The organism is Blastococcus sp. SYSU D00695 (assembly GCF_054050555.1).
This window is the reverse complement of record NZ_JBJGZP010000023.1, coordinates 1-57,150: the sequence shown is the minus strand read 5'-3', so window position 1 is coordinate 57,150 and position 57,150 is coordinate 1. Positions and strand designations below refer to the sequence as shown.

Here is a 57,150-nt window from a genome sequence, read left to right as displayed (position 1 = left end):
ACCACGAAGCCCTCGGCGCGCAGCGCGTCGGCGACGGTGCCGGCCAGGCCCGCGGTCGCCGTCCCGTTGAGGACGTCGAGCGTGACGTCCGCGGCGGCCAGGGTCGCCGGCGGGGCGGGCGCGGGGGCGGGCGGCTGCTCCGGTGCGGGGGCGGGCGCGGCGGGGGCGGCCGGCTGCGGCTCGGCGGCGGCGGGCAGCGGCCGGTCCTCGAGCACCGACTCGAACAGGGCCCGGGTGCCGGCGCGGTCGAGGAGCACGTAGGAGGTGTCGCTGCCCGCCGGCACGTAGTCGACGCCGGCGACCGGCAGGGCGGCTCGCTGGACCGCGTCGCCGGACAGGTCGCCGAGCGTGCCGGCGAGGGCGCTCAGGTCGCCGAGGTTGGTGCCCTCGTCGACGGTGAGCGCGCCGGCGGCGGTGGTCAGGAACGAGGTCAGCCGCACCGGGTTGCCCGCGACGCCCCAGGACATCGCCTGGCGCAGCGTCGAGGTGAGCAGGACCTGGGCCCGCTCGGCGACGGCGGTCCCGGTGCTGTCGGGCGCGGCCTCCGCGGGGCGCAGCCAGCCGGCCGCCGCCGCGCCGTCCAGCTGGGAGGCGCCGGCCGGCAGGGGCTCCGCCGCGGCCGCCCATGCCTCGGTGACCGTGGGCAGGCAGACCGGGATGCCGTGCAGCGCGTCGACCATCCCGGGCAGCCGGGCCAGGTCGACGCCGAGGTAGTGGTCGACGCGCAGCCCCGACAGCTGCTGCACCGCCCGCACGAGGCAGGCCGGCCCGCCGTCGAGCAGGGCCTCGGCCAGCGCCTCGGTGGCCGGGTCGCGCACGTCGCCGTCGCCGGTCCGGCAGGCGGGGGTGTCCACCAGCGCCCGCGGCGGCAGGCTGACCAGCACCGCGGAGTCCTCGTCCGGCGCCACGCGGGCGAGCAGGGTCGCGACCCCCTCCGCTCCCTCGGCGCCGGGCAGGCCGGTCCCCACCACCAGGTAGGTGTCGGCGTTCTCCTGCAGCTGCGGCGCGACGATCTCGGGGCCGTCGGTGGCGAGCGCGTCGACGCGGTCGATGCTGTTGTCGACGTAGACGTAGAGCCCGAGGTGGTAGGCGAGGACGAGGGCGACCAGCGCGGCCACGCCCTGCGTCAGGCGGATCATCCGGCGGCGGCCCGGGCTGCGGGCCGCACGGCGGGCGGCGCGGCTCTCGCGGCGGGGCGGTCGCGGGGCGGCGGTGGCTCCGGAGCGGCCGGGGGCGTCCAGGCCGGGGATCGGCGGCAGCGGGTTGCCGCGGCGGGGGGTGCCGGCGGGGCCGCCGCCGGGCAGTGGCGGCACGGGCTGGCTGAGGCGCACCCCCGGCAGCGGCGGCACGGGCTGGCTGAGCCGCACCCCCGGCAGCGGCGGCACGGGCTGGCTGAGCCGCACCTCCGGCAGCGGCGGGACCGGCTGGCTGAGCTGCACGCCCGGGACCGCGGGCAGCGGCGGGACCGGCTGGCTGTGCCGGACGCCGGCCACCGCCGGCGGGGCGGGCGGCGCTGGGGGTACGGCCGCGGGCGCGACGGCGGGGAGGCCGGCGGCGGGACGGCCGGCCGGCGCGCCGGGGACCGGCGGCAGGCCGCGACCCGGCGGCGGCGTCGCGGGAGGACGGCCGTCGCTGGCCGAGGAGGACGGGGACGGTGTCCTGACCGCCGGCGCGGGCGGGACCGGGCGGGCCGGCGCGGCCTCGGCGCGGCGGACGACGTCCGGCGGCGGAACGGCCGGACGGGGCCCCCGGTGGGCGGGCAGCGACTCGCCGGGGAGCAGCGGGATGGGCACCTCGCCGGTCCGGCGGGCCGCACGCCGTCCGCTCGGGCCGGCGCCCTGGCGGGCGATCAGCTGCTCGAGGGTCAGCGGCTCGCCGTTCCGATCGAGCGCGCCGTCCCCGGCGTCGCCCTCCGCTCGCGAGTCCCCCACCGCGTCGACATCCCATCGTCGTGGTCCGTGCCGTACTCCCCCGTACCCGCACACACACGAGTACTCCGCCACGCATCGTGGGCGGTCCCTCACGATACGTCCGATCCGCCCGCCGGACGGGTGACGCGCGGGAGCCGATCAGCGACATGTCGATCCCGGACGTAGCGTCCACCCGTGCGCCTGCCCTCCCTGCCCGGCCCCTCCGACCTCATCGCCGCGGTGGACGGCCTCCGGGAGGGCCTCTCCGAGGCCATCGCCCTCGTGCCGCGCGTTGTGGGCGCCGTCGGCCGGATCGAGGGTCTGCTGGACCGTGTCTCCGTCGTCGTCGCCTCCGCCGAGGGACTGCTCGACCGGGTGGACCGCGCGGTGACCGACCTGGAGGCGACCCGCCGCCGGGCCGACGGCGCGATCAGCGCCGTGGGCGAGACCCGGCGCAAGGCCGACGACGCCATCAGCGCCGTCGGCGAGACCCGGCGCAAGGCCGACGACGCCATCAGCGCCGTCGGCGAGACCCGGCGCAAGGCCGACGACGCCATCAGCGCCGTCGGCGACACCCGGCGCAAGGCCGACGACGCCATCAGCGCCGTCAGCGACACCCAGCAGCGGGCCGACGACGCCATCAGCGCCGTCAGCGACACCCAGCAGCGGGCCGACGACGCGATCGGCGCGGTGGCGTCGACCCAGCGCCGGGCCGACGAGGCGATCGGCGCCGTCGGCACCACGATCGAGCGGTCCCAGCAGGCGGTGGGCCGGGCCGAGGGCACCGTGGCGCGGGCCGAGGACGTCGTCTCCCGCGTCGACCCGCTGCTCGCCGGGTACGAGGGCCCGCTGCAGCAGCTGGCGCCGGTCGTGCAGCGGCTCGCGGAGACGATGGAGCCCGACGAGGTCGAGGCGCTGGTCGCGATGATCGACCGGCTGCCGGTGCTGCTCGGGCACCTGGACGACGACGTGCTGCCGGTGCTGAAGACCCTCGACGGCGTCGGCCCGGACGTGCACGACCTGCTCGACACCATGCAGGACCTGCGGCAGGTGGTGAAGGGCTTCCCCGGCTCGCGGCTGTTCCGCCGGCGCGGCGCCGAGGAGATCGCCGAGGAGGAGCAGCAGGAGCAGGAGCAGGAACAGGAGGAGGAGCGGGCCGGCTCCTGACCGGCCCGCTCCCCCCGCCGGTCAGGTCTCGGTCGGGTAGCCCAGCGCGCGCACGACGTCGCCGATCCGCTCGAAGGTCTGCCCCTCGGGCAGCCGCCGGAGCTCGTCGACGACCGCGTCGGTGGCGCGGTGGTCCAGGGCCGCCTCGACCAGGGTCGGCCCGTCGGCCGGGAAGTCGGCGCGGTCCAGCCAGCGCGCGAGCTCCGCCCGCGCGACGACCGCGTCCTCGGTCATGCCGACCGGGACGCCGCCGACGAGCGTGCCCGTGGGGTCGGCCGTGAGGTCCGGCTCCCCCTCGGCGACGGGCTCGGCCTCGCGCCACTCGTGCGAGCGGGTGGCGTGCTCGGCCTTGAGCATCCCCTGGATCTCGTGCTCGATCTCCTCGTCGAGCCGCGGGTTGTGCTTGGTGCTGCGCGACGAGACGCCGGCGAACTGGTCGTCTGGCTGGCTCACGGGTACCTCCTGTGTGCTGGTCCTGCCGTGGATCCGGGGGTCACTTCTTCTCCAGCGCCGAGGGCTTGTGCACCGCGGTGCCGCCGCTCTTGTCGCTCCTCACCTCGTACTGCGGGTCGTCCTCGCTGGCCCGGACCTGCCGGCCCGCGGCCTTCGTGTCCTTCGTGATCTCGCGCGTGACGGTGCCCTCCGCCTGGCCACCGTGGCTGTTCCACGTGACGTGGTCGCCCTTCCGCAGGTGCTCGGCCATCTCGTCCTCCCCGCTGTGGGGGCCGCCGTCCGGCCCGACCCCCGCTGCCTGCCCCCGCGGAGGCGGCGACACACATCACCCGTGCGGGCCGGAGGTTCACCCCTGCGGGCACAGCGCTCGGGCGTCCGGACACGTAGCGTGGTCGCCGACGGGCCCGATCCCCCGTAGTCGCTGGTCTTCGCGCCGTTGCGGCTACCCAGGGTGATCCCCGTCCGCGATCGCCGGCCCGGTCGACTCCATTCCCCCGGGGTCGGCCGGGTCGGCCCCGCCGGCCGGGACCGGCCGCTGCCTACCCTGGCGCCCGTGACTGCTCCCGACGACGGACTGCGCGACGTGGACGTCCTGACCGTCGTCGCCGTCTCGGCCCCGACGCCGACGGTGCGCCGCGTCGTCCTCACGGGCACGCCGGCGGCCGTGGCCGCCGCCGGGCCGACGGTCAACCTGCTCGTCCCCCGGGCGGACGACGCGGCACCGCGCTGGCCGCGGGTCGCCCGCGACGGCCGGGTCGTCTGGCCCGTGGGCGCGCACGGCGTCGCCCTCCGCAGCTACACCGCCCGGCGGCAGGACCCCGGCCGCGGCGAGGTGGAGATCGACTTCGTGCTGCACGGGGACGGCCCGGCCGCGACCTGGGCGGCCGGCGCGGCCCCGGGCGCGCTCCTGGCGGTCGCGGGCAGCGGCGAGCTGGGGATCCGGCCGGCCACCTCGCTGCTGCTCGCCGGGGACGAGACCGCACTGCCGGCCATCAGCCGGATCCTGGCCGAGGCGCCTCCGGCGACGACGGGGCTGGCGCTGGTGGAGGTCGCCGGGCCGGAGGAGGAGCAACCCCTCGCCGCGCCGCCGGGCGTGACGGTCCGCTGGCTGCACCGCGACGGGACCCCGCCCGGGGAGGGCTCGCTGCTCGCCGACGCGGTGGCCGCACTGGACCCCCCGGCCGGGGACGACGTCTTCGCCTGGGTGGCCGCCGAGTCCGCCGCCGTCCGGGCGATCCGCGGCGACCTGCGCTCCCGCTGGGGGCTGGGCCGGGCCGGGCACCACGCGATCGGGTACTGGCGGCGCGGCCGGGCCATGTCCCCGGCCGGCTGAGCGGGCGGGACGCCCAGGGAGTTCACAGGTGCCGTGCAGCCGGGCGGCAGCAGACGGGCAGAACCTGGTCTCATGACGACGGCATCGGTGCGTTCAGCGGGAGGGTCGGTGCAGGGGACCCGGGACACGGGCGGTTCCGCCGGGCGGCCGCCCGAGGCGCGGCTGCTCGTGGTGGACGACGAGCCCAACATCCGCGAGCTGCTGTCGGCGAGCCTGCGATACGCCGGCTTCGAGGTGGCCACGGCGGCCGACGGGCAGCAGGCGCTGGCCCTGGCCTCGTCCTTCCGCCCGGACCTGCTGGTGCTCGACGTCATGATGCCGGGCCTGGACGGCTTCGGCGTCGTGCGCCGGCTGCGCGAGACCGGCCGGCACACCCCGGTGCTGTTCCTCACCGCCCGCGACGCGCCCGAGGACAAGGTGTCCGGCCTGACGTTGGGCGGCGACGACTACGTCACCAAGCCGTTCAGCCTGGACGAGGTGGTGGCGCGCATCCGCGCGGTGCTGCGCCGCACCAGCGCCGGCGCCCAGCTCGCGGCCGAGGCCCCGCGGCTGACCTTCGCCGACATCGAGCTGGACGAGGAGTCCCACGAGGTCCTCAAGGCCGGCACGCTGGTCAGCCTCTCCCCGACCGAGTTCAAGCTGCTGCGCTACCTGATGGCCAACGCCGGCCGGGTGCTGTCCAAGGCGCAGATCCTCGACCACGTGTGGAACTACGACTTCAACGGCGAGGCCAACGTCGTCGAGTCCTACATCTCCTACCTGCGGCGCAAGGTCGACACCACCGAACCCCGGCTCCTGCACACCATCCGCGGGGTCGGTTACACGCTGCGGCTGCCGCGGGGTTCGTGATCGAACACCTCCCGACCTCCCCGTCGCAGCGTCCCCGGCCGGCTCCCCGGGTGCCGCTGCGCGTCACCCTGGTGGCGCTGCTGGTGGCGCTGGTGGCGTTCGCCCTGCTCGCCACCGGGCTGGCGGCGACCTCGCTGCTGCGCGGCTACCTGCTCGACCAGCAGGACGACCGGCTGCAGGCGGGCATCCACGACGCCGAGTACGACCGCCGCATCCTCGGCGCCTGCCAGGACGGCCAGTACGCCGCGCTGCCGCCGGGGTCGGCGTACTACGCCTGCATCGCCCCGGGCGAGGACCAGGTGCGGCCCCTGCAGGGACCGTCGGACCCCGACCGCCTGCCCGACGTGGACGCCGACGACCTGGGCCCCGGCCTCGGCCCGGACGAGCCGGTCACCGTCTCCTCCGCCGACGACCGGACGCAGTGGCGCGTCCTGGCCGGCGACCTGCCGGCCGGCTACCGCCTGGTCATCGGCACCGATCTGGAGGCCGACCAGCGGGCCATCGGCCGCCTCGTGCGCATCGAGCTCGTCGTCGGGCTGATCGCCCTGACGCTGCTGGGCGTGGCCGGCTTCGTGCTCGTGCGCAACAGCCTGCGGCCGCTGGAGGAGGTCGGCGCCACCGCGCGGGCGATCGCCGCCGGCGACCTGAGCCGCCGGGTGCCCGCCGGGGACGAGCGGACCGAGGTGGGCCGGCTGGCCAACGCGCTGAACGTGATGCTGGCGCGGATCGAGAGCGCCTTCTCCGCCCAGCGGGTGTCCGAGGAGCAGGCGCGCGCCTCGGAGGGGCGCATGCGCCAGTTCGTCGCCGACGCCAGCCACGAGCTGCGCACCCCGCTGACCTCGATCCGCGGCTTCGCCGAGCTGTACCGCCAGGGCGCCGTCCGCGATCCCGAGGAGGTGGCGCGGCTGATGCAGCGCATCGAGTCCGAGGGCGCCCGGATGGGCCTGCTGGTCGAGGACCTCCTGCAGCTGGCCCGCCTGGACCAGCAGCGGCCGCTGACGGTCACCCCGGTCGACCTCGCCGAGGTCGCCGGCGACGCCGTCCACGACGCCCGCGCACTGCAGCCCGACCGCCCGCTGGAGCTGGTGCTGGACCCGGCCATGACCGAGATGCCGGTGGTGCTCGGGGACGAGGCGCGGCTGCGCCAGGTGGTGGGCAACCTGGTCACCAACGCGCTGGTGCACACCCCGCGCGACGCCCGGGTGACGGTGACCCTCGCCGAGGAGGCGGGGCCGGCGGGGGACGACGAGGACGGCGGCTGCGTCCTCGTGCGGGTCGCCGACGAGGGCCCGGGGATGGCGGGGTCCGACGCCGCGCGGGTGTTCGAGCGCTTCTACCGCGCCGACCCCAGCCGCAACCGTGCCGCCGGCGGCACCGGCCTGGGCCTGGCCATCGTGGCCTCGCTGGTGGCGGCGCACGGCGGGACGGTCGACCTGGCGACGGCGCCCGGCGCGGGCGCCGTCTTCACCGTGCGGCTGCCCCGCAGCGGCCCGCCGGGCACCGCCGGGGTACCCGGCTGAGCGGTGCCGCCGCCTGGCTACCGTCGGGCCCGTGCACAGCGACGACGCCGCCCCGCCGCCCGACCCGGACCTGATGGCCGCGGTCGCCGAGCTCGGGGACGCGCTGCGGGGCCTCGTCGACGCCTCGGTGCGCACCGACGTCGCGGCCGCGGAGATCCGCGCCGCCGCCGCGGGCGCGCGGGAGGTCACGGCGCGCCTGGCGGCCCGGCAGCGCCCGGCCGGCCGCCTCTCGCCGCTGGACGACGTCCGCGCCTTCCGCCGGGTGTACAACCCGGTCAGCGGGGCCGGCAGCGCGTTCGCGCCGCCGCTCGCCCTCCGGGCCGTGGACGGCGGGGTGGCCGCCGAGACCACCTTCGGCCTGGCCTACGAGGGGCCGCCGGGGTTCCTGCACGGCGGCATGAGCGGGTTGGTCCTGGACCAGGTCCTGGGGACCGCGGTGATCCGCGCCGGCCTGTGGGGCATGACCGTGCGCCTGGAGCTGGACTACCGCGCCCCCGTGCCGCTGGACACCCCGGTGGTGCTGACCGGCCGGGTGCTGGAGACCGCGGGACGCCGCACCGTCGTCGCCGGGACGATCGCGCCGGCCGCCGAGCCCGACCGGGTGCTCGTGGAGGCGCGCGGCGTCTTCGTCACCCCGCGCCGGGAGACCGTCCGCGACTACTTCGCCGGAGTGACCGACGGGTCCGGGCGGCACAGCCCGCCCGGCCGCCCCACGGACGCGACCGCGCCGGTCCCCACCCCCGCGGACGGCCCGGCCGCGCTCGAGGCCCCGTGACCGCCACCGGGCCGGACGCCCCGACCGACGTGCAGGTCGCCGCCGAGGCGGCGCGGGCCGCGGCCGCCGTGCTGCTGGAGCTGCGCGCGGGCGGGCGCACCGGCCGCGAGCTGGGGGACGCCGGCGACGCCGCGGCGCAGCGGGCCATCGCCGCGGTGCTGGCCGGGCGGCGCCCCGGGGACGCGGTGTTCAGCGAGGAGGCCGCCGACGACGCCCGCCGGCTGACCGCCGGCCGGGTGTGGATCGTCGACCCGCTCGACGGCACCCGCGAGTACGGCGAGCCCGGCCGCTCCGACTGGGCGGTGCACGTGGCGCTGTGGGCCGGCGGCGGGCTCACGGCCGCCGCTGTCGCCCTGCCGGGGCTCGGCGAGGTGCTGGTCACCGACCCGCCGCCCGCCCCGCCCGCCGCCGCGTCGTCCCGCCCCCGGATCGCGGTCAGCCGCACCCGCCCGCCCGCCGTGGCCGGCGCCGCCGCGGCCGCGGTCGGCGGGGAACTCGTGCCGATGGGGTCGGCCGGCTTCAAGGTGACCGCGGTCGTCCGCGGCGAGGCCGACGCCTACGTGCACGCCGGCGGGATGTACCAGTGGGACTCCGCCGCGCCCGTCGCCGTCGCGCTGGCCGCCGGGCTGCACGCCACCCGCCTGGACGGCTCCCCGCTGCGCTACAACGAGCCCGACCCGTGGCTGCCGGACCTGCTCGTCTGCCGCCCGGAGCTGGCTCCCGCCCTCCTGGCCGCAGCCCGCTGAGGCCCATGCCGGACACTGGTGCGGGAATCCCTCCCGAACCGGTGCGGTTGGTGCCGGTTCGAGGGTGTCCCGGTACGCCCGTACCGACCGCCGTCCCCGAGTCTGCGAAGGCCCTGCACCGTGACGAGCCCTGACTACCGGCTGACCCAGCTGGAGACGCTGGAGGCCGAGTCCGTCCACGTCATCCGCGAGGTGGCCGCCGAGCTCGAGCGGCCGGTGCTGCTGTTCTCCGGCGGCAAGGACTCGATCGTGATGCTCGAGCTCGCCCGCAAGGCGTTCGCGCCGGCACGCATCCCGTTCCCGGTCATGCACGTGGACACCGGGCTGAACTTCCCCGAGGTCCTGGAGTTCCGCGACAAGCGGGTCGCCGAGCTGGGGGTGGAGCTGGTCGTCGCCTCGGTGCCCGACGCGATCGCCGCCGGCACGGTCAGGGAGGAGCCCAACGGCTCCCGCAACCGCATCCAGACGCCGGTGCTGCTGGACGCGGTCGAGGAGCACGGGTTCACCGCGCTGTTCGGCGGCGCCCGGCGCGACGAGGACAAGGCGCGCGCCAAGGAGCGGGTGTTCTCCTTCCGCGACGAGTTCGGCCAGTGGGACCCGAAGAACCAGCGGCCGGAGCTGTGGGACCTCTACAACGGCCGGATCCACGTCGGGGAGTCCATCCGCGTCTTCCCGCTGTCGAACTGGACCGAGCTCGACATCTGGCAGTACATCGCCCGCGAGCACATCGCGATCCCGCCGCTCTACCTCGCGCAGGAGCGGGAGGTCGTCGAGCGGCAGGGGATGCTGTACGCGGTCAACGAGTTCATCCGCCCGCGTGACGGCGAGCACGTGTTCCGCGAGACCGTCCGCTACCGCACCGTCGGGGACGCCAACCTGACCGCCGCGGTGCGCTCGCAGGCGATCACGGTGGAGGAGGTCATCGCCGAGATCGCGGTGACCCGGATGACCGAGCGCGGCGCGACCCGCGGCGACGACAAGGTCAGCGACGCCGCCATGGAGGACCGCAAGAAGGAGGGCTACTTCTGATGGGGTCGCAGGACCGCGCGGTCGACGTGCACTCCCCGGTCGCCGAGCACGCGGCCGAGATCGCCACGGCCCGCAAGGACATCCTCCGGATCGCCACCGCCGGCTCCGTGGACGACGGCAAGAGCACGCTGATCGGCCGCCTGCTGTACGACAGCAAGGCCGTGTTCGAGGACCAGTACGAGGCGGTGGCCCGCGCCAGCAAGGGCGACCACGTCGACCTGGCGCTGCTCACCGACGGGCTGCGCGCCGAGCGTGAGCAGGGCATCACCATCGACGTCGCCTACCGCTACTTCAGCACCCCGCGGCGGACCTTCGTCCTCGCCGACACCCCCGGGCACGTGCAGTACACCCGGAACATGGTCACCGGCGCCTCCACCGCCGACCTGGCGATCGTGCTGGTCGACGCGCGCAAGGGCCTGCTGGAGCAGAGCCGCCGGCACGCGTTCCTCGCCTCGCTGCTGCGGGTGCCGCACCTGGTCGTCGCCGTCAACAAGATGGACCTGGTCGACTGGTCGGAGGAGCGCTTCGAGGCGATCGCCGACGAGTTCAGCGCCTTCGCCGCCAAGCTGTCGGTGCCCGACCTGACCGTCGTCCCCATCTCGGCGCTGCACGGGGACAACGTCGTCACCCACTCGCCGAACACCCCCTGGTACGAGGGGCCGACGCTGCTGCACCACCTGGAGCACGTGCACGTGGCCGGCGACCGCAACCTCACCGACCCGCGCTTCCCGGTGCAGTACGTCATCCGGCCGCAGCTGCACGCCGCGGGCCAGGCGGACTTCCACGACTACCGCGGCTACGCCGGCACGGTCGGCAGCGGCGTGCTGCGGGTCGGCGACGAGGTGCAGGTGCTGCCCAGCGGCCTGACGACGACGATCGCGGGCATCGACGGGCCCCGCGGGCCGGTCGAGGAGGCCTTCGCGCCGATGTCGGTGACCGTGCGGCTGGCCGACGACCTGGACGTCTCCCGCGGCGACCTGATCTGCCGGCCGCAGAACGCCCCGGCGGTCACCCAGGACCTCGACGCGCTGGTCTGCTGGATGACCGACGAGCCGCTGCGCCCGCGGCAGCGGCTGGCGGTCAAGCACACCACCCGCACGGTGCGGGCGATGGTCAAGGAGCTGGCCTACCGGCTGGACGTGAACACGCTGCACCGCGATCCGGACGCGACCGAGCTCGGCCTCAACGACATCGGCCGGGTCAAGCTGCGCACGACCCAGCCACTGTTCGTCGACGACTACCTGCGCAACCGGGTGACCGGCCGGTTCATCCTGGTCGACGAGGCGACGAACGCCACCGTCGGCGCCGGGATGCTCACCCCCGCCGGCTGAGGCCAGGCCCCCTCGCCCCCACCGCTCGCGGTGGGCCCCTGCGAGGGGGCCGTCCCGACGCCTCGGCTAGGCCGCGGCGGCCCGCTCCAGGGCGCGGCGGGTGAGCAGCCGGGCCAGGTGCCGCCGGTACCCGGCGTCGGCGTGCATGTCCGCCGGCGGGCTCGTCCCCTCGTCGGCCAGCGCGGCGGCGTCGGCGATCGACGCCCCGCCGGCCAGGGCCGCCTCCGTGGCGGACGCCCGCAGGACGGTGCCGCCCATGTTGGCCAGGGCGACGCGGCCGTCGACCGCGGCTGCCGCGACGATCGGCCAGTCGTTGGCCCGCCGGGTGAACTTCTCGTAGCCCCAACCGGCCGCGCCGGTGCGCGGCACGCGGACCTCGACGACGACCTCGTCGGGCTCCAGCGCCGTCTCGAAGAAGCCCAGCCAGAAGCCGGTGAGCGGGATGGTGCGGCGGCCCGCGGGACCCTGCGCCACGACCGAGCCGCCGAGGGCCAGCAGCGCGGTCGGCAGGTCCGAGGCGGGGTCGCTGTGCGCCACGGTCCCCCCGAGCGTGCCGCGGTGGCGCACCTGCGGGTCACCCACCAGGCCGGCGGTGTGCGCCAGCAGCGGCGCCTCCGCGCGGACGACGTCGGAGCCCTCCAGCTCGAAGTGCCGGGTGCCCGCGCCCAGGACCAGCTCGTCGCCGTCCACGCGGGTGTAGGACAGGCCGGGGACGCGGCTGATGTCCACGACCACCGCGGGCATCGCCAGGCGGAGCTTCATCAGCGGGAGCAGCGAGTGCCCGCCGGCCATCAGCTTCGCGTCGTCGCCGTGCTCGACCAGCGCCGCGATCGCCTCGTCGACCGAACCGGCCCGGACGTACTCGAACGGCCCGGGGATCACGCGGCCTCCTCGCTGGCGCTCGTCGTCCGCACGATCCGGGATGCTCTGCCCCCGCATGACCTCGCGAGCCCGGTCATGCCGTGACCTCGGGCGCGCCGGGGACCCGGCCGGCGGCCGGACCGGCCTGGGCCGCGGCCTGCACCGCGCGGACGATGTTGTGGTAGCCCGTGCAGCGGCACAGGTTGCCCTCGAGGCCCTCCCGGACCCGCCGCTCGCTCGGGTCGGGGTCGGCGGCCAGCAGCCCGACGGCGGCCATCACCATGCCGGGGGTGCAGAAGCCGCACTGCAGGCCGTGCTCCTGGCGGAACGCGGCCTGCACCGGGTGCAGCTCGCCGTCCGGCCCGGCCAGCCCCTCCAGCGTCGTGACCTGCGCGCCGTCGGTGGCGACGGCGAGCACGGTGCACGACTTCACGGTCAGCCCGTCGACGAGCACCGTGCACGCACCGCACGAGGTGGTGTCGCAGCCGACGTTGGTGGCCCGCAGCCCGCGCACCTCGCGCAGGTAGTGGGCCAGCAGCATCCGCGGCTCGACGTCGTCGGTCCGCTCGGCGCCGTTGACGGTCACCGTCACCTGCATCAGGAGTCCCCTCCGGTGGGAGCGTGCTGGGTGGCCTGCTGGAGCGCCCGCCACACCCGCATCGGGGTGGTGGGCATGTCGACGTGCCGGACGCCGAGGTGGGCGACGGCGTCGACGACCGCGTTGTGCACGGCCGGGGTGGCGCCGATGGTGCCGGCCTCGCCGATGCCCTTGGCGCCCAGCGGGTTGTAGCTGGTCGGCGTCTCCGACGGGACGAGCTCGAAGCTCGGCACCTCGGTGGCCGACACGATCGGGTAGTCGGCGAAGGTCGAGGTGTTCGGGTTGCCCTCGTCGTCGTAGAGGACCTCCTCGAGCAGCGCCTGCGCCACGCCCTGGGCGAGACCGCCGTGCCGCTGCCCCTCGGCGATCAGCGGGTTGACGATCGTGCCGGCGTCGTCGGCCGCCACCAGCCGGACGACCTCCGCCTTGCCCGACTCCACGTCGACCTCGACCACGGCGAGGTGCGCGCCGAAGGGATAGGTGGAGCCCGGCTGCGAGAACGTGGCATGCACCAGCAGCGGCTCCGCCGCGGCCAGCTGCGCGTAGGAGACCGCCGCCCCCGGCACGCCGGCGACGGCGAGCCCGGCGACCGACGGGTCGACCACCAGGTCGCCCGGGTCCACCTCCAGCACCGCGGCGGCGCGTTCCCGCGCGACCTCCAGCAGCTCCGCGGCCGCCTGCCGGACCGCCGCGCCGCCCAGCTGCAGGCTGCGGGAGCCGCCGGTGCCGCCGCCCTGCGGCACGAGGTCGGTGTCGCCCCAGCGCAGGGTGATCCTCTCCAGGGGGACGCCCAGCTCCTCGCTGGCGAGCATCGCCCACACGGTCGCGTGGCCCTGCCCGTGCGGGGAGGTGCCGGTCAGGATCGTCGCGCTGCCGTCGGGGTGCAGCTCGACGGTCGCGTTCTCGTTCGGGTCGCCGGCCTCGCTGCCGGCGCCGGTGATCTCCACGTAGACGCTGAGCCCCAGCCCCAGCTGGCGGACGTCGCCCCGCTCGCGGCGGGCCGCCTGCTCGGCGCGCAGGGCGGGGTAGTCCGCCGCCTCGAGGACGGCGTCGAGCACCGCCGGGTAGTCCCCGGAGTCGTACAGCGCCCCGCCCTTGCTCATCAGCGGCTCGGTGAAGGGCGCGAGCAGGTTGCGCCGGCGCACCTCGGCCGGGTCCATCCCGATCTCGGCGGCGAACAGGTCCACGGCCCGCTCGATCGCCGCGGTCGCCTCCGGCCGGCCCGCGCCGCGGTAGGCGCCGACGGGCGTGGTGTTGGTGACGACGCTGACGAACGAGGACTCCACCGTCTCGATGTCGTAGACGCCCGGCGCCATGAGCATCGTCATCGACGGCAGCACGGCCCCGAACCGGGGATAGGCGCCGCTGTCCTGCAGCACGTGCAGCCGGTAGGCGCGGATGCGGCCGCTGCGGTCCCCGCCGATGGTCACGGTCTGCACCTGGGCCCGGCCGTGGGTCATCGCGACCATGTTCTCCGAGCGGGTCTCCACCCACCGGACCGGCCGCCCGGTGACCCGGGCCGCCACCGCCACGACGGCGTGCTCGACGTCGGCGCCGAACTTGGCCCCGAACGCGCCCCCGACGTCGGGGGTGACCACCCGCACGGCGGCCGCGTCGAGGCCCAGCATGGTCTTCAACGAGCGCTTGCTGCCCTGGGCGCCCTGGTTGGGCAGCCACACCGTCAGCCGGCCGTCCTCACCCCACGCCGCCGCACCCGCCCGGACCTCCAGCGGCGCCACGGCGACCCGCTGGTTGAGCACCTCCTGGGTGACGACGACCTCGCAGGCGGCGAACGCGTCGGGGGCCTCCCCGCCGTCCCCGGCGCCCGCGGCGGCGTCGAGGTCGGCGCCGCCGGCCGCCCGCGCGGCGTCGGACGCCCGCTGGAAGACGACGTTCGTACCGGCGCCGGGGAACAGCAGGACCTCGTCGCGCAGCGCGTCCCGCGGGTCGACGACGGCCGGCAGCGGCTCGTAGTCCACCGCCACGAGCTCGGCGGCGTCCTCACCGGACCAGCGGTCCTCGGTCAGCACGACCGCGACCGGCTCCCCGACGAACCGCACGACGTCGCGCGCCAGCAGGGGCTGGGCGGTGTCGGCCGGGTACATCGGCAGCATCGGCCGCTGGTCGGGGACGCCGGCCAGGTCCTCGGCGGTCAGCACGGCGACGACCCCGGGCGCGGCGGCGGCATCGGCGGTGTCGATCGAGGCGATGCGGGCGTGCGCCACGGGCGAGCGCACGAACGTCGCGTGCACCGCGCCCTCGAGGCGCTCGTCGACCAGGTCGTCGGTGTAGGTCGCCCCCGTGGTGAGGAACAGCGGGTCCTCGGTGCGGACCACCCGGGTCCCCAGGATGCTCATGCGCGGTCTCCCTGCTGTCGGCGTCCATGACTACCACGGCGGACGTCGCCTGCCGCGCGTCCCCACCAGGCGGTTCGCCCGGGCGGCCCCGCCGGCCTCCCGGCGGGGCGGCCGCGCCCCCGGTGTGGTGGGCTGGTGGGGATGGAGCAGACCGGGGCCGCGCGCTCGCGGGCCGCCACCGGGCTGCTCGTCGCCGCGATCGTGGCGGTGGCGCTGAACCAGCGGCCGGCCGTCGTCGCCGTCGCGCCGCTGCTGGCGGACCTGCGGGCCGACACGGGCCTGTCCTCGGCCCTGGCCGGGCTGCTCACCACGCTGCCGGTGCTGTGCTTCGGGGCGTTCGCGCCCGTGGCGCCGAGGCTGGCGCAGCGGGTCGGGCTGGAGACCGCCGTCGCGGCCTCGCTGGTGCTGCTGGCGGCCGGCATCGCGCTGCGGCTGCTGTCGCCGGTCGCCCTGCTGTACGCCGGCAGCCTGCTGGCCGGCGCGGCCATCGCGCTGGCCAACGTGCTGCTGCCGGCGTACGTGAAGCGGGAGTTCGCCCGCCCGGGGGCGGTGATGGGCGCCTACTCGGCGGCGCTGAACGTCGGGGCGGCCGCCGGTGCCGCGCTGACCCTGCCGCTGGCCGCGGCGCTGGGCGTCGGCTGGCGCACCGCGCTGGGCCTGTGGCTGTGCGTGGCCCTGGCCGCGCTGGTCCTGTGGCTGCCCGTGGCCGGTACCGGCCGGGCCCGCCGCGGCGCCGGGCCGCCCCCGCCCGGCGGTTCCTGGGCGCTGCTGCGGCTGCCGCTGGCCCGCCGGGTCTGCGCGTTCCTCGCCCTGCAGAGCGTGCAGTTCTACGCGGTGGCCGCGTGGCTGCCCACGCTGCTCGCCGACGCCGGGGTGCCGCGCGGTGAGGGCGGCCTGCTGCTCGGCCTGTCCAACGTCGTCGGCGCGGCCGGGGCGCTGCTGGCCCCCGCGCAGGCCGGCCGGATGCGCGGCCAGCGGCCGCTGGTGCTCGCCGTCGTGGCCGCCTACGCCGTCGGCCTGACCGGGCTGCTGCTCTCCCCCACCGCGGGCACCGTCGCGTGGGTGTGCGCGTGGGGCGTGGCGCAGGGCTCGGGCTTCGCCCTGGCGCTGACCCTGATCGTGCTGCGCAGCCCCACGCCGCTGGTCTCGGCCCGGCTCGGCGGCGTCGCGCAGTGCGTGGGCTACCTCGTCGCGGCCTCGGGACCGCTCCTGCTGGGGGCGCTGCACGACCTCACGGACGGCTGGTCGTGGCCGCTGGTGGTGCTGCTGGTCGCCGTCGTCCCCATGGCGTGGGCCGGCTGGGGCGCCGCCCGCGACGCCGTCCTCCCCGCCGCCGACGAGCGCCTCGTGCCGGCCGCCGGCGGCTGAGGGGCGCCGTCCTCAGCCGAGGGTGACCGGCAGGACCTCGAAGCCGCGCAGGGTGCGCAGGTCGCGGCGCTGCGGCCGGGCCGCCACCCGCAGCCGGGGGAAGCGCTCGGACAGGACCCGCAGCGCCACCTCCCCCTCCAGTCGGGCCAGGCCGGCGCCGACGCAGTAGTGCACGCCGGCGGAGAAGGCCAGGTGGTCGCGGGCGTTGCCCCGGGTGACGTCGAAGCGGGCGGGGTCGGCGAAGACGTCGGGGTCCCGGTTGGCCGCCCCCAGCAGCACGGTGACCTGGGTCCCGGCGGGCACCGTCCGGCCGGCCACCTCGACGTCTGCCTGGGCCGTGCGCGCGGTGAGCTGGACGGGGCTGTCGTACCGCAGCGACTCCTCGACGGCGTTGGCCCAGCCGGCCGGCTCGGCGCGGAGGGCCTCCCACTGGTCGCGGTGGGCGTCCAGGGCGACCACGGCGTTGCCCAGCAGGTTGACCGTCGTCTCGAAGCCGGCGCCGAGCAGCAGCATCACGGTGGCGTGCAGCTCGCGCTCGGTCAGCGCCTCCTCGCCGGGCAGCCCCACCAGCCGGCTCACGAGGTCGTCGCCGGGGTCGCGGCGCAGCCGGGCGAAGTGGTCGCGCAGGAAGGCGTGCATCTCGCGCAGCGCCCGCTCGCACGCGACGTAACGGCGCAGCGGGAGCCCGGGGTCCAGGGTCGCCGCGGCCGCGGCCCCCCAGCGCAGGAAGTCCTCCCGGCGGTCGACGGGGACGCCGAGCAGCTCGCCGATGACCAGCACCGGCAGCTGCGCGGCGAAGCCGTCGACGAGGTCCACCGGACCGCGCCGGCCGTCCAGGCCGTCCAGGAGCTCCTCGGCCGTCCGGCGGATCATCGGCTCGAAGGCGGCGGTCGCGCGGGGGGTGAACGCCCGGCTGACCAGCCGCCGGTAGCGGGTGTGGGTCGGCGGGTCCACCGCCAGCATCGAGGGCGGCTCGGCGACGCCCGTGGCGTCCAGCTCGTCGCCGAAGCGGAGCGCCCAGGCGATCGGGCGCGGGAGCGGGCCGCCCCAGCCGAGGCCGAAGCGGTCCGACCGGAGCACCTCGTGGGCGACGGCGTGGGAGGTGGTCACCAGACCCATGGCGGCAGGCGCCAGCGGTCCGGCCGCGCGCAGCTGCTCGTGGACGGCGTACGGCTGGTCGCGCAGGGCGGGGTCGCGGAGCAGGCGGCCGAGCGGGTCACCGCTGCGCGAGGCGCGCGACAGGACGACGGCGGGGAGGGCGTGGCGGACGGCGTAGCGGGCGGCCGTCCGGGCAGGCCGGAGCCACCGCGGGCGGGCCGGTTCGACCGCTGCCGAGGAGGCCGGGGTCGTGGAGAGGCCCGCCGAGATCGCCGTCGTCGCGCCCATGTGCCGCACCGTCCCTCTGCCGTCCACCGCGGTCGATCCGCAGTCTGGCAGTGACCTGCGTCTCCCGGCACCCCGGCGCGGCGGCGCCGCCCCCGGCCGAGGGCGGCGCCGGTGCGGTCAGCCCTCGGCGCTGGGGGCGGGCGGGTCGAGGTCCTTGCCCGACCAGTCCTTGCCCGCGGTGTCGGCGTTCTCCGACGCGCTGTCGGTCTGGCCGGCGACGGTCTCGATCATCTCCTCGTCGGACAGGCCCTCACCGGCTGGCTGCGAACCGGGCTCGCTCATCGCACATCTCCTTCGACTGCGTGGACTGGTCCCCTGGCCCGTCCCCGGCGCCCCCGGCGGTCAAACCCCCGCCGCCCGGTGTCACACCGGCGGCCGGTCAGGCGGAGATGCGGTCGATCGCCTTGTAGATGCGCTGCTCGGACACCGCGCGCGGGGTGCCCAGCTGCTGGGCGAACAGGGCCACCCGCAGCTCCTCCACCATCCAGCGCACCGCGGTGACCGGGTCGTCGGGCGCGCCGCTGGGCGGCACCTGCCGGCGCAGCTGCTCGTACTCGGCGGCCACGGCCTCGACCTGCTGGGTCCACAGCGCGTCGCGGGCGGCGTTGGCCGGCAGCTTCTCCAGCCGGTGCGCCATGCCCCGCAGGTAGCGGACGACGTCGGGCAGCCGCCGCCGGCCGATCGCCGCCACGAAGCCCTTGTGCAGCAGGCCGGCCATCTGCCGGCGCAGGTCGACGACGGCGGCCTCGGGCACCCGCCGGCCGGGCGCCGCACCGAGCGCGACGGCGACCTCCCGGGCCTGCGTGAGCACGGCCTCCACCCGGGTGACGACGTCCTTCGTGAGCCCCGGCAGCTGCGCGCGGGCGGTCTCCACGAGCGCGGCGAAGGCGGCCTCCTCGCGCGGCGGCCCGCCGGCCGCGACGATCAGCTCGTCCGCGGCGGCGTCGACGCAGTCGGCGACCAGGTCGGGGATCTCGCCGTCGGGGTTGAACTGCAGGGCCAGCCGCGACCGCGGGCCCAGCCCCTTGGCGATCTGCCGGGCCGGGGAGCCGGCGGCCAGCACCAGCAGCCGGCGCACCCCCCGCCGGTGCAGCCGCACGGCCTCGGCCTCGGTGGCCACCACGCGGACACCGGCGGTCTCGCCCTCGTCGACGACGGCGGGGAAGGCGGCGACCACGTGGCCGCCGCGGCTGACCTCGACCGTGCGGGGCAGGTCGCCGACGGTCCACGCGGTCAGCCCGGTGCGCTCCAGGTCGACCGCGGCCCGGGCCAGGCTCGCCCGGGCCTGCGGCGCCACCTCGGCACGCAGCGCGGCCAGGTCCTTGCCGCGGGCCAGCGTGCGCTGCCGGTCGTCGACCACGCGGAAGGTGGCGCGCAGGTGGTCGGGCACCTGCTCGGGCACCCACGCGTCCGGCGGGACGACGACGGCGGCGGCCCGGCGCAGCTCCCGCTCCAGCGCCGGCAGCAGCGGCTCGGTCGGGTCGATGCGCGGCAGCACCTCGCGCACCCGGTCGGGGATCGGCACGAGCGCTCGGCGGGTCTGCTTGGGCAGGGTGCGCAGCAGCGCCGTCACCAGCTCCTCGCGCTGCCCCGGCACGGTGAAGGCCAGCGAGGCGCCCGCCGTCCGCTCGGCGACGGCGTCGAGCACCGCCAGCGGGACGTCGACGGTGACGCCGTCCTCGGGCGCGCCGGGGGCGAAGGCGTAGGACAGCGGGAGGGTGAGCCCCTGCGTCAGCGGGACGGCGTCGGGGAAGTCCTCCTCGCGGACCTGCCCGGCGGCCGCGGCGTTCGTCAGCTCCTCGACGGTGAGGGTCATGAGGTCCGGTGTGCGGCGCCGGGCCTCCTTCCACCACCGGTCGAAGTGCCGGGTGGAGACGACGTCGGCCGGCACGCGGGCGTCGTAGAGCTCGAACAGCGTCTCGTCGTCGACCCGGATGTCGCGCCGGCGGGCCCGCTCCTCCAGCTCCGCGACCCGCTCCAGCGCCCGCTGGTTGTCGGCCCAGAAGCGGTGGTGCGTGCTCCACTCGCCCTGCACCAGCGCGTGCCGGACGAACAGCTCGCGGGAGACGACGGGGTCGATGGAGCCGTACTGCACGCGGCGGCCGCCGACGAGCGGCAGCCCGTACAGCGTGACCCGCTCGGTGGCGACGACGGAGCCGCGCTTGGCGTCCCACCGCGGTTCGGAGTACTCCCGCTTCACCAGGTGGCCGGCGAGCTGCTCGACGGTCTCGGGGTCGATGCGGGCGACGGTGCGGGCGAACAGCCGGCTGGTCTCCACCAGCTCGGCGGCGACGACCCAGCGCGGTGGCTTGCGGGCCAGCGGGGTGCCGGGGGCGATGACGAAGCGGGTGTTGCGGGGGCCCAGGTACTCGCGGCTCCCGCGGCGCCGGTCGCCGTCCCTGCGCTGCGTCTCCGGCCCGCCCCGCCGCGCCGGCGGCCCCTCGACCTGCAGGCCGATCTGGGAGAGGAACCCGGCCAGCAGGGCGGTGGTGATGCCGCGCTCGTCGGGTTCGGTCGCGAGCCCGGTCGGGGTCATGCCCAGGCGGCGGGCGGTGCTGCGCAGCTGGCCGTGCAGGTCCTGCCACTCGCGGATGCGCAGGTAGTGCAGGAACTCCCGCTTCACGGTGCGGCGGAAGGCGCTGCCGCTGAGCGCGTCCTGCTGCTCCTCCAGGTACCGCCAGAGGTTGAGCAGCGCCAGGAAGTCGGAGTGCTCGTCGGCGAACCGGGCGTGCGACTGGTCGGCGGCCTGCTGGTGCTCGGCCGGGCGCTCCCGCGGGTCCTGGATGGTCAGCCCGGCGGCGATGACCAGCACCTCGTCGAGCACCCCGCGGCGGTCGGCCTCCACCACCATCCGGGCGATCCGCGGGTCCAGCGGCAGCGCGGCCAGCGCCCGGCCGGTGGGGGTGAGCTTCCCGTGCTCGTCGAGCGCCCCCAGTTCCTCGAGCAGGGCCAGCCCGTCGGCGACCGCGCGCCGGTCCGGCGGGTCGATGAAGGGGAACTCGGCGACGTCACCCAGGTCGAGCGAGGCCATCTGCAGCAGCACCGACGCGAGGCTGGTGCGCAGGATCTCCGGGTCGGTGTACTCGGGCCGGGAGTCGAAGTCGTCCTCGGTGTAGAGGCGGATCGCGATGCCGTCGGAGGTGCGGCCGCACCGGCCCGACCGCTGCCGGGCCGAGGCCTGGCTGACCGGCTCGATGGGCAGCCGCTGCACCTTGGTGCGCGCGCTGTACCGGGAGATGCGCGCCGTCCCCGGGTCGACGACGTAGCGGATGCCGGGCACGGTCAGCGAGGTCTCGGCGACGTTGGTGGCCAGCACGACCCGCCGGCCGGTGTGCCGCTCGAAGACCCGGTGCTGCTCGGCGGCCGACAGGCGGGAGTAGAGGGGCAGCACCTCGACGCCCGGGAAGCGGTCGGTGAGGGCGTCGGCGGTGTCACGGATCTCCCGCTCGCCCGCGAGGAAGACCAGGACGTCGCCCGGGCCCTCCTGCACCAGCTCCCCGACCGCGTCGCCGATCGCCGACACCTGGTCGCGGTCGGGGTCGGCGTCCGGGTCGTCGGGGTCGACCACGGGGCGGTAGCGGACCTCGACCGGGTAGGTGCGCCCGCTCACCTCGACGACGGGGACCTCTACGCCGTCCTGCGCGAAGTGCTTCGCGATCCGGTCGACGTCGATCGTCGCCGAGGTGATGACGACCGTGAGGTCGGGACGGCGGGGCAGGATCCGCGCCAGGTAGCCCAGCAGGAAGTCGATGTTGAGGCTGCGCTCGTGGGCCTCGTCGATGATCAGCGTGTCGTACTGGCGCAGCAGCCGGTCGTGCGCGATCTCGGCGAGCAGCACGCCGTCGGTCATGACCTTGACCAGCGTCGAGTCCGAGACCTGGTCGGTGAACCGGACCTTCCAGCCGACGACGTCGCCCAGCGGCCGCTCCAGCTCCTCGGCGATCCGCTCGGCCACCGTGCGGGCCGCGATCCGCCGCGGCTGGGTGTGCCCGATCCGCCCGCGCACCCCGCGGCCGAGCTCGAGGGCGATCTTGGGCAGCTGCGTCGTCTTGCCCGACCCGGTCTCCCCGGCGACGACCACGACCTGGTGGTCGCGCAGCGCCGCGGCGATGTCGTCGCGGCGCGCGGAGACCGGCAGCTCGGCCGGGTACGTGACGGGCGGGACGGCGGCGCGGCGGCGGGCGATGCGCTCCTCGGCGGCCGCGACGTCGACGGCGACGCGCTCGACCTGCCGGGCCCGCGCCTCGGGGTCGCGGGTGCGCCGGGTGCCGTCGAGACGGCGACCGAGCCGGTGCGCGTCCTCCAGCGTCAGCGACGCCAGCCGGGAGCGGAGGTCGCCGGAGGCCGGGGCGTCGGCGGCCATGGGACAGCTCCTCTCGAACCGGTGGCGGGGGTCGGCGGCACGGCGGGCGTGGAGCGCCGGCCGGCGCGCACCGCCTCCCAGGATCCCACTCCCCGCGCGTGCCACCGGTCGGACCGGTTCCCGGCGTGCCCGAGATCACGGACCGCGCCAGGCCAGCTGCATGCATGCGACCCACAACCGGTTGTATCGTGCATCCGTTCTGGCGGCGACACCGGACCCGCCACCCTCTCCTCCTGCCCGGAGGCCCCGTGACCACATCCGCCACGACCACCGCCACCGGTCGCCAGGCGCAGCTGCACACGCTCGGCGAGCAGCTACCGCGCATGATGCGCGTGATCCACGCGCTCAAGGCCGCCTCGGCCGGCGACAGCCGGGAGCGGGCGGCCTTCGTGCTGCTGTTCCCGCTCGTCCGGCTCGGCCCGCTGCGCCAGGGCGCCCTCGCCGACCTCGTGCACGCCGACCCCTCCACCGTCAGCCGGCACGTGGCCACGCTCGTCGAGCGCGGCCTGGTCCGGCGGGTTCCCGACGAGACCGACGGCCGGGCCAGCCGGCTGCTCGTCACCGACGAGGGTCACGCCGCCCTGGCCTCCCTGCGCGCCGAGCGGGAGGCACTCCTGGACCGGGCCACCGCGGGCTGGGACGACGCCAGCCTCGCCGGCCTCACCGAGCTCTTCGGACGCCTCCTGGACGGCCTGGCCGCCGTCCTCCCCACCGACTCCGCCCCCGACGCCCTCCCCACCCCGAGAGAGACCCGATGACCCGGACCACCCCTGCGACCGCCGGCCCCGGCGCCCAGCCCGCCGGCGGCGCAGGTGCCGACGGCAGCTTCACCCACCGCCAGATCCTCACGATCATCGTCGGGCTGATGGTGGCCATGTTCCTGGCCGCCCTGGACCAGACCGTGGTGGCCACGGCGATCCGCACCATCGCCGACGACCTCGACGGCTTCGACCTGCAGGCGTGGGCGACGACGGCGTTCCTCATCACGTCGACGATCTCGACGCCGCTGTACGGGAAGCTGTCCGACATCTACGGTCGGCGGCCGTTCTACCTGTTCGCGATCGCCGTCTTCGTCCTCGGCTCCGCGCTGTGCGGCATCGCCACGTCGATGTACGAGCTGGCCGTGTGGCGGGCCGTCCAGGGCGTCGGCGCCGGCGGCCTGATGTCGCTGGCCCTGGCGATCATCGCCGACATCGTGCCGCCGCGGGAGCGCTCCCGCTACCAGGGCTACTTCATGGCCGTCTTCGGCAGCTCCAGCGTGCTGGGCCCGGTCGTCGGCGGCTTCCTCGCCGGGCAGGAGTCGCTGCTGGGCCTCGCCGGCTGGCGGTGGATCTTCTGGGTCAACGTGCCGCTGGGGATCCTCGCCTTCGTCGTCGTCTCGCGGGTGCTGCACCTGCCGCACACCCGGCGCGACCACCGCATCGACTGGCCCGGCGCGCTGGCGCTCGTCACCTTCCTCGTCCCGCTGCTGATCGTCGCGGAGCAGGGCCGCATCTGGGGCTGGACCGACGGCCGCTCGCTCACCTGCTACGCCGTCGCGGCTCTCGGGTTCGTGCTGTTCGTCCTGGCCGAGCGGCGCTACGGCGAGGACGCCCTGCTGCCCCTGCGCCTGTTCCGCAACCGCAGCTTCAGCGTCGCCGGGATCGGCAGCCTCCTGGTGGGCGCCGGCATGTTCGGCGGTCTGCTGCTGCTGCCGCAGTACCTCCAGATCGTGAAGGGGTCCAGCGCGACGGAGGCGGGCCTGCAGATGATCCCGCTGGTCGTCGGGATCATGGCCGGCGCGATGAGCTCGGGCATCGCGATCAGCCGCACCGGCCGCTACAAGGTGTTCCCGCTGGTCGGCATCGTGCTCATGACGGGGGCGCTGCTCGGGATGTCGCTGATCGTGGACGTCGACACCTCGGTGTGGACGCTCGTGCCGCTGATGGTCCTGCTCGGCCTCGGCCTGGGCTTCAACTTCCAGCCGGTGATCATCGCGGTGCAGAACGCCGTCTCCCCGCGGGAGATGGGCGTGGCCACCTCGTCGGTCACCTTCTTCCGGCAGATGGGCGGCACGATCGGTACCGCGGTCTTCCTCTCGGTGCTGTTCACCCGGCTGCCGGTCGAGATCGGCAACTCCTTCCGGGAGGCCGGCATCGACCCGGCCGGCGGCGGGGTGGACCTGGGGTCCGCGCTCAGCAACACCTCGCAGGTGGCGCAGCTGCCGCCGCCGGTGGTGCACGCGTTCGGCGACGGCTTCTCCACGGCCATGGACCTGGTGTTCCTGATCGCCGCGCTCGTGGTGGCGGCCGGCTTCTTCGTGATGCTGCTCCTGCCCCAGCTGGCCCTGTCGGACAAGTCGGGCATCCAGGCCCGCCAGGACGCCGACCAGGCGACCGCGACGGGCAGCCCCGGCACCGAAGACGACGCCGCCCGCGCCGTGGGGGCCGCCGCACCGACGTCGGTCAGCCCGGCGGCCGGGGCCGGCACGGCGGGGGCCGGCACGGCGGGAGCCGGCACGGCGGGGGACGGCACCCCCGCCCGCGGCCCGCGCCATGCCGCCGGCGGCCCGCGCCACGCCGCCGGCGGTCCGCGCCACTAGGACGGCGCCGCCAGGACGGCGTCGCCCGGACGGCTCGCGCCACCGGGTCCGGTCCCGCCGAGGGCCCGTCTCCCCCTCGGGGAGGCGGGCCCTCGGCATCCGCGGACCCACTCTGCGGCCGGCCTGCTGTCTCTGCGGGCCGGATCCCGCCCGCAGGGTGCGGGACCCGGCCGCAGGGTGCGCCGGCGCCGGCCCCCGGACCCGCGTCAGGGCGTGAAGACGGCGCGGACGCAGCCGTCCTGCTTCTCCTTGAACAGCTCGTACCCGCGCGGGGCCTCGGTCAGCGGCAGGACGTGCGTGGCCAGGTGCTCGGTGACCAGCTCGCCGCTGTCCATCCACTCCAGCAGGCGGGGGATGTAGCGCGGCCCGTGCACCTGCGCCCCGCGCAGCGTCAGCCCCTTGTTCATCACCGCACCGAGCGGGAACTTGTCCACGGTCGAGGCGAAGACGCCGAGGGTGAAGACGCTGCCGCCCTTCCGGCAGGCCAGGACGGCCTCGCGGACGGCGGCGGGCCGGTCGGTCTGCAGTCGCAGCTGCTGCTTCACCTGGTCGTACACGCCGTGCGCGCCCGGGGCGTGCGCCTCCATGCCGACGGCCTCGATGCACACGTCGGGCCCGCGACCGCCGGTGAGCTCGCGCAGCTCCGCGGCGACGTCGGTGGTCGTGTAGTCGATGGTCTCGGCCCCCGCGTGGGTGCGGGCCTGCTCGAGCCGCTCGGGCAGCCGGTCGATGACGACGACCCGCGCCGCGCCGACGAGCGCCGAGATGCGGGCGGCGAGCTGGCCGACGCCGCCGGCGCCCCACACCGCGACCGTGTCCCCGGGCTGCACGCCTCCCAGGTCGACGCCGGTGAAGGCGGTGGCGGCGGCGTCGGAGGCGAACAGCGCCCGGTCGTCGGACACCCCGTCGGGGACGACGAAGCTGCCCACGTCGGCGTAGGGCACCCGGACGTACTCCGCGTGGCTGCCCGCGTAGCCGCCGACGGCGTGCGAGTAGCCGATGCAGCCGCCGATGCTCTGGCCCCACAGCCCCTCGGTGATCCCCGGGTTCGGGTTGCTGTTGTCGCACAGGGAGAACAGCTCGTTGCGGCAGTACCAGCAGGAACCGCACGACACGAACGAGGCGACGACGACCCGGTCGCCCACCCGCCGCTCCCGCACGGCCTTGCCGACCTCGACGACCTCGCCCATGAACTCGTGGCCGATCACGTTCCCGGCCCGCATGAAGGGGATGTAGCCCGACAGCAGGTGGAGGTCCGAGCCGCAGGTCGTCGTCCGCCGCACCCGCAGGAGCACGTCGTGGTCGTTGAGGATCTGCGGCTCCGGCACGTCCTCCACCGACAGCTGGTCCACCCCGGTCCAGGTCACGGCCTTCACGACGTCCTCCTTTCGCTGCCCCGGCCCGCTCCGCTCACAGCAGCCCCGCCTTCCGGGCGCGCGCGACGGCCCCGTCGAGCAGCCGGCCCTGCGGTGTCACCGCCCGGTCGCCGTGCGGGCGGGGGTCCATCCGGAGAACCTCACCGGTCTCCAGCAGCTGCTTGGCCGCCCGCAGGGCCTCGCGCAGCCGGCCGAGCTCCTCCTCCGACGCCGGCCCCCGCCAGCGCGCGGCGAGCTCGGTGCCCTTGTCCCCGGGCGCAGGCGTCACCCGCACCTCCACCCGGTCGCCGAGCGCGGCGAGCGGGGCGGGGAGGCCGTCGAGGGGCAGGTCGGCCGCGGGGCGGAGCACCGTCACCGCGCGCCATCGGCGGGCGGCGCGCTCGGGGTCGTCGGAGACCGAGGCCGTCCCGACGCCGGGCAGCTTGAGGCCCTGCAGGCGGTCGAGCAGGGCGCCACCGACGTCGGCGGCGCGGTCGAGGAGCGGGTTGGGCACGGGTTCCCCCCTGGTGGACGTGTGGGGGCCACCTACCCCCGCAGCGGTCGCCGGGAACCGGCCTACCGTGGGCCGCACCGCTCGCCGCACGCCCCGGGAGGCCGCCGTGCCCACGTCCTCGCTGATCCTGAACCGCCGGGACCTGCAGTTCCTGCTGCACGAGTGGCTGGACGTGGAGAGCCTGACCAAGCGCGAGCGGTACGCCGAGCACTCCCGCGAGACGTTCGACGCGGTCCTGGACCTCGCCGAGCAGATCGCGACCGAGCACTTCGCCCCGCACAACCGGCTCGCCGACGAGAACGAGCCGCGCTTCGTCGACGGCCGGGTGGAGATGATCCCCGAGGTGCGGCGGGCGCTGGACGTCTTCGCCGAGGCGGGCCTGATGGCCGGCGAGTTCGACGAGCGCTTCGGCGGCATGCAGTTGCCGCACACCGTCGGGCAGGCGGTGTTCGCCTGGTTCAAGGCGGCCAACGTCGGCACGTCGGCCTACCCGTTCCTCACGATGGCCAACGCGCGACTGCTCATCGCCCACGGCAGCCGGGAGCAGATCGACACCTACGTGGCGCCGATGGTCGCCGGTCGCTGGTTCGGCACGATGTGCCTGTCCGAGCCGCAGGCCGGCTCGTCGCTGGCCGACATCACCACCCGCGCCGAGCGCCAGGACGACGGCACCTACCGGCTGACCGGCAACAAGATGTGGATCTCCGGCGGCGACCACGAGCTGACCGAGAACATCGTCCACCTGGTGCTGGCGAAGGTCCCCGGCGGCCCGCCCGGCGTGAAGGGCATCTCGCTGTTCGTCGTCCCCAAGGTCCTGGTCGGCCCGGGCGGCACCCTCGGCGAGCGCAACGACGTCGTCCTGGCCGGGCTCAACCACAAGATGGGCTACCGCGGGACGACGAACACCCTGCTCAACTTCGGGGAGGGCGTGCACACCCCCGGCGGGCGGGCCGGCGCGGTCGGGTACCTGGTCGGCGAGGAGCACCGCGGCCTCACCTACATGTTCCACATGATGAACGAGGCGCGGATCGGCGTCGGGATGGGCGCGACCGTCCTCGGCTACACCGGCTACCTGCACGCCCTGGAGTACGCGCGCACCCGCACCCAGGGCCGCGCGGCCGGCGCGAAGGCCCCGGACAGCCCGCCGGTGCGGATCGTCGAGCACACCGACGTCCGCCGGATGCTGCTGGCCGCCAAGTCCTACGCCGAGGGCGGCCTGGCGCTCGGCCTGTACTGCGCCCGGCTGGTGGACGAGGAGAAGACCGGGGAGACGCAGGGGGCCCGCGACCGGGCGCACCTGCTGCTGGAGGTGCTCACCCCGATCGCGAAGGCGTGGCCCGCGCAGTGGGGTCCGGTCACCGACGACCTGGCCATCCAGGTGCACGGCGGCTACGGCTACACCCGCGACTACCCGGTCGAGCAGTTCTACCGCGACAACCGGCTCAACCCCATCCACGAGGGGACCAACGGCATCCAGGGCCTGGACCTGCTCGGGCGCAAGGTCCGGATGCAGGACGGCGCCGGGCTGCGGTTGCTCGCCGAGACGATCGGCGCGACCACCGCCCGCGCGGCCGGCAGCGGGTGGGCACGGTTCGCCGCGGACCTCGACGCCGCGGTGGCCCGCCTGGCCGCGGTGACGGCGACGCTGTGGGACGCCGGCGACCCCGCGGTCACCCTCGCCAACGCGACCACCTACCTGGAGGCGACCGGCCACGTCGTCGTCGCCTGGCTGTGGCTGGAGCAGGCGCTGGCGACCCGGGAGGAGAGCGGCGACTTCTACGACGGCAAGCGGGCCGCTGCCCGGTACTTCCACCTGTACGAGCTGCCGAAGGTGCACGTGCACCTGGACCTGCTGGAGAGCCTGGACCGGACCGTCCTGGACACCGACGAGCGCTGGCTGTAGCAGCCGCCCGCGCCTGCGGCGCCCACCCCGCGCGCCTGCGACGGTCACCCCTCCGCCGAGATCGGCGATCTCGGCGGCATCAGCCTCCGATGGCGCCGAGATCGCCGATCTCGGCGCGGGTGGCGGCGGGGAGGAAGCGGCGGGGAGGTCGGTCCCCGAGGGTGAGGTCCTCGGAGTAGGGGGCTGGGAGTGGGGGCCCGGAGTTGGGGGGCCGGGGTGTGTCCGGAGGAGGGGGTGGGACGGGTCAGGCGGTCCCGGCGGTCGCGGCCACCGGCTCGGCAGCCGGCTGCACGGAACGGGGCGCGCTCGCGGCCCGCTGCTCGCGCTCGTACCGGGCGGTGCTGGAGGCACCCATCACGACCACCAGTCCGGTCAGGACCAGGAACCCGAGGAGGGTCACTGCCGGCCAGAACAACATCGTGGAACGTCCTCTCGATCTCTCCACCGGCCCGCCAGGTGCGCGGGCGGCACGTCGTCGGGGCCTGTGTTCCCCCACGGATCCACCTCTCAATCGTCGTCCTGTGATCGTTACCTGACGGGGGGTGACCCGATTCACACGGACGGACGGCGCGGCGGCGACCCTGGCCCGACGACGTCGATCTTGACGGACCCGCCGGCCGGAGCGGGCTCGGGGGCGGCGTGCGGGAGATCGGCGCGTCCGTCCAGCCCGGCGCGTCCGGGTGCTCGGTGCCGGACCCGACACGCGGCGTGATCATCGGCGACACCCCCGGGGCAGCGAATGGAACGGGTCCGTCCGGGGCACCGGGAGGCGGAACGACGTCAACGCCCCGACCGGAGGACCCCCGATGGCCCGCTCCACCGGATCCCGCAGCGCCGCGACCGCTGCGAAGGACACCCGCTTCTCCGGCAACGTCGCCGGTGACCCCGTCCCGCAGGACGACAAGGTCAACTCGACGCGCTTCGACAACGCGCCGCGCGGCGCCGACACCGCGCCCACCACGATGGGCACGCTCAAGCGCACGGTGAAGGAGTTCAGCGAGGACCAGCTCACCGACCGTGCTGCGTCACTGACGTACTACGGCATCCTCGCGCTCTTCCCGGCCCTCATCGCGCTGCTGTCGATCATCGGCCTGCTGACCGACCCGAAGCAGCTCTCCGACGCGCTGACCACCGTCGTGCCCCGCGACGCCGCGGACACGCTGCAGCCGGTCATCGACCAGATCGCCGGGAACACCAGCACCGCCGGCTTCGGGCTGGTCATCGGTCTCGCCGCCGCGATCTGGTCGGCCTCGGGCTACGTCGGCGCCTTCACCCGGGCCGCCAACGTGGTCTACGAGACCCCCGAGGGACGCAAGATCTGGAAGCTCAAGCCGCTGCAGCTCCTGGTCACCCTGATCGGCGTGCTGTTCGCCGCGCTGATCGTGGCCATGCTGGTGCTCAGCGGTCCGGTCGTCGAGGCCGTGGGCAGCGCGATCGGCCTGGGCGACACCGCCATGACGGTGTGGAACGTCGTCAAGTGGCCGCTCATGGTCGTCGTGCTCGCGCTGATGATCGCGATCCTGTACTACACGACCCCGAACGCGAAGCTCCGCGGCTTCAAGTGGGTCAGCCCCGGCGCCGGCGTCGCCATCCTCGTCGCCGTCGTCGCCTCGGCTGCCTTCGCGTTCTACGTGGGCAACTTCGGCAGCTACAACAAGACCTACGGCGCCCTCGCCGGCGTGGTCGTCTTCCTGATCTGGTTCTGGCTCATCAACGTCTCGCTGCTGTTCGGCATCGAGCTCGACGCCGAGATCGAGCGGACGAAGGAGCTGAAGGAGGGCGTGCCGGAGGCGCACAAGGAGATCCAGCTCGACGCCCGCGCCGAGCCCAAGCCCCGCCAGACGAACTAGCGGGCCCCCCGAGAGGGGGCAGATGCGTCGGAGGCCCGGTCCCCTGGGGGACCGGGCCTCCGACGTGTCTCAGCGAGAGGCGGGCGGGCGCGCCACCCGGGCCGCCACCCCGGCGAGCCCCCGGCTGACCGCCGCCCCCACCGGCGCCAGCCGCGCCGGGCCGCGGCGGACCCCGGCGTGGACCAGGTCGCGCGTGCGGTCGAGCACGGACAGCGGCAGCGCCGCGAGCGCACCGCCCGGCGGACGGCGGCCCACGGCCGGGCGCGGCCGCGTCGGGGCGATCCGCCGCACCAGCTCCCACTGCCGGCCCAGCCGGCGCAGCTCGTGCGGGTCCAGCCGCTCCTGCAGCCGGGGCAGCCGCACGTCCTCCTCGTCCCGGACGTCCTGCCGCAGCACCTCGACCAGCCGGGCCAGCCGTTCCGGCCGCCGCGGGTCGTCGAGGCCGCCCTCCCCCAGGGCCGCGATGAGCCCGTCCACCTCCCGGTGCAGCCGCGCGCCCCGCCGGGTCAGCTCCTCCCCGTCGGGCAGGACGCGGCGGACCTCCGGCCAGAGCACCCTCTCCTCGGCGAACGCGTGGGCGACCACCAGCCGGTCGACGCGCCGCAGCACCTCCTGCTGGGCGCGCCCGGTGGTGGCCTCCAGCCGGGACAGCAGCGCGTCGAGCCGGGCGTGGTCCCGGCGCCGGCGGCTCAGGACGCTGGCGGGGCCGCCGAGCTCGCACTCGGCCTGCTCGGCCACGGAACGGGGCACGGGCACACGACCTCTCGATGCGGGACGGAGCCGTCCGGTCCTGCCCCGTGACGGCGTGCCGCATGCCACGCCGCCCGGCGGGTTGCCCGCGCCGGGCCCCCGGGTAGCCCCCGGCACCCAGGGGCGACGGAGCCCCGGCCGAGGAGGCGCGATGACCCCGCCCGTGACGTCCGACTTCTACGAGCTCGAGGCGCTCCTGGACGACGCCGACCGCGAGGCGCTGCACCGCGTGCGGGCGTTCATGGACGAGCGGGTCGAGCCGGTCATCAACGAGTACTGGACGCGCGGGGAGTTCCCGCACGAGCTCGTGCCGGGGCTCGCCGAGCTCGGCGTCGCGGGCGCCCAGTACTCCGGCTACGGCTCCCCCGGCCGGTCGTCGCTGTTCGACGGCATGGTCGCCATGGAGTTCTCCCGCGGCGACCCCTCGATCGCCACGTTCATGGGCGTCCACGGCGGCCTGGCCATGGGGACGGTGCACCTGTGCGGCTCCGAGGAGCAGAAGGAGCGCTGGCTGCCGGCGATGGCCCGGATGGAGCTGCTCGGCGCGTTCGCCCTCACCGAGCCCGAGCACGGCTCCGACGTCGCCCGCGGCCTGCAGACCACGGCCCGCCGCGAGGGCGACGAGTGGGTGCTGACCGGCGAGAAGAAGTGGATCGGCAACGGCAGCTTCGCCGACCTCGTCGTCGTCTGGGCCCGGGACGAGGAGACCGACCGGGTGCTCGGCTTCGTCGTCGAGAAGGGCACGCCCGGCTACTCCGCGGTCGACCTGGAGGACAAGATCGCCCTGCGCGCGGTGCAGAACGCGCACATCACCCTGGACGGCGTCCGGGTGCCCGAGGCCAACCGGCTGCAGGAGGCCAACTCCTTCCGCGACACGGCCAAGGTGCTGCGCGCGACGCGGGTGGGCGTGGCCTGGTCGGCGGTCGGGTGCTCGCGCGGCGCCTACGAGCACGCGCTGCGCTACGCCGAGGGACGGCTGCAGTTCGGCAAGCCGATCACCGGCTTCCAGCTGGTCCAGGACCTGCTGTTCCGGATGCTGGGCAACATCACCGCGTCCGCGACGCTGTGCGCCCGGGCCTCCCAGCTGCAGGACTGCGGGATGCTCAAGGACGAGCACGCCTCGATGGCCAAGGCCTACAGCACGATGCGGATGCGCGAGACCGTCGGCTGGGCCCGCGAGCTGATGGGCGGCAACGGGATCCTGCTGGAGAACCACGTGGGCCGGTACGTCGCCGACGCCGAGGCCATCTACTCCTACGAGGGCACCCGCGAGGTGAACAGCCTCATCGTCGGTCGCGCCGTCACCGGCGAGAGCGCGATCGTCTGACCGGCCGCCCGCGCCGGCGGCGGCTCAGTGCTCGTCCCACCAGCGGGCGGCGGCCTCGGCCGCCGTCCGCCCCTCGACGGCGACGGCCCGGTTCAGGTCGACGAGGTCGGCGGTGGTGAGGACGGCGCTCACCCCGTCCGCGGCGGCCCGCAGGACGTCGCCGGTCCCGGTGAGGACGTCGGTGCGCACGATCGGCGTCACGTTCTCGTGCGGCTGCAGCCCCCGGTCGTCCTCGAGCAGCCGCAGCGACGCGTCGGTCAGTCGCGGGTCCGTCGTCTCCAGCATGCCGACGTCGATCTCGCCGGTGAGCAGCGTCTCCACGGTCGCGGCCCGCGACGGCATGCTGAGCACCGTCCCGAACCGCACGCCGTACACCTCGCGCAGCCCCTGCAGGCAGTAGGGCCGCTCCGGGCACTCCGGCGGCCCGCCGAAGGTCATCCCGGGCGCGACCGCCGCCAGGTCCGACAGCCGGGTGATGCCCCGCTCGGCGGCGGTCCCGGCGAGGACGACGAAGCCGTTCTGGTCCTCGGCGGCCGCGGCGGCCAGCACCGACAGGCCGCGCGGCTCGAGCGTCCGGCGCAGCGTCTCGTGCACCGCCGCCGGGTCCGCCCCGGCCGACTCGGCTCCGAGGAACGCCGTCGCGGTCCCCAGGTAGTCGACGACGACGTCGACCACCCCCTGCTCCAGCGCGGGGAGCACGACGTCCCGCGTCCCGGTGCCGTGCTGGACGACGACCGGCAGCCCCGCGCGGCGCAGGCCCTCGGCGTACACCTCGGCGAGGATCTGGTTCTCGGTGAAGTCGTAGGAGGCCACCCGGATCGTCCCCTCGGGCACCGGCTCGGCAGCGGGGGACGTCGAGCCGCACGCGCACAGGCCCACCGCCACGAGGAGGACGGCGAGCGCTCGGCGACCCATCGCGGCCTCCTCCCGGGAGCGGGAGCCGGTGCCCGGGGACGGACCCTCGGGGCACCGGCCACGCTAGCCCCCGACAGGGCCCGGGGGACGGGACCAACGGACGTGGTCGGCGGCCGTCCTCGGGGGGAGCATCGGCCGGCATGGCGGCAGGCGCGCAGACCTCCGCGGCGGGTCAGGTGCGGCGGCCGGACCCGCCGTCGATCCACCGCGTCCGCCGCCGGCGGCGGCCCTCGGGCGAGCCACCGCCGCTGCCCTGGCACCTGGCCGCCTCGGGCAAGTGGTGGCTGGCGCTCAGCGGCGGCGTCCTCCTCTGCACGGTCGCGGTGGTGGTCACCGACGGCACGGCCCGCGTGGAGGTGGTCGACACCCGCGTGCTGCAGGCGCTCGCCGCGCTGCGCAGCGAGCCGCTGACCTCGGTCGCCGAGGTGGCCGGGGTGCTGGCGACCGCGCGGGCGATCCACGTGCTCTGGCTGGCCAACCTCGTCGTCCTCCTGGTCGTCCGCCGCTGGCGCCACCTGTTCGTCTGGCTGCTCACGGGGCTGCTGGTGGTGAACCTGACGGCCACGGCGGCGGCGAGCCTGCAGCGGCCGCGGCCCTTCGAGGTCGAGGTGCTCGGGCCCTGGTCGGGGTTCTCGATGCCCTCGCTGCCCATGACGGTGCTCGCCACCTTCCTGGTCAGCAGCCTCTACTCGCTCGTCCCCGCCGGCCGGAAGCGGGACGTCGGCAAGTGGGTCGTGTGCGCCCTGCTGGTGGTGACGGCGGCCTCCCGGCTGTACCTGGCCCAGGACCACCCGTCCGACGTCGTCGTCGGCGTGGTCGTCGGCGTGGCCGCGCCGCTGGCCGCGTTCCGGCTGCTCACGCCCAACGAGGTGTACCCGGTGCGCTACCGGCGCGGCCGGCCGGCGCACCTGGACGTCAGCGGCGCCCGCGGGGAGGCCATCGTCCGCGCCCTGCAGGACCAGCTCGGGATCGTGGCCACCGAGGTCCGGCCGTTCAACCTGGACGGCTCCGGGGGCTCCACCCCGCTGCGCATCACGGTCAAGGCGGGCTCCGGCGCCGACGAGGTGAGCTGCGTCTTCGGCAAGCTCTACGCCGCGACGCACGTGCACTCCGACCGCTGGTACAAGCTCGGCCGCACCCTGCTGTACGGCCGGCTGGAGGACGAGAAGCCGTACCACAGCGTCCGGCGGCTGGTGCAGTACGAGGACTACGTGCTGCGGCTGCTGTGGGACGCCGGGCTCCCGGTGCCGCACCCGATGGGCATCGTCGAGATCACCCCCGAGCGCGAGTACATGCTGGTCGCCGGCTTCATCCAGGACGCCCAGGAGATCGGCGACGCCGACGTCGACGAGGGCGTGATCGACCAGGGCCTGACCGTGGTGCGCCGGCTGTGGGAGATCGGCATGGCCCACCGGGACATCAAGCCGGCCAACGTCCTGGTGCGCGACGGCAAGCTGTTCCTCATCGACCCGGCCTTCGCCGAGGTCCGGCCCAGCCCCTGGCGGCAGGCGGTCGACCTGGCGAACATGATGCTGGTCCTGGCCCTGCGGACCGACGCCGCGCGCGTCTACGCCCGCGCCCGCCGGCAGTTCTCCGACGAGGAGATCGCCGAGGCGTTCGCGGCGACCCGCGGGCTGACGATGCCCACCCAGCTGCGCCGGATGATGCGGGCGCAGGGCCGTGACCTGCACGCGGAGTTCCTGACGCTGCTGCCCTACCGGCTGCCGCCGGTGCGCATCCAGCGGTGGACCTGGCGCCGGGTGGGGCTGAGCCTGGTCACCCTCGCCGGGCTGGTCGCCGCGCTCGCCGTCGGCGTCAGCCTCGTGGGGTCGCCGCTGTGAGCGGCCGGCGCGGCCGGCGGGCCGCCGGGGTGCTGGTGCTCCTGGCTGCCGGCGGGTGCACGTCGGGCGGCACCGGGGTCAGCCACAGCGTGCCGGCCTGCTCCGGCGGGGACGACGGGACGGCGGCCAACGGCGTCGTCCTCATGGCCCAGGCGGTGCCCAGCGCGTCGTGGGTGCCGTGCGTGGGCGGCGTGCCGCTGGGCTGGGACTTCGCCGGCCTGGACGCCCGCCGCGGGTCCGCCCGCTTCTGGCTGGACTCCGACCGCGACGGCCACCACGCCATCGAGGTGCGGCTGGAGGCCTCCTGCGACACCGGCGGCGCCACCGCGGTGCCCAGCGACCGGGAGGGGCTGACCCGGCTGGAACGCGTGGTCCAGGTGGCCCCGGAGTACCACGGCCGGCGCTTCTACCTGTTCGACGGCGGCTGCATCACCGTCGTCTTCACCCTCGCCGGGGAGTACCGCGGCGAGCCCCTGGCGCTGGCCACCCAGGGCATCGGCGTGGTGAGCCGGGCGGACCTGGCGGCCCAGGTGCGCGAGGAGACCGGCGGCCGGCTGGACCTGGACGCCGGGGAGGGTGCGCCGTGACCCGGGCCCGGCCCCGGGACACACTCGCGCCGCCCGTCCGGGCCGCGCGGGGGAAGCCGCTGTGGCAGCGGGTGCTCGGCCCGCTGGTCTCCGTGGCGCTGCTGGCCGCCGTCTTCGTCTGGTTCCTGCCGCAGTTCACCAGCCTGTCGGCGGTCTGGTCCGCGGTCACCGCGATGAGCTGGGTGGAGCTGACCGTCCTGGCGCTGGTGGCGGTGTGGAACCTGGCCACCTACCAGTTCGTGATGCTCGCGACCATGCCCGGGCTGCGGCTGCGCGAGGCCACGGTCTCGACCATGACCACCACCGCCGTCTCGAACACCGTCGTCGGGGGCGCGGCGCTCGCGCTGGGCCTGACCTACGCGATGAACTCGTCGTGGGGCTTCTCCCGGTCCAGGACGTCGGTGTCGCTGCTGGTGTCGGGGCTGTGGAACAACTTCGTCAAGCTCGGGCTGCCCGTCCTCGCCCTCGCCCTGCTCGCCCTGACCGCCCCGGAGCAGGCGCCGGGCCGGCTCGTGGCCGGGCTGGTCGGGGTGGCCGCCCTCGTCGCGGCCGTCGTCCTGCTCGGCCTGCTGCTGCGCAGCCGGGAGAGCGCGGCCCGCATCGGCACGGGCGCCGGCCGGCTGGTCTCGGCGCTGCGGCGCCTCCTCGGCCGGCCGCCGGTGCAGGGCTGGGACCGGGCGACGACGAAGTTCCGCGACCGCACGGTGCTGCTGCTGCGCGCCCGCTGGCTCTGGCTGACCCTCGCCACGGTGGTCAGCCACCTGTCGCTGTTCGCCGTGCTGATGGTCTCCCTGCGCGCGGTCGGCGTGGGCGCGTCGCAGGTGGGGCTGGTGCAGGCGCTGGTGGTCTTCTCCTTCGCCCGGCTGCTGACCGCCGTCCCGTTCACCCCCGGCGGGCTGGGCGTGATCGAGCTCGCCCTGATCACCGGGCTGGTCGCGGCCGGCGGGGACCGGTCGCTGGTGGCCGCGGCCGTGCTCGTCTTCCGCGGGCTGACCTACGTGCTGCCCATCCTGCTCGGCGCCGGCACCTACCTGTTCTGGCGGCACAACACGTCGTGGCGGCGCGCGCCGAACTCCGCGCCGCGGACGGCACTGGTGCCGGAGACCACGTGACCGCGCGGACGCCCGCCCGCCCGCGCGCGGTCGTGCGGACCGGCCGGGACGCCCTGCTGCTGGCCGGCGGGTTCGTCGTCCTGCTGCTGGCGGCGCTGCCGGTCGACGCGCGCACCGTGTCCCCGGCCGAGGCCGCGGTGTTCCGGGCGGTCAACGGCGTCGACGTCGTCCCGTTCGTCCTCGTCTGGCCGGTCATGCAGCTGGGCAACCTGGTCGTGGTGCCGGCCACCGCCCTGCTCGCCGCGTGCACCCGGCGGTGGCGCCTGGCGGCCGAGCTGCTGCTGGCCGGCGCCGGGACCTACGTGCTGGCCAAGGTGGTCAAGGGCGTCGTCGAGCGCGGCCGCCCCGCCGGCCTGCTGGACGACGTCGTCGTCCGCGGCGCCGCGGCCGCCGGCCGGGGGTTCGTCTCCGGGCACGCCGCGGTGGTGACCGCGCTGCTGGCGACCGCGTGGCCGTGGCTCGGCCGGCGCGGCCGGATCGGCTGCTCGGTGCTGGCGGGAGCGGTGTGCCTGGCCCGGGTGCACGTCTCGGCGCACCTGCCGCTGGACGTCGTCGGCGGGGCCGGTCTGGGCCTGCTGGTCGCGGGTGCGGTGCACCTGTTGCTCGGCCGTCCGCGCTGATGCTGGTCGACGCCCGGCGCGGCCTGCGGGTCGGCGCGGCGCTCCTGGCCGGCGCGGTCGTCGTCGGCCTCCTGGTGGCCCTGCCCGCGACGCGGCCGGCCGTCCAGGTGGTCGACGACGCGGTCCGGCGCTGGGCGGTCGCCGTCGAGAACGGGCCGGCGACGGCGGTGGCCGGTGCCCTGTCCTGGCTGGGCGGGGTGTGGGTGACCTGGCCGCTGCGGGTGCTCGGGCTGGCCGTGCTCGCCTGGCGGCGGCACTGGCTCCGACTGGGTGCCTTCGCCCTCGCCGTCGCCAGCAGCGAGGCGCTGATCGGGCCGCTCAAGGCGGCCTACGACCGGCCGCGGCCGCCCGACCCCCTGCTGGGCACCTCGGCCGCCTCCTTCCCCTCCGGGCACGCGATCGCCGCGGCGGTGACCGCGGTCGGGCTGGTGCTGGTGCTCTCCCCGCCCGGCCCGGGGCGCTGGCGCTGGGAGGTGCGCGCAGCGCTGTTCGCCGCCGTGATGGCCCTGTCCCGCGTCTACCTGCGGGCGCACTGGTTCTCCGACGTCCTGGCCGGGGCCCTGCTGGGCGCGGGCCTGGCCCTGGGGTGGCCGGCCCTGCTGATGGCGCTGCGCGAGCGGTGGGCGGTCAGTCGAACAGGTCGGGCTCGTCCCGGCTGATGCGCTCCCAGATGGGCTGGAACTGGAACCAGCCGGCGGCCTCCGAGCCCACCTGCCCGCGGGTGAGCGTGGCCTCCTCGTGGCCGATCCAGCGCGGCCGGCTGCCCAGGCCCGCGGCCGCGGCGTAGGCGGTGAGCTGCGCCTGCGCGGTGCGCTCGAGGGTGAGGAACCACCAGGCCGCGCTGTCGACGGACGTGCCGACCGTGAGCATCCCGTGGTTGCGCAGGATGACGGCCTTGTGCGCCCCGAGGGCCTCGCCGATGCGGCGTCCCTCCTCCGGGTCGAGCACGACGCCGGAGTAGCTGTCGAAGACGCCGGTGTCCTCGTAGAAGGCGCAGGCGTCCTGGGTGAGGGGCTCGACGGTCGCCTCCAGGCAGGACAGCGTCTTGCCGTACGGCCCGTGCGCGTGCGCGGCGGCGACGACGTCGGGCCGCGCCGCGTGCACCGCGCAGTGGATCGCCACCGCGGCGCCGTTCACGGCCCGGTCGCCCTCGACGACCTCGCCGGCGTGGTCGACGCGCACCAGGTCGCTGCTGCGGATCATGCTGAAGTGCATCCCGAACGGGTTGACCCAGAAGGTCTCGGGCTCGCCCGGGTCGCGCACGGTGATGTGCCCGGCCACGCCCTCGTCCAGCCCGGCACGGCTGAACATGCGGAAGGCCGCGGCGAGCGTGGCCTTGCGGTGGGCCCGTTCCTCCTCGACGGAGCCGAAGACCGGCGGCCGGGCCATCCGCAGCCGCCGGCCGGTGGTGTCGGCGGTGGCCGCCGCGGCGGGCAGCGGGGTCGCGTCGGTGCGGTCCGTCAGCGTCACGTGGGCTCCCTCGGGGTCGGCGCGGTGGCGGCCGCGCGGGGTCGAGTGTGCACGATCCGGCGGCGGTCCCGGCAGGTCCGCGCCCGCGTCCCCGGCCACCGCGCCGGAGCCCGCCGTCCGTGGTTGAGTGTTCCAGGTCACAGGCGCCGCCGAGCAGCCGAGGAGGCCGGCATGACGACCGCCCGCGAGACCAGCACCCCGCGCGGTGAGCCGAGCACGGCGCCCACCGCCACCCGCGAGCGCCTCGACAGCGGGCCGGCGCAGGCCGGCGAGGCCGCCGCCGAGGCGATGACCGGGCTGGACATGGTGCTCGTCGACGGCGCCCGCGGCCCGCTGCGCCGGCTGGTGCCCCCGGCGCGGACGACGGTCCGGTTCGGCGCCTCGCTGGCCCGCCGGCCCGACGCCGTCGCCCGCCGCGCCGGCACGCTGGTGCAGGACCTCGCCCGCATCGCCGTCGGCCGCAGCGACATCGAGGCCTCGCCCAAGGACAAGCGCTTCGCCGACCCGGCCTGGCGCGGCAACTCGCTCCTGCACCGGGCCATGCAGGCCCACATCGCGACCGCGCGGGCCGCCGTCGGCCTGGTCGACGACGCGCAGCTGGAGTGGCAGGACGACGAGCGGGTGCGCTTCTCCCTGACCAACCTGGTCGACGCCCTGGCGCCGAGCAACGTCCCGCCGCTGAACCCGCTGATGTGGAAGGCGGTCATCGACACCGGCGGGAGGAACGTCATCGGCGGCACGCGGCGGCTCGTCAACGACCTGACCTCGCCGCCGCGCGTGCCCTCGATGGTGGAGCCCGACGCCTTCACCGTGGGCGGGGACCTCGCGGTCACGCCCGGGGCCGTGGTGCTGCGGACGCCGGTCTTCGAGCTCATCCAGTACCGGCCGACGACCGAGCGGGTGCGCGCCGTCCCGCTGCTCATGGTCCCGCCGACGATCAACAAGTACTACATCACCGACCTCGCGCCGGGCCGCAGCATCGTGGAGCACTACGTCGCCGCCGGACAGCAGGTCTTCATGATCAGCTGGCGGAACCCGACGGCCGAGCACGCCGCGTGGGGCCTGGACGACTACGGGCAGGCCGTCCTCGACGCGATGGACGCCGCCGCGGAGGTCACCGGCAGCGACCGGGTGTCCCTGCAGGCCTTCTGCTCCGGCGGGATCATCACCGCGATGGTGCTGGCGCACCTCGCCGCGACCGGCGGGCCGGCGCGGGTGGCCTCGGCGAGCTTCGCCGTCACCGTCCTGGACTGGTCGCGGGCGGGCACCGTGTCGGCGCTCATGGACCGCGAGGCCGTGCAGGACGCCGTCGAGCGCTCCCGCGAGAAGGGCTACCTGGACGGCGCGATGCTGGCCGAGGTCTTCGCCTGGCTGCGCCCCAACGACCTGGTCTGGAACTACTGGGTCAACAACTACCTGCAGGGCAAGCCGCCGCCGGCCTTCGACATCCTCTTCTGGAACGCCGACACCACCCGCATGACCGCCGGGCTGCACCGGGACTTCATCGGCATCGCGGTGGACAACGCGCTCACCCGGCCCGGGGCGGCCCGGATGCTCGGGACGCCGGTGGACCTGTCCGCCGTCGACGTCGACACCTACGTCACCGCGGGCGTCGCCGACCACCTGTGCCCCTGGCAGGCCTGCTACCGCACGACGCAACTGCTCGGTGGCCGCAGCCGCTTCGTGCTGTCCACCAACGGCCACATCGCGTCGCTGGTGAACCCGCCGTCCAACCCGAAGTCCACCTTCCAGGTCGCCCCGCGGACGCCGGCCGACCCCGAGGAGTGGCTGGCCGCGGCGGAGAAGGTGACGGGCTCGTGGTGGCCGGACTACACCGCCTGGCTGGGCGAGCGCAGCGGGGACGAGGTGCCCGCGCCGCAGCGCCTGGGCTCCGACGCGCACCCGCCGCTCGGGGACGCGCCCGGGAGCTACGTGCATGAGTCGTGACCGGGCCCGCGCCCGGCCGCGGGAGATCGTCCGGACGGTCGCCGCGGCCGGGCGCAGCCTGCGGGTGGCGGTGCGCCCCGGCACTGACGCGGCGGTGCCGCCGCTGCTGCTGATGAACGGCATCGGCGCGAGCCTCGAGGTGCTCCAGCCGCTCGTCGACGCGCTGGACCCCCGGCGGACGGTGGTGCGGTTCGACGTCCCGGGGGTGGGCGGTTCCCCGCGGCCGGTGGTGCCCTATGTGCTGGGCACCCTGACGCCCGTCGTCGCCGGGGTGCTCGACCGCCTCGGCCACGACCGCCCGGTCGACGTCCTGGGCCTCTCCTGGGGCGGTGGCCTGGCCCAGCACTTCGCCGTCCAGCACCGGCGGCGCTGCCGGCGGCTGGTGCTGGCGGCCACCGGCACCGGCACGCTCATGGTGCCGGGGTCCCCGCGGGTCCTGGGCCGCATGCTCACCCCGCGGCGGCACCGCGACCCCGAGTACGCCCGGCAGATCGCCGGGGAGATCTACGGCGGCAGCATGCGCTCGGACCCCGACCGGGCGGCACGGGTCCTGCACGCCGCGGCCCGGATCGGCCCGCGGCGCGGCTACTACTACCAGCTGGCCGCGAGCACGGGCTGGAGCAGCCTGCCGTTCCTGCGGCTGATCCGGCAGCCCACGCTGGTGCTCGCCGGGGACGACGACCCGATCATCCCGGTGGCGAACGCGCGGATCATGGGCCGGCTGCTGCCCGACGCCCAGGTGCACGTCTACCGCGGCGGCCACCTGGCGCTGCTCACCGAGGCCGACCAGCTGGTACCGGTGGTGGAGGACTTCCTCGACCGGTGAGCCGCCGGCCCCGGCTCACGCCCGGAGCACGGCGGGCGCGGGGCGCAGCAGGGCGCCGGCCTCCTGCGGCGGCAGCGGCCGGTGCAGCAGGTAGCCCTGCGCGTGGTCGCAGCCCTCGGCCCGCAGGCGGGCCAGCTGCCCGGGCTCCTCCACGCCCTCGGCGACGACGGTCAGCCCGAACGTGTGCGCGGCCCGGATCATGAGCGCCACCAGCGCCTCGTTCCCGGCGTCGGCGGACCCGACGAAGCTGCGGTCGATCTTCAGCGTGTCCACCGGAACGTGCCGCAGCTGGCCGATCGAGGTGTAGCCGGTGCCGAAGTCGTCGATGGCGATGCGCACCCCCATCGCCCGCAGGGCCGCCAGGTGCTCGTACGCGGCCGGGTCGCTGACCAGCACCGTCTCGGTCACCTCCAGCACGAGCAGCTCGGCGGGCAGCCCCGAGGCGGCGAGCGCGTCGGCGACGTCCCGCACGATCCGCGGCTCGGCCAGGTGCCGCCCGGAGACGTTGACGGCGACGGTGACGGACGGCTCCGCCCCCGCGGGGGCCGCGGCGCGCCACTCGGCGAGCTGCCGGGTGGCCTCGACCAGCACCCAGCGGTCGAGGTCGCAGATGAGCCCCGAGGCCTCGGCGACGGGGACGAAGCGGTCCGGCGGCACCGGACCGGCGCCCGGCCGGTACCAGCGGACCAGCGCCTCGAACCCGGTGACCGTGCCGCGGGCGAGGTCGTGCACCGGCTGGTAGTGCACCCGCATCTCGCCGGCCTCCAGGCCGGCCGCGATCGCGGCCTCGGTGGCGGACCGCTCGGTCAGCTGCCGGCGCAGGTCGTCGTCGAAGACCTCGGCGCGCCCGCGGCCGTGCGCCTTGGCCCGGTAGGCGGCCGTGTCCGCCTCGGCGAAGAGGACGTCGGGGTCGGTGCCGCCGTCGCGGCTGACCGCGACCCCGATGCTGGCGCCCACCCGCACCTGCGCGCCGTCGACGTCGACCGGACGGCCGACCGCGGCGACGAGCCGCTCGGCCAGCGCCACGAGCTCCTGCTCGTCCTCGACCTGCTCGACCAGGACGACGAACTCGTCCCCGCCCAGCCGGCAGACCGTGTCGCCGCTGCGGACGGCGGCCAGCATCCGGGCCGCGGTGGTGCGCAGCACGGCGTCGCCGCCGGCGTGGCCGTGCCGGTCGTTGACGGCCTTGAAGCCGTCGAGGTCGACGAACAGCAGGCCGGTGGTGCCGCCGGAGCGCTGGGCGCGGTGCAGGGCCCCGGTGACGGCCGCGACCGCCTGGGCACGGTTGGGCAGCTCGGTCAGCGGGTCGTGCGCCGCCCGGTGGGCCAGCGCGACCTGCAGCTCCTCCCGCTCCCGGACGGAGGTGACCATCTGCTGCACCGACGCGTGCACGACCTCGCCGAGCGGGCCGGGCAGCGGCTGGTCGAGCAACCGGTCGTCCAGGTCGCCGCGGGCCACGGCGGCGGCCTGGTGCTGCAGCCGGCGCAGGCTCGCGACCGTGGCGCGCAGCGCCGCGGAGACGGTGCGCACCTCCCGGGGCCCGGCCACCTGCACCTCGACCAGGGAACCCTGGCTCACCTGGCCGGCCTGGTCGGCGAGCACCCCGAGACGGCGGCCGATGTGCACGCCCACGGCGGCGCCCACCGCCACGCTGAGCAGCGTGAGCACGACACCGAGCTGCAGTGTCATGTGGACGGCCTCCTCGGCCGCCCGGATGTCGCCCTCGGCGAGGTCGTCCGCCCGGTCGGCCGCGGTGGCCACCAGGCCGTTGAGCAGCTCGTCCCGCTCGCTGCCCAGGGCCGTCAGGGGGACGAGGTCGGTCAGGGCGAGCCGGGGCAGCGAGCCGGTGGCGTGCCGGGCCAGCATCGAGTCCAGCGACGTCGACACCGGGTCCTCCCGGACCAGCTGCCACGCCCGGACCAGCTCCGGCTGGGAGAGCTCGTCCGTCAGCCGCACGGCGCTCTGCCAGTCCAGCCAGGCGGCCTGACCGGCCAGGCGGGAGCCGGCCGACAGCTCGCCGGCGTCCAGCTGCGCGGCGAGGAAGAGCGGGAACAGTCGCGCCGAGCTCTGCGCCAGCGCCGAGGTGATCTGCACGTCCTGCGTGGCGCGCAGGGTCGCCGCGGGCACGTCCTCGGCGTTGATCGCGGCCGCGGCCTGCAGCTGCGCCTGGGCCAGCGAGTTGGCGACGTCGACGTAGCGGAAGTAGATGTCCTCGACGGGCACGGCCTGCGTGTCGATGCTCGCCCGCAGGTCCGCCAGCTGTCCGGTGGCGCGCGCGGTGGCGGAGCGGCCGGGCAGGTCGGCGGGGAGGGTGTCGAGGGCGGCGAGGGCGGCGTCCGTCTCGACCCGCGACTCGCTGACCCCGACCCGCATCTGGCTGCCCACCCCGGTGACCAGGCCGCGGGGCAGGCCGAGCCGCTGCGCCACGGTGTCGTCGTCCACGACGGTCGCCGCGAGCGCCGGCACGATCTCGTGCTCGACGCTGGCCCGGGCGACGTCGATCAGGGCGAGGGCGTGCACCGCCTGCTCGGCGCGGCGGGCGCCGTCCACCTCGGACCGCTGATCGGCGGCCACGAGCCAGGTCAGCCAGATGACGCCCAGCTGCGGGATGAGGGCCAGGGCCGACAGGTACACCCACAGGGGCAGTCCCCGTCGGGGCCTGCGGGCCAGGATGCGCATGAGCCCGGTATCGGACCCCGCAGTCTCGCTCTGGAGGTGGCCTCACCCCTCCGGGGGGAGTCGGTGGGTCAGCTGCGGGCGCCGCTGCCGTGCAGGGCCGCGAGCACCGGCCAGTACATGGTGCTCTTGATCCGCTGCATGGCCGATCCCGCCAGCCCCGCGTGCGCCCGCGCGGCCTCGACGGCGGTCGGCCGGACCACCTCCGCGGCCACGGCGACGTCGACGATCCCGGCCGCCGCGGCCTCGGTCCCCCCGTAGCGGCGGCCGGTGACCATCGCCTGGTGCGCGACCTGCGGCGCGAGACGGTTCTGGATCAACGCGGCCATCCCCGGCATGAACGGCAGGCCGAGGGCGACCTCGGGCAGGCACCAGAAGCCGCGGTCGGCCCGCATCACGCGGTGGTCGTGGCAGAGCGCGAGCATGGCGCCCGCGCCGAAGGCGTGCCCCGGCATCGCCGCGACGGTGTACAGGGGCGCGGCGAGGACCCGGGCGAGGACGGCCTCGACCCGGGCGGCGTAGGCGTCGCCCGCCTCGGGGTGGGCCAGCATCCAGTCCAGGTCCAGGCCGTTGCTGTAGAACCGCCCGCCGGCCGTGGTGACCAGCGCCCGGGCCCCGTCGGCCAGCGCGACCTCGTCGAGGGCGTGCTCGAGGTCGGTGAGCCAGTCCGGGGTGAAGCGGTTCTCCCCGTCCCCGAGGTCGAGGAGGAAGACGTCGTCCGTGCGGGCGAGGGTGGGCACCCCGCGACGCTAGTCGGTCCCGGCCTCCATGGCGGCCCGGTCGAGCAGCTCCTCGTCGCGCGACACCTCGCCGCGCGAGGCGATCGTCTCCGCCCCGCCGGCCGACAGGGCGCCGATGAGCCCGGTCGAGGCGGCCTGCGCCGCTCCGACGAGCGCCGGCTGCGCGGTGCCGACCATGCCCAGCCCCGCGTACTGCTCCAGCTTCGCGCGGGAGTCGGCGATGTCGAGGTTGCGCATGGTCAGCTGGCCGATGCGGTCGGTCGGGCCGAACGCCGAGTCCGCCGTCCGCTCCATGGAGAGCTTGTCCGGGTGGTAGCTGAACGCCGGGCCGGCGGTGTCGAGGACCGAGTAGTCCTCGCCGCGCCGCAGGCGCAGCGTGACCTCGCCGGTGACGGCCATGCCGACCCACCGCTGCAGGGACTCGCGCAGCATCAGCGACTGCGGGTCCAGCCAGCGGCCCTCGTAGAGCAGGCGGCCCAGCCGGCGGCCCTCCGAGTGGTAGGTGGCGATGGTGTCCTCGTTGTGGATGGCGTTGACCAGCCGCTCGTAGGCGATGTGCAGCAGCGCCATGCCGGGCGCCTCGTAGATCCCGCGGCTCTTCGCCTCGATGATCCGGTTCTCGATCTGGTCGCTCATGCCCAGCCCGTGCCGGCCGCCGATGGCGTTCACCTCCAGCACGAGGTCGACGGCGGAGTCGAACTCCTTGCCGTTGACGGTGACCGGGCGGCCCTGGGCGAACCCGATCGTCACGTCCTCGGCCGGGATCTCCACCTCGGGGTCCCAGAAGCGGACGCCCATGATCGGCTCGACGATCTCCAGGCCGGTGTCCAGGTGCTCCAGCCGCTTGGCCTCGTGCGTGGCGCCCCAGATGTTGGCGTCGGTCGAGTAGGCCTTCTCGGTGCTGTCGCGGTAGGGCAGCCCGTGGGCGACCAGCCACTGCGACATCTCGGTGCGCCCGCCGAGCTCGGTGACGAACGCGGCGTCCAGCCACGGCTTGTAGATGCGCAGCGCCGGGTTGGCCAGCAGGCCGTAGCGGTAGAAGCGCTCGATGTCGTTGCCCTTGAAGGTCGACCCGTCGCCCCAGATCTGGACGTCGTCCTCGAGCATGGCGCGGACCAGCAGCGTGCCGGTCACCGCGCGACCCAGCGGGGTGGTGTTGAAGTAGGCGCGCCCGCCCGAGCGGATGTGGAAGGCGCCGCAGGTCAGCGCGGCCAGCCCCTCCTCGACCAGGGCCGCCTTCGCGTCCACCAGCCGGGCGACCTCGGCGCCGTAGGCCGCGGCGCGGCCGGGGACCGAGGCGATGTCGGGCTCGTCGTACTGACCGATGTCGGCGGTGTAGGTGCAGGGCACCGCGCCCTTGTCACGCATCCACGCGACGGCGACGGACGTGTCGAGCCCGCCGGAGAAGGCGATGCCGACCCGCTCGCCGACGGGGAGGGAACTGAGCACCTTGGACATGGCTCTGATTATGCACACCCATGCATGACCATGCACAGGCGCCCCCGCGCCGCTCCAGGCATGGGAAGCCATCCCCACGTCGGCGGTGCGGCGACGTGGGGATGGCTTCCCATGCCTCGGCGGGGGGCCGGGGCAGGGCGGGTGCCCCGGGCGGGCAGCTCAGGCGGCGCGGCGGACGACGTGGCCGCAGCCGCCGCCGAAGACCTCGACGTCGAACCCGCGGACGTGCAGGACGTCGGCGACCGCCCGGTTCATCACCTGCTGCACCGCGCTGTCCACCGCGGCGCCGTGCACCTGGTCGACGCTCATCCGCTCGTGCTGGCGCCAGGTCACCACGATGCCGTCCAGGTCGGGCTCGCAGCGCAGGCTGGCCCCGCCCAGGGCGTTGTCCTCCCCCGCCGCGTCGTGCAGCGGCAGCCCGGCCTCCGCCAGCGCGGCGGTGACCTCGACCGCCAGGGTGCTCAGCGGGTCCTCGTCGTCGACGACCTCGTCCCACTCCTCCGGCAGGCGGCCCAGCTGCTCGCCGAGGTGGGCCAGCCAGGCCCACTCCTGCGGCGAGGGCCGGCGCTTGACCCGGCCGTCGGGGCGCTGCATGCCGTAGACGGTCTCGACGGCGCCCGGGGCGTGCCCGGCGGCGGCCCAGCCGGCCTCCTGCCGGGTCGGGAACGGGCCGGCGACGACGGGCCCGCGCCCGTCCTCCTCGACCTCGGTCAGCCACCAGCCGAGGGCGGTGGCACCGCCGACGGCGACACCGGTGACGGGGAGACGACTCACGTGCTGCACCACTCCTCCTGGACCCGACCGGCGGCGGGGAGGTCCGCCGGTCCCCCGCCTGCCGGCCGCGGCCGGTCGCTCGGGGTCTTCGCAAAGTAGGGGCCGGACCTGCGCCGACCCGCCGTCCGGCCGGGGCCACCCCCGGCGCGTCGCCCCGTCGCTGCGCGGCGGCCACGGGGAGTTGCCGACCCGCCCCGGAGCGCAGCCTGCGCCGCCGGGGCGGGGGCCGGGCGGGTCACGCCGGGCCGGGCGTGACCATCCAGCAGCCGCTGGTCCCGAAGGGCTCGACCTCGAAGCCGACCGTGCGCAGCAGCTCGGCGAGCGCGGCGCTCATCGTCCGCTGCACCGAGGCCTCCAGCGCCGCGCCGCGCACCTGCTGCACGCTCATCCGGTCGTGCTGGTGCCAGGTGACCAGGACACCGGCGTGCGCCGGGCCGGGGCTCAGGCAGACACCGCCGGCGGCGCCGTCCCCGGCGCAGTCGTGCAGCGGCAGCCCGGCCTCCACGAGGACCGCGGCGACCTCGACGACGAGCGTGGTGAGGGCGTCGTCGTCGGTGACGAGGTCGTCCCAGTCGTCGGCGAGCCGGTCCAGCTGCTGCCCGAGCTCGGCCAGCCAGGCGCGCTCGGTCGGCAGCTGCCGGCGCACGATCGCCCCGTCGGCACGCTGGGAGCCGAAGACCACGCGGGTGGAGTCGGCCAGGCCGTGCGACAGCAGGGCCCAGTCGGCCTCGACCCGGTCGGCGAACGGGCCGGAGACCGCGTGCTCGCCGGGCTGGTCGGCCAGCTCGTCCACCAGCCACCAGGCCGGGGCCGAGCCGGTCTCGCCCAGCCGCCGGCCGGCCGGGTGGGTCGCCGTGTGGGTGGTGGGCTGGGTCGCGAGGCCGACCGAACCGGCCTGCTCGGCCCGGGCCGGGCCGGGGGTCGCGGCGGCGCCCATGCCGCCCGTGGGGGCGGCCGGGACGGCGACCGCGCCGGCCGCGACCTCGACCGCGGGCGCGGCGGCCTCGGTCCGGCGGCGGGCGGCCTGCACGCCGTTGCGCTCGAACTCGTACCGCGCCGTGGAGCTGGTGCCCAGGGCGACGACGAGCGCGGCCAGGACGAGGAACCCCAGCAGGGTCACCGCCGGCCAGAGCAGGGCCAGCTCCTCACCAGGCACGGAAGGCTCCCTGCGGCCCGGAGCCCCAGGAGGCCGCGCGCTGGGACGACGCCCGGGTCCACGCCACGACGCGGGCGCCCGAGGCCCGCAGCGAGGGGCGCGGCCGGACGGTCGCGGGGGTACCGGTCGCCGGCTCCTCTGCCGAGAAGAGGTCCAGCAGGCCGGCCAGGCCCGTCCACTCGTCGTCGAGGGTGTGGGGCGTCGGTCGGGTCACCTGTGCGGGGGGCGCGTTCACGGGGGTGCTCCTCGGGCGGTCCGTCGCGGCCGGGGAAGTGCCGCGGACAGCACGAATGGTGGGGTGCCGCAGGCCCCGGACCGGCTCTCCGGACACGACGCGACGGGCGCCGTCACCCATTCGTTGTGCAGGACCCCACACCGGACGCCGACCCGCCCCTGGCAGCACCGCCTTGTCGACTCCGGACGCGTTTCCCCAGCGTGCGGGCCCGCCGCGGGCCCGCGGTCACGCCGGCGACACCCGGCCCGGCGGCATGTCGCGGCGTGTCCCGCGGACCGGCGCGGGGGTCGGGAAGGACCGGTCGCCGAACAGCACCCGGCGCGCCGCGGCGCGACCCGGCGGGGTGCGCAGGAGGGCGAACGCCGCCGATGCCGTGCCGGGCGTGCGCACCTGGGACAGGCCGTGACGGAGCAGCAGCCGGCCGCGGAAGCGGGCGCGCAGCGCTGCGCCGTCGTAGGCGGCGAGGACGTCGGCCCGGCCGGTGCGCAGCGCCTCGTCGAGGACGGCGGCGGCGTGCGCGGACAGCCGCAGGCACGGGTCCAGGCCGCCGGCGGTGAGCGGGGAGACCGCGCCCGCGGCGTCACCGACGAGCAACCCGCCGGCGCAGCCGATGCGGCGCAGCAGGCCGCCGACGGGGATCGGGCCGCCGCGGCGCTCGACGTCCGCGGGGCGGACCCCGCCGTCCAGGCCGGGGGCGGTGGCGGTGAAGCGGTCGAGGGCGCCGCGCAGCCCGTGCGGGAACCGGGACGGCAGGCCGGCGACGCCGACGTGCGCGTGCCGGCCGTCGTCGACGGCCCAGGCCAGGTACCCCGGCGCCAGGGTGGGGTCGAGGACGCAGTGGAACGTGGGCGGCCGGCCCGACGGCGGCACCGGGAAGACCTCCTCGGCGCCGACCAGCAGGTGCCGGTTGCGGTCCAGGCCGAGGTCGCCGGCCACCCGGGAGCGGGCGCCGTCGGCACCGACGACGAAGCGGGCGCGCACGGCCACCGGCCCGTCGGGCCCGTCGAGCAGGCTCACGCCGTCGCGGCGGCCGGCGTAGCGGGTCCCCAGGCGGATGCGCACCCCCGCGCCGGCCGCGCGGTCGGCGGCCGCCCGGTACAGCGCCCCCATGTCGCCGACGCGGAACTCGTCGCGGCCGCTGACCAGCTCCACGGGGCGCCGGCGGTCCGGCGGGTACAGCACGACCCGGCGGATCGGCGGCCCCAGGCACTCCGGCGGGAGCGGGAAGTCGTCGAGGGTGCGGCGGACGAAGATGCCGGTCGTCCGGATCGCCGCGGTGAGGGACGGCCGGCGCTCGGCGAGCAGCACCTCGTGGCCCCGCTCGGCCAGCAGGGTGGCGGTGTGCAGCCCCGCCAGGCCGGCCCCGACGACCAGGACGTCGACCGCCCGGGGGCCGGTCACCGGGACCGCTCGGCCGGCGCGACCGGCGCCTCGTCGGGCACCCACTCGAGCAGGTCACCGGGCTGGCAGCCGAGCACCCGGCACATCGCCTCCAGCGTGCTGAACCGGACGGCCTTGGCCCGGCCGTTCTTCAGCACGGCCACGTTGGCGGGGGTGAGGCCGACACGCTCGGCGAACTCCCCGACGCTCATCTTCCGGCGGGCGAGCTCCACGTCGATGCGGACGACGATCGGCATCAGATGACCGCCTCGAGGTCGGTGCGCAGCGTCGTGGCCTGCCGCAGCAGGGCCCGCATGACCAGCAGGAGCAGCCCGACGACGGCCCCGACGAGCAGCAGCACGAGGAGCAGCACCGGCAGCGCGGCGTCGTCGCTGACGTCGTCGACGATGAAGTAGTACGAGCAGACGAATGTGGTGAGCAGCATCAGCCAGCCGGTGACGACGGCGCGGACGATCGCGTCGACCCAGGGCATCGCGGCCGCGCTGAAGATCCGGTCGTCGGTGACGAGGGTCAGCAGCTTCCAGGTGCAGACCAGCACCACCTGGACGCAGGCCAGCGCGAGCACCGCCGCGGTGAGCATGACCGCGCGCACGACCGACTGCTCCAGCGACGGGTCGGCGAGGTCGGGGAGCACCCGGGGCACGGCCCCGACCTGCGCGCCGAGCAGCGCCGTGAACACCAGGGCGAGCAGCACCCGCAGCGGGACCACCACGCGGTTCATCCGAGTCATACATCGACTCTCGCGCACTGTCGATCGGAAGTCGATGGATTACTACCGCGTGTCGGCAGAAAGGGTGACCCGCCCGAGCGGGACTTCCCGCCCAAGCGCCCGGGCGGCACGATGGCACCGATGACCAGCAGCGGCGGCGACGAGCGGCAGCGACTGCGCGACCTGGCGCTGCTGCGGCGGGTGCGGGACCGGATGGACCGGGAGTACGCGCAGCCCCTGGACGTCGCGGCGCTGGCCCGCGGCGTGCACATGTCGGCCGGGCACCTGAGCCGGGAGTTCAAGCGGGCCTACGGGGAGTCCCCCTACTCGTACCTGATGACCCGCCGGATCGAGCGGGCGATGGCGCTGCTGCGCCGGGGGGACCTGACGGTCACCGAGGTCTGCTTCGCCGTCGGCTGCTCCTCGCTGGGGACCTTCAGCACCCGGTTCACCGAGCTCGTCGGCATGCCGCCGAGCGCCTACCGCCGGGCCGCCGCCGGCGGGACGGCGGGGCTCCCGCCGTGCGTGGCCAAGCAGGTCACCCGACCGGTCAGGAATCGAGAAGCACCGGCGGGGGCGGCGTCCCTAGCGTGACCGCCATGGACACCATCCCGAACGGCACGCCGGACATCGCGATCCACCAGACCTTCCTCCCCACCGACGACCCCGAGGCCTCGCTGGCCTTCTACCGGGACACCGTGGGCTTCGAGGTGCGCCTCGACGTCGGCGCCGGCCAGATGCGCTGGATCACCGTCGGCCCCGCCGGCGGCGGGGGCACCTCGGTGGTCCTGCACCCGCCGGCCGCCGACCCCGGCATCACCGACGACGAGCGCCGCACGATCGCCGAGATGATGGCCAAGGGCACCTACGCCAGCCTGATCCTCGCCACCCGCGACCTGGACGGCGTCTTCGACCGGCTGTCGAGCCGGGGCGCCGAGGTGGTCCAGGAACCGGTCGACCAGCCGTACGGTGTACGGGACTGCGCCTTCCGCGACCCTGCCGGGAACATGGTCCGGATCCAGCAGCTGCCCTGACCCCGTTCTTCCAGCAGACGGAGACCTCCATGAGCACGCGCGGCGACGATCGGCACCCCGCGGACGGCCACGACCTGATCCGCGTCCTGGGCGCCCGGGTGAACAACCTCAAGGACGTCAGCGTCGAGATCCCCAAGCGCCGCCTGACGGTGTTCACCGGGGTGTCGGGCTCGGGCAAGAGCTCGCTGGTCTTCGACACCATCGCCGCCGAGTCCCAGCGGATGATCAACGAGACCTACAGCGCCTTCGTGCAGGGCTTCATGCCGTCGCTGGCCCGGCCGGAGGTGGACCGCCTGGAGGGCCTGACGACGGCGATCCTCGTCGACCAGGAGCGGATGGGCGCCAACCCGCGCTCCACCGTCGGCACCGCCACCGACGCCAACGCGATGCTGCGCATCCTGTTCAGCCGGCTGGGCACGCCGCACATCGGCCCGCCGACGGCCTTCTCCTTCAACATCCCCACCCGCAGGGCCAGCGGCGTGATGAGCACCGAGAAGGCCGGCGGGCGGGTGGAGAAGAACGTCGTCCGCGACGTGACCTACCTGGGCGGCATGTGCCCGCGCTGCGAGGGCATGGGCTCGGTCTCGGACTTCGACCTGACGGCGCTCTACGACGAGACGAAGTCGCTGTCGCAAGGCGCCCTGACGGTGCCGGGCTACAGCATGGACGGCTGGTACGGCCGGATCTTCAGCGGCTTCGGCTTCGACATGGACAAGCCGATCGGCCGGTTCACGAAGAAGGAGCTCGACGACCTGCTCTACAAGGAGCCGACGAAGATCAAGGTCGAGGGCATCAACCTCACCTACGAGGGCGTGATCCCGAAGATCCAGAAGTCGATGCTCTCCAAGGACGTCGACGCGATGCAGCCGCACATCCGCGCCTTCGTGGAGCGGGCGATCACCTTCCAGCGCTGCCCGGAGTGCGAGGGCACCCGGCTGACCCCGGAGGCGCGGTCGTCCCTGGTCGAGGGGAAGAACATCGCCGACCTGTGCGCGATGCAGATCAGCGACCTGGCCGAGTGGGTCCGCGCGCTCGAGGCACCGTCGGTGAAGCCGCTGCTGGACGGCCTGCAGCACCTGCTCGACTCGTTCACCGGGATCGGCCTGGGCTACCTGTCGCTGGACCGCCCGGCAGGGACGCTGTCCGGTGGCGAGGCGCAGCGCACGAAGATGATCCGCCACCTCGGGTCCTCGCTCACCGACGTCACCTACGTCTTCGACGAGCCGACGATCGGGCTGCACCCGCACGACATCGAGCGGATGAACGGGCTGCTGCGGCAGCTTCGGGACAAGGGCAACACCGTGCTCGTCGTCGAGCACAAGCCCGAGACGATCGCGATCGCCGACCACGTCGTGGACCTGGGGCCGCGGGCCGGGTCCGGCGGCGGCCAGGTCGTCTACCAGGGCACCGTCGAGGGCCTGGGCGCCAGCGACACGCTCACCGGGCGGCACCTGCACGACCGGGCCTCGCTCAAGCCCTCGGTGCGGACGCCGACGGGCGTGCTGGAGGTCCGCGGGGCGGCCACGCACAACCTGCGCGACGTCGACGTCGACATCCCGCTCGGCGTGCTGACCGTCGTCACCGGGGTCGCCGGGTCCGGCAAGAGCTCGCTGATCCACGGTTCGGTCGCCCCCCGCGACGGCGTGGTGGTGGTCGACCAGGGCGCGATCAAGGGCTCGCGGCGCAGCAACCCGGCGACCTACACGGGACTGCTGGAGCCGATCCGCAAGGCGTTCGCCAAGGCCAACGGCGTCAAGCCGGCGCTCTTCAGCTCGAACTCCGAGGGCGCCTGCCCCACCTGCAACGGCGCCGGCGTGATCTACACCGAGCTCGGGGTCATGGCGACCGTCGAGTCGCCGTGCGAGGACTGCGAGGGCAAGCGCTTCCAGGCCTCGGTGCTGGAGTACACGTTCGGGGGCCGCGACATCGCCGAGGTCCTGGCGATGCCGGTGACCGAGGCGGAGGAGTTCTTCGGCAGCGGCGAGGCCCGCACGCCGGCCGCGCACACGATCCTGCGCCGCCTGGCCGACGTCGGGCTGGGCTACCTCACCCTCGGGCAGCCGCTCACCACGCTGTCCGGCGGGGAGCGGCAGCGGCTCAAGCTGGCCGCGCAGATGGCGGAGAAGGGCGAGGTCTACGTCCTCGACGAGCCGACGACCGGGCTGCACCTGGCCGACGTGCAGAACCTGCTCGGGCTGCTGGACCGGCTGGTGGAGTCCGGGAAGTCCGTCGTCGTCATCGAGCACCACCAGGCGGTGATGGCGCACGCCGACTGGATCGTGGACCTGGGCCCCGGCGCCGGCCACGACGGCGGGCTGGTGGTGTTCGAGGGGACGCCGGCCGACCTGGTCGCCGCCCGCTCGACGCTGACCGGGCAGCACCTGGCGGAGTACGTCCGCGCCTGACGCGCCGTCGCTCCCGCGGGACTGTGCGCTCCGCCACGTCATCGCCCGCCGATGAGGTGGCGGAGCGCACACCCGCGGCCGCCGCGATCACCCCAGCAGGACGAGCAGGGCCTGCGGGGCCCGGTGCGCCTGGGCGAGCATCGCGGCGCCCGACTGCGACAGGATCTGCCCGCGCGTCAGCCGCACCGCCTCCTGCGCCATGTCGGCGTCCCGGATGCGCGACTCCGCCGCCGTGGCGTTCTCCAGCGCGACCCGCAGCCGGTCGACGGTGTGCTCGACCCGGTTCTGCAGGGCGCCGAGCTCGGCGCGCTGCGCGCCGACCCGGCGGATCGCCTCGTCGATCGCCGTCAGCGGCGGCGGGGTCGGGGTGAACACGGGCGTGGCGGCCAGCAGCTCGGCGGGCGTCGCGGTCGCGGCCGGCACGGGCCCGCGGAAGGTGAGGACGCCGTCCACCGTCCCGTGGGAGTCCGGGGAGACGACGACGGACGCGGCGTCGGAGAAGGAGTGGTCGTCCGGGGTGATCCCGGCGGCCTTCGCGGCGGCGTCCAGCTGCGCGAGCGCCTCGTCGCCGTCCACCAGGCCGTCGCCGTCGGTGTCGACGTAGACGATCGACCCCAGGTCCAGGCTCCTGTCGCCGACGGTGATGGTCCCGCCCAGGCCGGTGATGTCGGCCCTGGTGCGCCCGGGGAAGGTCAGCAGGCCGGCCCGCGGCCCGTCCGAGAGCGTGGCGGGCACGGCGACCAGCCCCGCCGGCGGCGGGACGACGGTGGACACCGGGCTGGCGTCGGCCAGGTCGGCCGGGGACGCCGAGGCGCTGGGCACCGGGCCGCGCAGGATCAGGTCGTCGCCGTCGTCGAGGAACGGGTCCGGCTGGTGCGTGATGCCGGCGGCCGCGGCGGCGGCGTTCAGCGCCGCGACCAGCTGGCTGCGGCCGGCGCCGGGGGTGACCGCCAGGGCCGCCCCGATCACCGCGCCCAGGTCGAGATCGACCCCGGAGAGCCGGACGGTGCCGGTCAGCGCCTGCAGCGCGGCGTCGGAGCCGGTGGCGCCGACGAACACGAGCTGCCCGGGGCGCAGGACGTCGGCCCGGCCCTGGGCCGGGGTGACGCCGACCGCCGGGGCGCCGATCCGGCCGAGGTCCAGGCCCCCGACGCCCAGGCCGCGCGCGTCGAACGCGGACGTGACGTCGACCCGGATGGTGTCGCCGACGGAGGCGCCGACCTGGAACACCCCGCGGTAGGTGCCGTCCAGCAGCCGGGAACCGCTGCCGGCCGCCGTCCCCGCGATCCGCGTCAGCTCGGTCCGGAGCTGGGTGAGCTCCCGCCGGACCGCCTGGAAGGCGACGTCGTCCAGGGCTCCGCTGTTGGCGCCCTGGACCGCGAGGTCGCGCATGCGCTGCAGGATCGCGCCGGTGCTGCCGAGCACCCCGTCGGCCACCTGCAGGACGTTGACCGCGTCCTGCGCGTTGCGCACCGCCTGCGCCGTCCCGCGGATCTCGGAGCGCAGCCCCTCGGAGAGGGCGAGGCCCGCCGCGTCGTCGGCGGCGCGGTTGATCCGGAGGCCGGACGAGAGCCGCTCGATCGAGGTCCTCAGGTAGCCGTTCGCCACCGCCAGGGCCCGGTGCGCGGAGATCGCGGGGAGGTTCGTGGAGATGCCCAGCAACCCCACCGCTCGTCCCCTCCCCCCGCCGTCGCGACGCCCGCTCCCTCCCTAACGGAACGCCAGCCGCTCTCCTTGACCCGAACACCCGGCAGGGGGGTGTGCGCGCCTCCCCCTCACCGCTCGCTCGCGCCGCGACCGGCGTGGGGACCAGGGCTCAGGACCGCCGCGCCGCCCCGGTGCCGGCGAGGGGCGCCCCCGGGCGCGGATGGGTCCGCCGGAGCAGGTGGGGCGTCATCGTCCGCCACGCCCAGGACACCCCGGCCACCCAGCCGGCGACCCAGGCCGCAGCCGCGGTCGCGGAGGCCAGCGCGATCCACCCGGCGCGTGACCCGTGCTCGGGGTGGGGGTCGGGCCGGGCGGCGTCGTGCGCCACGGGCCGGATCGCCCCGTGCGCCGGGTGGCGCGGCCCGGCCGCCGCCTGTCGCTCCTCCTCCGAGCCGGGCACCGGGCCGGGTTCGTCCGTCGGCCCACGGGGGGCGGGGACGACCGTCCCACCGGTCGGGGTCGTCGTCAGCTGGACGCGGGTGTCCGCGGTCGAGGTCATGGCCAGCTCCACCGTCTCCGGCACCGTCACGCCACGGCGAGCGTCGTCGCCGCGCGCCACCGGGCCACCGCGGCACCGGCAGGTCCTTTGTGAACGCCTCCCGCCGCGCGGTCGTCATCCGGTCCGGACGACCCCGGCTGGGCGCGGCTCCGGCGAGGCCCGGTGGTCGAGCACCGGGCGCGACGGCACCCGCGGTGTGGGCCCCGTGGGGATCGAACCCACAACCCGCGGATTAAAAGTCCGCTGCTCTGCCAGTTGAGCTAGAGGCCCGGGCCGTGTCGGACCCGGCGCCGAGGCTACCGCCGGCCCGGCCCCGGCGACCGCCGACAGCGGAGCCGGACGACCGCTCGGCCAGGCACGTGGCGCGCTCCGCCGTCGCGACCCCGCACCGTGGTCCGCCGATCCCGCACCGGAGGCCTCATCCGAGGGACCGGTCGCCGGGCAGGGTGGCGCCAGGAATGGTGACGCATCGCGCACCCGGACGGGGGCCGTCACCCGGTCAGGGGATCGCGGCACCCGGTGCCGCTTACCTAGCGTCATGTCCGTTCCGCCGAGGAGCCCGCACCGCGGGCCCGCGGACGCCAGGCTCCGGCCCGGCCGCCCCGTTCCCCCCGGGGGGGGGGGGGGGGGGGGGGGGGGGGGCCGCGCGCCCCCCCGGCCCCCCCCCCCCGCGGGGCGGGGGGCGCCGGCCCCGGCCCCCGCGGGGGCGGGG

Annotated in this window: 50 protein-coding genes and 1 tRNA gene (1 of these 51 only partly in view); 24 read left to right on the top strand and 27 right to left on the bottom strand. The window is 75.8% G+C overall.

The window, feature by feature from the left end:
• Positions 1–1,931 carry the 5' portion of a LytR C-terminal domain-containing protein gene (locus tag ACI781_RS15020; RefSeq protein ID WP_456566919.1) on the bottom strand. It extends 292 nt beyond the left edge of the window, so only the first 1,931 of its 2,223 coding nucleotides appear in the window; its start codon is at positions 1,929–1,931; its stop codon lies beyond the left edge, outside the window.
• A gap of 174 nt (positions 1,932–2,105) precedes the next feature.
• On the opposite strand from ACI781_RS15020, the gene ACI781_RS15015 reads away from it, so the two are divergent.
• Positions 2,106–3,077 carry a hypothetical protein gene (locus ACI781_RS15015; RefSeq protein ID WP_456566918.1) on the top strand — a complete coding sequence of 324 codons (972 nt, stop codon included), beginning with the start codon at positions 2,106–2,108 and terminating at the stop codon, positions 3,075–3,077.
• A gap of 21 nt (positions 3,078–3,098) precedes the next feature.
• Here ACI781_RS15015 and ACI781_RS15010 read toward each other — a convergent pair whose 3' ends face one another.
• Positions 3,099–3,530 carry a DUF2795 domain-containing protein gene (locus ACI781_RS15010; protein WP_456566917.1) on the bottom strand — a complete coding sequence of 144 codons (432 nt, stop codon included), beginning with the start codon at positions 3,528–3,530 and terminating at the stop codon, positions 3,099–3,101.
• Positions 3,531–3,570: 40 nt separating this feature from the next.
• A complete protein-coding gene (locus ACI781_RS15005) occupies positions 3,571–3,780 on the bottom strand; it encodes a DUF2945 domain-containing protein (RefSeq protein ID WP_456566916.1) in 210 nt (69 codons plus the stop codon).
• 303 nt (positions 3,781–4,083) lie between these two features.
• Between ACI781_RS15005 and ACI781_RS15000 the strand changes: the two genes are divergently transcribed.
• From ACI781_RS15000 to ACI781_RS14970, 7 genes are all read left to right on the top strand, one after another.
• Entirely contained in the window at positions 4,084–4,863 is a 780-nt protein-coding gene (locus ACI781_RS15000; protein ID WP_456566915.1) for a siderophore-interacting protein, read from the top strand.
• Between the two features lie 108 nt (positions 4,864–4,971).
• Positions 4,972–5,712: a response regulator transcription factor gene (locus tag ACI781_RS14995; RefSeq protein ID WP_456566914.1), complete on the top strand. Its 741-nt coding sequence runs from the start codon at positions 4,972–4,974 to the stop codon at positions 5,710–5,712.
• 50 nt (positions 5,713–5,762) lie between these two features.
• Positions 5,763–7,232 carry a sensor histidine kinase gene (locus ACI781_RS14990; RefSeq protein ID WP_456566913.1) on the top strand — a complete coding sequence of 490 codons (1,470 nt, stop codon included), beginning with the start codon at positions 5,763–5,765 and terminating at the stop codon, positions 7,230–7,232.
• Positions 7,233–7,263: 31 nt separating this feature from the next.
• Positions 7,264–8,007 carry a PaaI family thioesterase gene (locus ACI781_RS14985; RefSeq protein WP_456566912.1) on the top strand — a complete coding sequence of 248 codons (744 nt, stop codon included), beginning with the start codon at positions 7,264–7,266 and terminating at the stop codon, positions 8,005–8,007.
• Complete coding sequence (locus ACI781_RS14980; RefSeq protein ID WP_456566911.1) at positions 8,004–8,753, top strand: inositol monophosphatase family protein; 750 nt, start codon at positions 8,004–8,006, stop codon at positions 8,751–8,753. Before ACI781_RS14985 ends, ACI781_RS14980 begins: the two co-directional genes overlap by 4 nt.
• Positions 8,754–8,873: 120 nt before the next feature.
• Entirely contained in the window at positions 8,874–9,782 is a 909-nt protein-coding gene (gene cysD, locus ACI781_RS14975) for a sulfate adenylyltransferase subunit CysD (protein ID WP_456566910.1), read from the top strand.
• Entirely contained in the window at positions 9,782–11,113 is a 1,332-nt protein-coding gene (locus tag ACI781_RS14970) for a sulfate adenylyltransferase subunit 1 (RefSeq protein ID WP_456566909.1), read from the top strand. Before cysD ends, ACI781_RS14970 begins: the two co-directional genes overlap by 1 nt.
• Positions 11,114–11,179: 66 nt before the next feature.
• Here ACI781_RS14970 and ACI781_RS14965 read toward each other — a convergent pair whose 3' ends face one another.
• The 3 genes from ACI781_RS14965 to ACI781_RS14955 form a co-directional block, all read right to left on the bottom strand.
• Positions 11,180–11,995: an FAD binding domain-containing protein gene (locus ACI781_RS14965; protein ID WP_456566908.1), complete on the bottom strand. Its 816-nt coding sequence runs from the start codon at positions 11,993–11,995 to the stop codon at positions 11,180–11,182.
• A 73-nt stretch (positions 11,996–12,068) separates the two neighbouring features.
• Entirely contained in the window at positions 12,069–12,572 is a 504-nt protein-coding gene (locus ACI781_RS14960) for a (2Fe-2S)-binding protein (RefSeq protein ID WP_456566907.1), read from the bottom strand.
• Entirely contained in the window at positions 12,572–14,929 is a 2,358-nt protein-coding gene (locus ACI781_RS14955) for a xanthine dehydrogenase family protein molybdopterin-binding subunit (protein WP_456566906.1), read from the bottom strand. The genes ACI781_RS14960 and ACI781_RS14955 overlap by 1 nt, the downstream gene beginning before the upstream one ends.
• A 141-nt stretch (positions 14,930–15,070) precedes the next feature.
• Between ACI781_RS14955 and ACI781_RS14950 the strand changes: the two genes are divergently transcribed.
• The gene (locus ACI781_RS14950) at positions 15,071–16,297 is read left to right on the top strand and encodes an MFS transporter (protein ID WP_456566905.1); all 1,227 of its coding nucleotides are present in this window, start codon (positions 15,071–15,073) and stop codon (positions 16,295–16,297) included.
• A 12-nt stretch (positions 16,298–16,309) separates the two neighbouring features.
• Here ACI781_RS14950 and ACI781_RS14945 read toward each other — a convergent pair whose 3' ends face one another.
• The 3 genes from ACI781_RS14945 to hrpA form a co-directional block, all read right to left on the bottom strand.
• Positions 16,310–17,683: a cytochrome P450 gene (locus ACI781_RS14945; protein WP_456566904.1), complete on the bottom strand. Its 1,374-nt coding sequence runs from the start codon at positions 17,681–17,683 to the stop codon at positions 16,310–16,312.
• 117 nt (positions 17,684–17,800) lie between these two features.
• Positions 17,801–17,965: a hypothetical protein gene (locus ACI781_RS14940; protein WP_456566903.1), complete on the bottom strand. Its 165-nt coding sequence runs from the start codon at positions 17,963–17,965 to the stop codon at positions 17,801–17,803.
• Between the two features lie 97 nt (positions 17,966–18,062).
• Positions 18,063–22,046, bottom strand: a complete 3,984-nt coding sequence (gene hrpA, locus ACI781_RS14935) for an ATP-dependent RNA helicase HrpA (RefSeq protein ID WP_456566902.1) — start codon at positions 22,044–22,046, stop codon at positions 18,063–18,065.
• A 248-nt stretch (positions 22,047–22,294) separates the two neighbouring features.
• On the opposite strand from hrpA, the gene ACI781_RS14930 reads away from it, so the two are divergent.
• On the top strand, positions 22,295–22,804 hold the full coding sequence (locus ACI781_RS14930; RefSeq protein ID WP_456566901.1) for a MarR family winged helix-turn-helix transcriptional regulator: 510 nt from the start codon (positions 22,295–22,297) through the stop codon (positions 22,802–22,804).
• Positions 22,801–24,627 (top strand): MDR family MFS transporter, encoded by a 1,827-nt coding sequence (locus ACI781_RS14925; protein ID WP_456566900.1) that lies wholly within the window; start codon positions 22,801–22,803, stop codon positions 24,625–24,627. Before ACI781_RS14930 ends, ACI781_RS14925 begins: the two co-directional genes overlap by 4 nt.
• A 206-nt stretch (positions 24,628–24,833) precedes the next feature.
• Here ACI781_RS14925 and ACI781_RS14920 read toward each other — a convergent pair whose 3' ends face one another.
• Both ACI781_RS14920 and ACI781_RS14915 read right to left on the bottom strand, forming a co-directional pair.
• Positions 24,834–26,003 (bottom strand): zinc-dependent alcohol dehydrogenase, encoded by a 1,170-nt coding sequence (locus tag ACI781_RS14920; protein WP_456566899.1) that lies wholly within the window; start codon positions 26,001–26,003, stop codon positions 24,834–24,836.
• Positions 26,004–26,037: 34 nt separating this feature from the next.
• Entirely contained in the window at positions 26,038–26,496 is a 459-nt protein-coding gene (locus ACI781_RS14915; protein ID WP_456566898.1) for a hypothetical protein, read from the bottom strand.
• A 106-nt stretch (positions 26,497–26,602) separates the two neighbouring features.
• On the opposite strand from ACI781_RS14915, the gene ACI781_RS14910 reads away from it, so the two are divergent.
• Positions 26,603–28,399 carry an acyl-CoA dehydrogenase gene (locus ACI781_RS14910; RefSeq protein WP_456566897.1) on the top strand — a complete coding sequence of 599 codons (1,797 nt, stop codon included), beginning with the start codon at positions 26,603–26,605 and terminating at the stop codon, positions 28,397–28,399.
• A 244-nt stretch (positions 28,400–28,643) separates the two neighbouring features.
• On the opposite strand, the gene ACI781_RS14905 is transcribed toward ACI781_RS14910, so the two are convergent.
• Positions 28,644–28,817 (bottom strand): hypothetical protein, encoded by a 174-nt coding sequence (locus tag ACI781_RS14905; protein ID WP_456566896.1) that lies wholly within the window; start codon positions 28,815–28,817, stop codon positions 28,644–28,646.
• A 388-nt stretch (positions 28,818–29,205) separates the two neighbouring features.
• Between ACI781_RS14905 and ACI781_RS14900 the strand changes: the two genes are divergently transcribed.
• Positions 29,206–30,249, top strand: a complete 1,044-nt coding sequence (locus ACI781_RS14900; RefSeq protein WP_456566895.1) for a YihY/virulence factor BrkB family protein — start codon at positions 29,206–29,208, stop codon at positions 30,247–30,249.
• Between the two features lie 69 nt (positions 30,250–30,318).
• Here ACI781_RS14900 and ACI781_RS14895 read toward each other — a convergent pair whose 3' ends face one another.
• Complete coding sequence (locus tag ACI781_RS14895; RefSeq protein WP_456566894.1) at positions 30,319–30,999, bottom strand: hemerythrin domain-containing protein; 681 nt, start codon at positions 30,997–30,999, stop codon at positions 30,319–30,321.
• A 151-nt stretch (positions 31,000–31,150) separates the two neighbouring features.
• On the opposite strand from ACI781_RS14895, the gene ACI781_RS14890 reads away from it, so the two are divergent.
• Positions 31,151–32,326 carry an acyl-CoA dehydrogenase family protein gene (locus tag ACI781_RS14890; protein ID WP_456566893.1) on the top strand — a complete coding sequence of 392 codons (1,176 nt, stop codon included), beginning with the start codon at positions 31,151–31,153 and terminating at the stop codon, positions 32,324–32,326.
• Positions 32,327–32,350: 24 nt separating this feature from the next.
• Here the strand turns inward: ACI781_RS14890 and ACI781_RS14885 are convergent, their stop codons facing one another.
• Positions 32,351–33,241 (bottom strand): ABC transporter substrate-binding protein, encoded by an 891-nt coding sequence (locus ACI781_RS14885; protein WP_456566892.1) that lies wholly within the window; start codon positions 33,239–33,241, stop codon positions 32,351–32,353.
• Between the two features lie 140 nt (positions 33,242–33,381).
• On the opposite strand from ACI781_RS14885, the gene ACI781_RS14880 reads away from it, so the two are divergent.
• Genes ACI781_RS14880 through ACI781_RS14860 form a run of 5 tightly spaced genes read left to right on the top strand, consistent with a single transcriptional unit; the run spans position 33,382 to position 38,060 of the window.
• Positions 33,382–35,082: a phosphatase PAP2 family protein gene (locus ACI781_RS14880; protein WP_456566891.1), complete on the top strand. Its 1,701-nt coding sequence runs from the start codon at positions 33,382–33,384 to the stop codon at positions 35,080–35,082.
• On the top strand, positions 35,079–35,669 hold the full coding sequence (locus ACI781_RS14875; protein ID WP_456566890.1) for a hypothetical protein: 591 nt from the start codon (positions 35,079–35,081) through the stop codon (positions 35,667–35,669). The genes ACI781_RS14880 and ACI781_RS14875 overlap by 4 nt, the downstream gene beginning before the upstream one ends.
• Complete coding sequence (locus tag ACI781_RS14870; RefSeq protein ID WP_456566889.1) at positions 35,666–36,781, top strand: lysylphosphatidylglycerol synthase transmembrane domain-containing protein; 1,116 nt, start codon at positions 35,666–35,668, stop codon at positions 36,779–36,781. Before ACI781_RS14875 ends, ACI781_RS14870 begins: the two co-directional genes overlap by 4 nt.
• The gene (locus ACI781_RS14865; protein WP_456566888.1) at positions 36,778–37,401 is read left to right on the top strand and encodes a phosphatase PAP2 family protein; all 624 of its coding nucleotides are present in this window, start codon (positions 36,778–36,780) and stop codon (positions 37,399–37,401) included. Before ACI781_RS14870 ends, ACI781_RS14865 begins: the two co-directional genes overlap by 4 nt.
• Positions 37,401–38,060 carry a phosphatase PAP2 family protein gene (locus tag ACI781_RS14860; RefSeq protein ID WP_456566887.1) on the top strand — a complete coding sequence of 220 codons (660 nt, stop codon included), beginning with the start codon at positions 37,401–37,403 and terminating at the stop codon, positions 38,058–38,060. Before ACI781_RS14865 ends, ACI781_RS14860 begins: the two co-directional genes overlap by 1 nt.
• Here ACI781_RS14860 and ACI781_RS14855 read toward each other — a convergent pair.
• The gene (locus ACI781_RS14855) at positions 38,029–38,871 is read right to left on the bottom strand and encodes a class II aldolase/adducin family protein (RefSeq protein WP_456566886.1); all 843 of its coding nucleotides are present in this window, start codon (positions 38,869–38,871) and stop codon (positions 38,029–38,031) included. The two genes, ACI781_RS14860 and ACI781_RS14855, sit on opposite strands and share 32 nt — an antisense overlap.
• A gap of 171 nt (positions 38,872–39,042) precedes the next feature.
• Between ACI781_RS14855 and ACI781_RS14850 the strand changes: the two genes are divergently transcribed.
• Together ACI781_RS14850 and phaZ are read left to right on the top strand one after the other, a co-directional pair.
• Positions 39,043–40,818, top strand: coding sequence for a PHA/PHB synthase family protein (locus ACI781_RS14850; RefSeq protein ID WP_456566885.1), 1,776 nt, complete (start codon positions 39,043–39,045; stop codon positions 40,816–40,818).
• Positions 40,808–41,644, top strand: a complete 837-nt coding sequence (phaZ, locus tag ACI781_RS14845; protein WP_456566884.1) for a poly(3-hydroxyalkanoate) depolymerase — start codon at positions 40,808–40,810, stop codon at positions 41,642–41,644. Before ACI781_RS14850 ends, phaZ begins: the two co-directional genes overlap by 11 nt.
• A 15-nt stretch (positions 41,645–41,659) precedes the next feature.
• Here phaZ and ACI781_RS14840 read toward each other — a convergent pair whose 3' ends face one another.
• The 9 genes from ACI781_RS14840 to ACI781_RS14800 all read right to left on the bottom strand — a co-directional run bounded on the left by ACI781_RS14840 (position 41,660) and on the right by ACI781_RS14800 (position 50,814).
• The gene (locus tag ACI781_RS14840) at positions 41,660–44,278 is read right to left on the bottom strand and encodes an EAL domain-containing protein (RefSeq protein WP_456566883.1); all 2,619 of its coding nucleotides are present in this window, start codon (positions 44,276–44,278) and stop codon (positions 41,660–41,662) included.
• A gap of 113 nt (positions 44,279–44,391) precedes the next feature.
• Complete coding sequence (locus ACI781_RS14835; protein WP_456566882.1) at positions 44,392–45,060, bottom strand: enoyl-CoA hydratase-related protein; 669 nt, start codon at positions 45,058–45,060, stop codon at positions 44,392–44,394.
• Positions 45,061–45,069: 9 nt separating this feature from the next.
• The gene (argG, locus tag ACI781_RS14830; RefSeq protein WP_456566881.1) at positions 45,070–46,518 is read right to left on the bottom strand and encodes an argininosuccinate synthase; all 1,449 of its coding nucleotides are present in this window, start codon (positions 46,516–46,518) and stop codon (positions 45,070–45,072) included.
• 159 nt (positions 46,519–46,677) lie between these two features.
• Positions 46,678–47,292, bottom strand: coding sequence for a hypothetical protein (locus tag ACI781_RS14825; protein ID WP_456566880.1), 615 nt, complete (start codon positions 47,290–47,292; stop codon positions 46,678–46,680).
• 235 nt (positions 47,293–47,527) lie between these two features.
• The gene (locus ACI781_RS14820) at positions 47,528–48,448 is read right to left on the bottom strand and encodes a hypothetical protein (protein WP_456566879.1); all 921 of its coding nucleotides are present in this window, start codon (positions 48,446–48,448) and stop codon (positions 47,528–47,530) included.
• Positions 48,438–48,683 carry a hypothetical protein gene (locus ACI781_RS14815; RefSeq protein ID WP_456566878.1) on the bottom strand — a complete coding sequence of 82 codons (246 nt, stop codon included), beginning with the start codon at positions 48,681–48,683 and terminating at the stop codon, positions 48,438–48,440. Before ACI781_RS14815 ends, ACI781_RS14820 begins: the two co-directional genes overlap by 11 nt.
• Positions 48,684–48,908: 225 nt before the next feature.
• Positions 48,909–50,084, bottom strand: a complete 1,176-nt coding sequence (locus ACI781_RS14810; RefSeq protein ID WP_456566877.1) for an NAD(P)/FAD-dependent oxidoreductase — start codon at positions 50,082–50,084, stop codon at positions 48,909–48,911.
• On the bottom strand, positions 50,081–50,320 hold the full coding sequence (locus tag ACI781_RS14805) for a helix-turn-helix domain-containing protein (protein ID WP_456566876.1): 240 nt from the start codon (positions 50,318–50,320) through the stop codon (positions 50,081–50,083). The genes ACI781_RS14810 and ACI781_RS14805 overlap by 4 nt, the downstream gene beginning before the upstream one ends.
• Positions 50,320–50,814, bottom strand: coding sequence for a DUF2975 domain-containing protein (locus ACI781_RS14800; protein ID WP_456566875.1), 495 nt, complete (start codon positions 50,812–50,814; stop codon positions 50,320–50,322). Before ACI781_RS14800 ends, ACI781_RS14805 begins: the two co-directional genes overlap by 1 nt.
• A 120-nt stretch (positions 50,815–50,934) precedes the next feature.
• Between ACI781_RS14800 and ACI781_RS14795 the strand changes: the two genes are divergently transcribed.
• The 3 genes from ACI781_RS14795 to ACI781_RS14785 are packed head-to-tail and all read left to right on the top strand — an operon-like array spanning position 50,935 to position 54,232.
• On the top strand, positions 50,935–51,387 hold the full coding sequence (locus ACI781_RS14795; RefSeq protein ID WP_456566874.1) for a helix-turn-helix transcriptional regulator: 453 nt from the start codon (positions 50,935–50,937) through the stop codon (positions 51,385–51,387).
• Positions 51,388–51,392: 5 nt separating this feature from the next.
• The gene (locus ACI781_RS14790; protein ID WP_456566873.1) at positions 51,393–51,827 is read left to right on the top strand and encodes a VOC family protein; all 435 of its coding nucleotides are present in this window, start codon (positions 51,393–51,395) and stop codon (positions 51,825–51,827) included.
• Positions 51,828–51,856: 29 nt separating this feature from the next.
• Positions 51,857–54,232 carry an ATP-binding cassette domain-containing protein gene (locus ACI781_RS14785; protein ID WP_456566872.1) on the top strand — a complete coding sequence of 792 codons (2,376 nt, stop codon included), beginning with the start codon at positions 51,857–51,859 and terminating at the stop codon, positions 54,230–54,232.
• 87 nt (positions 54,233–54,319) lie between these two features.
• Here ACI781_RS14785 and ACI781_RS14780 read toward each other — a convergent pair whose 3' ends face one another.
• The 3 genes from ACI781_RS14780 to ACI781_RS14770 all read right to left on the bottom strand — a co-directional run bounded on the left by ACI781_RS14780 (position 54,320) and on the right by ACI781_RS14770 (position 56,708).
• Positions 54,320–55,900, bottom strand: coding sequence for a flagellin N-terminal helical domain-containing protein (locus ACI781_RS14780; RefSeq protein WP_456566871.1), 1,581 nt, complete (start codon positions 55,898–55,900; stop codon positions 54,320–54,322).
• 148 nt (positions 55,901–56,048) lie between these two features.
• Positions 56,049–56,468 (bottom strand): hypothetical protein, encoded by a 420-nt coding sequence (locus ACI781_RS14775; RefSeq protein ID WP_456566870.1) that lies wholly within the window; start codon positions 56,466–56,468, stop codon positions 56,049–56,051.
• Positions 56,469–56,635: 167 nt separating this feature from the next.
• Positions 56,636–56,708, bottom strand: a tRNA-Lys gene (locus ACI781_RS14770).
• Positions 56,709–57,150: the final 442 nt, after the last annotated feature.

What these genes read in the sequence shown, in the direction of transcription:
- ACI781_RS15005 (WP_456566916.1), bottom strand. Translation starts at nt 3,780, where the DNA reads ATGGCCGAGCACCTGCGGAAGGGCGACCACGTCACGTGGAACAGCCAC.
- ACI781_RS14970 (WP_456566909.1), top strand. Translation starts at nt 9,782, where the DNA reads ATGGGGTCGCAGGACCGCGCGGTCGACGTGCACTCCCCGGTCGCCGAG.
- ACI781_RS14960 (WP_456566907.1), bottom strand. Translation starts at nt 12,572, where the DNA reads ATGCAGGTGACGGTGACCGTCAACGGCGCCGAGCGGACCGACGACGTC.
- ACI781_RS14955 (WP_456566906.1), bottom strand. Translation starts at nt 14,929, where the DNA reads ATGAGCATCCTGGGGACCCGGGTGGTCCGCACCGAGGACCCGCTGTTC.
- ACI781_RS14950 (WP_456566905.1), top strand. Translation starts at nt 15,071, where the DNA reads ATGGAGCAGACCGGGGCCGCGCGCTCGCGGGCCGCCACCGGGCTGCTC.
- ACI781_RS14945 (WP_456566904.1), bottom strand. Translation starts at nt 17,683, where the DNA reads ATGGGCGCGACGACGGCGATCTCGGCGGGCCTCTCCACGACCCCGGCC.
- ACI781_RS14940 (WP_456566903.1), bottom strand. Translation starts at nt 17,965, where the DNA reads ATGAGCGAGCCCGGTTCGCAGCCAGCCGGTGAGGGCCTGTCCGACGAG.
- hrpA (WP_456566902.1), bottom strand. Translation starts at nt 22,046, where the DNA reads ATGGCCGCCGACGCCCCGGCCTCCGGCGACCTCCGCTCCCGGCTGGCG.
- ACI781_RS14925 (WP_456566900.1), top strand. Translation starts at nt 22,801, where the DNA reads ATGACCCGGACCACCCCTGCGACCGCCGGCCCCGGCGCCCAGCCCGCC.
- ACI781_RS14905 (WP_456566896.1), bottom strand. Translation starts at nt 28,817, where the DNA reads ATGTTGTTCTGGCCGGCAGTGACCCTCCTCGGGTTCCTGGTCCTGACC.
- ACI781_RS14900 (WP_456566895.1), top strand. Translation starts at nt 29,206, where the DNA reads ATGGCCCGCTCCACCGGATCCCGCAGCGCCGCGACCGCTGCGAAGGAC.
- ACI781_RS14890 (WP_456566893.1), top strand. Translation starts at nt 31,151, where the DNA reads ATGACCCCGCCCGTGACGTCCGACTTCTACGAGCTCGAGGCGCTCCTG.
- ACI781_RS14885 (WP_456566892.1), bottom strand. Translation starts at nt 33,241, where the DNA reads ATGGGTCGCCGAGCGCTCGCCGTCCTCCTCGTGGCGGTGGGCCTGTGC.
- ACI781_RS14880 (WP_456566891.1), top strand. Translation starts at nt 33,382, where the DNA reads ATGGCGGCAGGCGCGCAGACCTCCGCGGCGGGTCAGGTGCGGCGGCCG.
- ACI781_RS14860 (WP_456566887.1), top strand. Translation starts at nt 37,401, where the DNA reads ATGCTGGTCGACGCCCGGCGCGGCCTGCGGGTCGGCGCGGCGCTCCTG.
- ACI781_RS14850 (WP_456566885.1), top strand. Translation starts at nt 39,043, where the DNA reads ATGACGACCGCCCGCGAGACCAGCACCCCGCGCGGTGAGCCGAGCACG.
- phaZ (WP_456566884.1), top strand. Translation starts at nt 40,808, where the DNA reads ATGAGTCGTGACCGGGCCCGCGCCCGGCCGCGGGAGATCGTCCGGACG.
- argG (WP_456566881.1), bottom strand. Translation starts at nt 46,518, where the DNA reads ATGTCCAAGGTGCTCAGTTCCCTCCCCGTCGGCGAGCGGGTCGGCATC.
- ACI781_RS14805 (WP_456566876.1), bottom strand. Translation starts at nt 50,320, where the DNA reads ATGCCGATCGTCGTCCGCATCGACGTGGAGCTCGCCCGCCGGAAGATG.
- ACI781_RS14800 (WP_456566875.1), bottom strand. Translation starts at nt 50,814, where the DNA reads ATGACTCGGATGAACCGCGTGGTGGTCCCGCTGCGGGTGCTGCTCGCC.
- ACI781_RS14795 (WP_456566874.1), top strand. Translation starts at nt 50,935, where the DNA reads ATGACCAGCAGCGGCGGCGACGAGCGGCAGCGACTGCGCGACCTGGCG.
- ACI781_RS14790 (WP_456566873.1), top strand. Translation starts at nt 51,393, where the DNA reads ATGGACACCATCCCGAACGGCACGCCGGACATCGCGATCCACCAGACC.
- ACI781_RS14785 (WP_456566872.1), top strand. Translation starts at nt 51,857, where the DNA reads ATGAGCACGCGCGGCGACGATCGGCACCCCGCGGACGGCCACGACCTG.